A 57,671-nucleotide genomic window follows, 5' to 3' on the forward strand; every position below is an offset into this window, starting at 1 on the left:
GCGACGGTGCTGATCTGGGACTGCAACGGCCAGAACAACCAGAAGTGGACCTCCACCAGCGCGGGCGAGTTGCGGGTGTACGGCAACAAGTGCCTCGACGTCAACGGCGGCGGCACCGCCGACGGCAGCGCGGTGATCATCTGGGACTGCAACGGCCAGAACAACCAGAAGTGGCGCTTCAACTCCGACGGCAGCATCACCGCGGTCGGGGCGAACAAGTGCCTGGACGTGTCCGGGAACGGCACCGCCAACGGCACCAGGGTCCAGATCTGGTCCTGCACCGCCGGCGCCAACCAGAAGTGGACCCGCGTCTGACCACCAACCGAACCGGAGGCGGCACCCCTCCCCGAACCTCGTCCACCGGCAACAGCGCGGCGGCGCGCGCCTTTGCCCGACTGCATCTCATGTCAGGAAGGAATCTCTCTTATGTCCCGACGTCCGTGGCCGGTGATGCTGGCCACGCTGGCGCTGCTGGCTCCTGTGCCGATGGCGCTGAATGTGCCGGCGGCGAACGCGTTGACGATCCCGGCCTCCGACTACCAGCAGATCGCGCTGGCGACCGGTGGCGGGGAACTGGGTGAGGCGATGTCGCTGGCGGTGTTGCCGAACCGATCGGTGCTGCACACCGCCCGTGACGGCACGCTGCGGATCACCGACGTCAACGGCACCACGAAGGTCGCCGCCAAGCTGAACGTCTACACCCATGACGAGGAGGGGTTGCAGGGGGTCGCGGTCGACCCGAACTTCGCGACCAACCGCTACGTCTGGCTGTACTACTCGCCGCGGCTGAGCACCCCGAACGGGGACGCCCCCTCCAGCGGGTCGCAGTCGCAGTTCGACCAGTGGAAGGGGCATTTGAACCTGTCCCGGTTCACGCTCAAGTCCGACGACACGCTGGATTTGAGCAGTGAGAAGGTCGTGCTGGAGGTGCCGAACGACCGCGGGATGTGCTGTCACGTGGGCGGCGACATCGACTTCGACGCGGCCGGGAACCTCTACCTGACCACGGGCGACGACAGCAACCCGTTCGAGTCGGCGGGGTATTCGCCGCTGGACGAGCGCACGGACCGCAATCCGCAGTACGACGTGCAGCGCACCGCGGCCAACACCAACGACCTGAGGGGCAAGCTGCTGCGGATCAAGCCGCAGCCGGACGGGTCGTACACGATCCCGAGCGGGAACCTGTTCGCGCCGGGCACGGCCAAGACGCGGCCGGAGATCTACGCGATGGGGTTGCGCAACCCGTTCCGAATGAGTGTGGACAAGGCCACCGGGGTGGTCTATCTGGGCGACTACGGGCCGGACGCGGGGTCGACCAACTCCAACCGCGGGCCGCAGGGGCAGGTGGAGTTCAACCGGATCACCAGCGCCGGGAACTACGGGTGGCCGTACTGCACCGGGTCCAACAGCACGAACGAGACCTACAACGAGTGGAACTTCGCCACCAACAGCACCGGCCCCAAGTACAACTGCTCGGGCGGGCCGACCAACAACTCCTTCCGTAACACCGGGCTGACCACGTTGCCGGCCGCCAGGCCGGCCTGGATCCGGTACGGGGGAGACGCCGGATCGCCGCCGGAGTTCGGCGGAGGGTCCGAATCGCCGATGGGCGGGCCGGTCTACCGGTATGACCCGAACCTGAACTCTGCGGTGAAGTTCCCCCAGACGCTGGACGGGCGGTTCTTCGCCGGTGAGTACGGCCGCAAGTGGATCAAGGCGATCGAGGTCCGCTCGGATGGCGGGTACGGCGAGATCAGCGCGTTCCCCTGGTCGGGGACGCAGGTGATGGACATGGCCTTCGGCCCCGACGGGGCGCTGTACGTCCTGGACTACGGCACCGGGTCCAACAACCAGGCGCTGTACCGGGTCGAGTACATCGGCAAGGCCAACCGCAACCCGATCGCCAAAGCCAGCGCGGACAAGACCTCCGGCGCGGCGCCGCTGACGGTGAACTTCTCCTCCGCGGGCAGCTCCGACCCCGAGGGCGGCACACTGTCGTACTCGTGGAACTTCGGCGACGGGACCACCTCCACGTCGGCCAACCCGGCCAAGACCTACACCACCAACGGCACCTACACCGCGACGCTCACCGTCCGTGACCCGCAGGGGCTGACCGGCACGGCGAGTGTGACCGTGAACGTGGGCAACACCGCGCCGTCGGTGGCGTTCACCTCGCCGGTGGAGGGGCAGTTGTTCTCCTTCGGCGACACGGTGCCCTTCCAGGTCAACGTGTCCGACCCGGAGGACGGGACGATCGACTGCTCGGCGGTGACGGTCACCTACTTCCTGGGGCACGACAGCCACGCCCACCAGATCACCTCCAAGTCGGGGTGTTCGGGGTCGATCGCGGTGCCGGTCGACGGTGAGCACGACTCGGCGGCCAACATCTACGGGGTGCTGCAGGCGTCCTACACCGACAAGGGCGGCCTGACCACCACCGTCGTCCGGACGCTGCAGCCGCGGCACCGCCAGGCCGAGCACTTCGGCGCGCAGCAGGGCCTGCAGACGGCCGACCACACCACCGCCGAGGGCGGCAAGACCGTCGGCTACACCGACGACGGCGACTGGATCTCCTTCACCCCGTACAACCTCGCCAACGCCACGCGCATCACCGCGCGAGTGTCGTCCGGCGGCGTGGGCGGCCGGCTGGAGGTGCGGGCGGGCTCGGCGACCGGCACGCTGCTGGGCACGGTGACCGTCGCGGCCACCGGCGGCTGGGAGACCTTCACCGACGTCTCGGCGAACCTCAGCGGAGCGCCGGCGGGGACGACCACGCTGTATCTGGTGTTCCGCGGGGCGACCGGGCAGGGATACCTGTTCGACCTGGACGCCTTCACCCTCGACACCGGCACCTCCAGCTCTCCGTCTCCGTCTCCGTCGCCGTCGGCCTCGCCCACTCCTCCCGCGGGGAGCACGACCTCGATCAGGGGCGTGCCGTCGAACCGGTGCCTGGACGTCAACGGCGCCTCCCAGACCAACGGCGCGACGGTGCTGATCTGGGACTGCAACGGCCAGAACAACCAGAAGTGGACCTCCACCAGCGCCAGTGAGCTGCGGGTCTACGGCAACAAGTGCCTCGACGTCAACGGCGGAGGCACGGCGGACGGCACCTCGGTGATCATCTGGGACTGCAACGGCCAGAACAACCAGAAGTGGCGCTTCAACTCCGACGGCACGATCACCGCGGTCGGGGCCAACAAGTGCCTGGACGTGGCGAGCAGCGGCACGGCCAACGGCACCAAGGTGCAGATCTGGTCGTGCACCGGCGGCAACAACCAGAAGTGGACACGCGTCTGACGCCGTCCCGCAGACCACTCCCCACCATCCGACCGACCATCTGATGCGACGCCCGGCACGGCCCCGCCCTCGACGGCGAGACGGGGACCGCGCCGGGCACCGCGACGAAAGGACATCCATGCTGCGACATCTGACCCCCGCGGCCTCCGGGCGCGGCGCGGGGAGCGACCGGAAGACATCGGTGCTGCGACGCCTGTCGGCGACCGCGGTGGCGTTCACCACCGCCGCCGCCGCGATGGTGGTCCCCGCCACGCACGCCCAGGCCGCCGCCTTCAAGGTGCTGGTCTTCTCCAAGACGGCCGCGTTCCGGCACGACTCCATCCCCGCCGGCATCCAGGCCATCCGCGAACTCGGCGCCGCCAACGACTTCGCCGTGGACGCCACGGAGGACGCGAACGCGTTCACGTCGGGCAACCTCGCGCAGTACAAGGCCGTGGTGTTCCTCAGCACCACCGGCGACGTGCTGAACGCCACCCAGCAGACCGCCTTCCAGTCGTACGTGGACGGCGGAGGCGGTTACGTGGGCGTGCACTCGGCGTCCGACACCGAGTACGACTGGCCCTACTACGGTCAGCTGATGGGCGCCTGGTTCAAAGACCACCCGGCGATCCAGCAGGCCACCCTCAAGCAGGAGGACCGCGCGCACGGCGCCACCGCCCACCTCGGGCAGACCTGGACGCGCACCGACGAGTGGTACAACTACCGGACCAACCCGCGCGCCAACGTGCACGTGCTGCAGAGCCTGAACGAGAGCAGCTACAGCGGCGGGAACATGGGCGACCACCCGATCACCTGGTGCCACCCGCAGGCGTCCGGCCGGTCGTTCTACACCGGTCTCGGACACACCCAGGAGTCGTACTCCGATTCCAACTTCCGCACCCTGCTGCTCGGCGGCATCCGCTACGCGGCCAAGGCCACGAACGCCGACTGCCGTCCGGAGACCGGCTACACGACCCTGTACAACGGGTCGACCTCCGGCTGGACGCAGGCCGGGCCCGGCTCGTTCACCAACAGTGACGCCACGCTGACCTCCCAGGGCGGCATGGGCATGCTGTGGTACAACGCCAAGGAGTTCGGCTCCTACTCCCTCAAGCTCGACTGGAGGATGACCGGCGACTCCAACTCCGGCGTGATCGTCGGGTTCCCGGCCACCAGCGACCCCCAGACGGCCCTCGACACGGGGTACGAGGTCCAGATCGACGCCACCGACACCGCGGACAAGACGACCGGGGCGATCTACGGCGTCAAGTCGGCCGACCTCGCCGCACGTGACGCGGCGCTGAACCCGCCGGGTCAGTGGAACACCTACGAACTGCTCGTCGAGGGCGAGCGGCTGCAGGTCTTCCTGAACGGCAGCAAGATCAACGACTTCACCAATACAAACCCGGCGCGATCCCTGCAGCAGGGATACATCGGCATCCAGAACCACGGGTCCGGCAACGTGGTGGCCTACCGGAACATCCGCATCAAGGAACTGAGCGGCCCGTCGCAGTCCCCCTCGCCCTCCCCGTCCCCCTCGCCGTCCGCGTCGCCGACCCCGCCCACGACCAGCACGACCGCGCTGCGGGGTGTGGCGTCGGGCCGGTGCCTGGACGTCAACGGCGCCTCCCAGACCAACGGCGCGACGGTGCTGATCTGGGACTGCAACGGCCAGAACAACCAGAAGTGGACCTCCACCAGCGCCGGTGAGCTGCGGGTCTACGGCAACAAGTGCCTCGACGTGAACGGCGGAGGCACGGCCAACGGCAGCGCGGTGATCATCTGGGACTGCAACGGCCAGAACAACCAGAAGTGGCGCTTCAACTCCGACGGCAGCATCACCGCCGTCGGGGCGAACAAGTGCCTGGATGTCAGCGGCACCGCCAACGGCACGAGGGCGCAGATCTATACATGTAACGGCCAGAACAACCAGAAGTGGACCCGGGTATGAGATCACCCGCTCATCCCGAGAGAGCTCACGAGGCTCCGTCAGGCACCTATGTGGCATGGCAGGTGTGACAGCACCGTGTGACGTGTGACAACACGGTGCGACATGACGCCCGGCGCCGCCCGATCGGCGCGGCGCCGGGCGTCACCTCGTCGATCCCCGGTCAGCGCGGGCGTGCGGGCCCGGTCGTCCCGCGCAGGGAGATGGGCGGGGCCACGAGGGCCCCACGATGAGCCGCGGCGGGGTCGGCGATCTGCCGGATGAGCAGGTCGACGGCCTGGGCGCCGAGCTCGTCGGCGGGCACGTCGGCGGCGGTGAGCGGCGGATGCAGGTTCTCGGCCCAGTGCCGGCCCGCGACACCGGCGATGGAGAAGTCACGCGGCACGGTCAGGCCCGCGCGCTCGATCGCGCGGTACATGCCGGGCATGGCGGTCTCGTTGATGGTCGCGATGGCGGTGAGATCGGGGTGGTCGGCGAGAAGCCGCCCGACGCAGGACACGCCGGCGCGGGCGTCGTCGGCGCAGCACGTCTGCACGCCCTCCAGACCGCGTTCCGCCACGGCCCGGCTGAAACCGGCCTGAGCCCGGTGGGCCGGGCCGTATCCGGCGGCCATCAGCTCGGTGGAGCGGTTGACCAGGGCGATGCGACGATGACCCAGGTCGGCCAGGTGGTGCACACATTGGGAGATCAGCGTCTCGTAGTCGATGTCCACCCAGGACATCTCGTCGGGACGGCTGGTGCGGCCGATGCCGACGAACGGCAGCCCGGTCTGCCGCAGCCGGGTGACCCGGTCGTCCTCCAGCCGGATCTCCATGAGGATCACGCCGTCGACGCGCCTGCCGCCGACCACCCGCTCGAATGAGCGATCGTGCTCGCCCCCCGAAGGCGACAGCAGGACGTCGAGGTCGGCGCGCGCGGCGGCGTCCACGACGCTGGCGACGAAACCGAGCTGCATCTCGGTGAGGCGCTGGCTGGCCGGGGGGATGACCAGGCCGATCGTGCGGGTCCTGCCCTCCTTGAGCGCCTTGGCGGTGGCGTTGGGACGGTAGCCCAGCTCGTCGATGACCGCCTGGATGCGCCGCCGGGTGTTCTCCGACACCGGGCGCTTGCCGCTCAGAGCGTAGGAGACGGTGCTGCGTGACACGCCCGATCGCTTGGCGATCTCCCCGATGTTCATCCCGCTCCTCAACCGCTCGTCCCCGGCTCCATCATCGTAGGTCGAATCGATAGAGCCGACGAACCCGGCTGTATCCGCAGGACCCCATTGACGTACGCGATGAGCGGGCCTATGTTCATGCGAACCGATTCGATAGTACTACCAGCCGCGGAACGCAGCGGAGGTCAGATCATGGGATCAGCGGCAACCGGCCGGCGGGCGGCCGGTCTGGGTCTGGTGGCGCTGGCGGCCGCGGGCGGCCTCGTCGCGTGCTCCTCGTCATCCGGCGGGTCGTCCGGCGGTGAGGCCACGACGGGGGCGAGCGGGGCCGCCGCCGGCGGGACCTACACGATCTGGGACCCGTACCCGCAGCACGACAAGGGCTCCGAGTGGGTGAAACTGCTGGAGACGTGCGGCACCCAGGCGGGGGTCACGGTCGAGCGCACCGCCTACGACACCACCGACCTGACGAACAAGACGCTGCTGGCCGCGCAGCAGGGCAACGCGCCGGACGTGCTCGTCGTCGACAACCCGGTGGTCTCCACGCTGGCCGAGGCGGGGGTGCTGACGACGACGGAGGACAGCAGCCTCGACACCTCGGCCGTCGCGCCGAACCTGCTCGCGGCGGGACAGATCGGCGGCAAGACGTACGGCGTGCCGATCGGGGCCAACACCCTCGCCCTCTATTACAACAAGGACGTGCTCAAGAAGGCCGGGGTGGACATCGCCTCGGTGCGGGACTGGGCCTCGCTCACCGCCGCGCTGGAGAAGGTCAAGGCGGCCGGCAAGAAGGGCATCACGTTCTCGGCGATCGGCACCGAGGAGGGCAGCTTCCAGTTCCTGCCCTGGTTCTGGGGGTCCGGCGCGAATCTCACCAAGCTGGACTCGCCCGAGGGCGTCTCGGCGGTGGCGTTGTGGACCGACTGGCTGAAGAAGGGGTACGCCCCCAACTCGGTCATCAACAACACGCAGACCACGAGCTGGCAGGAGTTCGCCTCCGGCGACTTCGCCTTCGCGGAGAACGGGACCTGGCAGCTGGCCGCCGCCGAGAAGGCCGGCTTCGCCTACGGCATCATCCCGATCCCCGCCAAGGACGGCGGGACGGCTCCCGCGCCGACCGGCGGCGAGTTCGTCGGCATCCCCGTGCAGCAGGACACCGGGCGCTACGCCACCTCACGCGCGCTGGTGACCTGCCTGACCGACACCGACAACTCCCTGACCACGACCACCGCCCTGTCGTACGTCGCGCCGACGGAGCAGGTGCAGGCCAAGCAGGTCGCCGGGAACCCGGGCCTGGCGGTCTGGGTGGAGGCGGTCAAGGCCGCCAAGGGCCGCACCAGCGACGACCTCGGCACCAAGTATCCGAAGATCTCCGAGCCGATGTGGGGCGCGGTGCAGGCGGCGCTGAGCGGGTCGAAGAGCCCGCAGCAGGCGATGACCGACGCGCAGGCCGCGGCCGCGAGCGCCACGCAGTAGCAGCGGCGCGTGCGGCGGGGGACAGGTCCGGGGGGCGACGGCGTTCCGGATGCCGTGTCCGGCGCCGGACGGCCGCCGGACGAGGGGACAGCATTGGATCACGCGACACACGCATCGGTCGCGCCGCCGCCGGCAGCGGGAGGGGGGCCCGATCGGGCCCGGCCGCGCTCCGGCGGCAGGCGGGCGTCGCTCCGCCGCGCCGCGGCCGGTCAGTGGGCGGCCTGGGCCTTCCTGGCCCCGGTCGTCGTCTACCTGCTGGTGTTCTACGCCTATCCGCTGTACCGCAACGTCGAGCTGAGCCTGCGCGACTACACCGTGCGTTCGTTCGTCCGGGGCGACGCGCCCTTCACCGGAGTGGCCAACTACGCCGAGGTCCTCGGCGACCCGACGTTCGGGCCGGCGTTGTGGCACACGGTGGTGTTCACGCTTGTGTCCCTGCTCTTCCAGTTCGCCATCGGGCTCGCCCTGGCCGTGTTCTTCGTCAGGAACTTCCGGCTGTCGGCCACGTTGCGGGCCCTGTTCCTGGTGCCGTGGCTGCTGCCGCTGATCGTGTCGTCCTCGACGTGGTCGTGGATGCTCAACAGCGAGTCCGGCGTCGTCAACGCGGCGCTCGCCGTCCTCGGTGTCGAGCCCGTCCACTGGCTGACCTCGCCGGACTGGTCGCTGTGGTCGGTGATCATCGCCAACATCTGGATCGGCATCCCCTTCAACCTGGTCGTTCTCTACTCGGGCCTCCAGGCGATCGATCCCGCAGTGTACGAGGCCGCCGAGCTGGACGGCGCGACCGGCTGGCGGCGGTTCTGGTACGTGACGTTCCCGCTGCTGCGGCCGGTCTCGGCGATCACGCTGCTGCTCGGGCTGGTCTACACGCTGAAGGTGTTCGACATCATCTGGATCATGACCAGGGGCGGGCCGAGCGGGTCCTCCACCACGTTCGCCACCTGGTCGTACCGGCTGGGGTTCGGCAACCTGCTGCCGGAGTTCGGCCGCGGCGCGGCGGTCGGCAACCTGCTGATCGTGGCGGCCCTGGTCTTCGGGCTGATCCACATCCGCCTGCAGCGAAGGCAGGCCCTCGCGTGAGCGGGCGGACCCGGCAGGCGCGGCGCGCCCCCCGCACGCGGGCGGCCGGGCGGCAGGGCGTCATGAGCGCCACGCGCGGCCGGTGGAGGACCGCGGCCGGGCTGGTGCTGACCGGGGTGATGCTCTTCCCGGTCTACTGGATGGTCAACGTGTCCTTCACCCGCGAACAGGACATGCGCAAAAGCCCGCCCTCCCTGCTCCCTCTGCACGGCACGCTGGACGGCTACCGGTCGGTGCTCGACCAGCAGCTGCCCTACCTGGGGGTCAGCGTGATCGTGGGACTGGGCACGGTGGCCCTGACGCTGCTGGTCGCGACGCCGGCCGGCTACGCGCTGGGGAAGCTCCGCCCGAAGGGCGGCGGGCTGCTGAGCTTCCTGCTGCTGATCGCGCAGATGATCCCGGGGATCATCATGGCGATGGGGTTCTACGCCGTCTTCCTCAACGTGGGCGTGCTCAACACGATCCCCGGGCTGATCGTGGCGGACTCCACGCTGGCGGTGCCGTTCGCGGTGCTGATCTTCACGGCGTTCATGTCCGGCATCCCCGAGGAGTTGCTGCAGGCGGCCCGGGTCGACGGAGCCGGCGCCCTGCGGACCTTCTGGTCGGTGGTCGTGCCGGTCAGCCGCAACTCGGTCATCACGGTGTCGCTGTTCGCGTTCCTGTGGGCGTGGTCGGACTTCGTCTTCGCCTCCACCCTCGACCAGGGCGGCGCCCACCAGCCCATCACACTCGGCATCTACCACTACATCGGCAACAACAACCAGCAGTGGAACGCCATCATGGCCACCGCCGTGATCGCCTCCATCCCCGCCGCCGTGCTGCTCGTCATCGCCCAGCGTTACGTCGCCGCGGGTGTCACCTCGGGCGCGGTTAAGCACTAGCCAGAAGGGACCCTTCTTTCATGACCGTCGCCGCAGGCCCGGTTTTCTCCCCCAGGGAGATCCCGTTCAGCTTCCGCGGATCGTGGTTCGGCTTCTCCCCGGTGATCGCGGAGAACACCTACGCCCCCGACGTCCATCTGGTGTCGCACCAGACCGGCATGCATCCGATCCTGCGGTTGATCCCCACCACCGGCGGAGCCCGCGCCGAGACGACCCTGTCCGCGACCCCGCACGCGCTCACCTGGACCCGCGACGACGGGCGGATCGACCTCGCCTACGAGACCCCGGACACCGTACGGGTGCGAGGCGAGGGCCTGGGACTTCAACTGGTGGCGGCCGATCCGGTCCTGACGCCGTTCAGCGGCCCGTACTTCTACGCCGATCCCGGCGACGGCTCGTGGGTCTTCACGGTGTACCAGACCGGCCGCCGTTACCGCGTCACCCTTCTCGCCGGGAATGCCGGGTCCTGGGGCGAGCAGGCGCTCGGCACCACCGTGCGCGGCGTCCTGCTCCGCGGCGACGAGCCGTGGGAGATCGCCGTCGAAGAGTACGAGACGGCCCGGGCCCCCTACCGGAGCGAGACCGGATTCGAGCAGGTGCGCACGGCCGCGCGGGCCGATTTCGAATCGTTCCGGGACGCGGTGGCGCCCTGGCGCAGCGACCGGACGCCCGGTGCGGAACTGGCCGCCTACGTCCTGTGGTCGGCCACGGTCCGTCCGGCCGGCTTCGTCACCCGCCCCGCGGTGCTGATGTCCAAGCACTGGATGGACAAGGTCTGGAGCTGGGACCACTGCTTCAACGCCATCGCCCTCGCCGACGGGCTGCCGGAGCTCGCCCGGGACCAGTTCCGGCTGGTGTTCGACCACCAGGACGCCGCCGGCGCGCTGCCCGACTCGGTCACGCACTCGGAGGTCCTGTACAACTTCGTCAAGCCGCCCATCCACGGCTGGGCCCTGGCGCGGCTGCGCCCGCTGGAGGACGGCGAGGCCGCCGAGGCGTACCGGCTGCTGGAGCGGTGGACCTCCTTCTGGCTGACCCGGCGGCGCGTTCCCGGTCACGAGTTCGCCCACTATCAGCACGGCAACGACAGCGGCTGGGACAACGCCACCACCTTCGACCCGGAGCGCGTCGTCGAGACCGCGGATCTGGCGGCCTTCCTCGTCCTGCAGATGCGGGAGCTCGCCCGCCTCGCCGACGAGCTCGGCCGCACGGACGCGGCCGCCGGCTGGAGACGGGAAGCCGACCGCATGCGCGAGGCGCTGCTGGCCGAGCTGTGGGACGGCGACCGGTTCGTGGCGCGCAGTGCCCGCACCGGACGCACGTGGTCCGGTTCAAGCCTGCTCGACCTGATGCCGATCGTCTTGGGGGAGGAGCTGCCGGAGCCCGTCCGGGCGGCGCTGGCCGCCCGCATCGAGACCCACCTGACCGAGTTCGGGCTGGCCACCGAGCTGCCCGGCTCACCCGGCTATCAGGACGACGGCTACTGGCGCGGCCCGATCTGGGCGCCCTCGACCGTCCTCATCGAGGACGGCCTGCGCCGCGCCGGATACCCGGACCTGGCCGACGAGATCAGTGCTCGCTTCCGTGTCCTGTGCGAGAAGTCCGGATTCGCGGAGAACTTCGACGCCCGCAGCGGTGCGGGCCTGCGCGACCGCGCCTACACCTGGACCGCCAGCGCCTACCTCATCCTCGCCGCCGCCCACGAACACCGGCTCACGCTCGCCGATCCGCGGGAACCGGGCCCGGCGCTGACACGGGGCAGGTGACCGGCAGGTGACGCGGGGGAGGTGACCGGCCGGCGACGCCCTCGCCGCGCGGGGCGGGCCGCGCGGCGAGGGTGGTTCATCGGGTCAGGCTCGGGTCCACTTCTGGTTGGTGCCGCCGTGGCAGGTCCAGATGTGCACCTTGCTGCCGTTGGCGGTGCCGTTGTTGGACACGTCCAGGCACTTGTTCGCGCCGACCGCGGTGATGCTGCCGTCGGAGTTGAGGCGCCACTTCTGGTTGTTCTGGCCGTTGCAGTCCCAGATGATGACGGCGGTGCCGTCGGCGGTGCCTCCGCCGTTCACGTCCAGGCACTTGTTGCCGTAGACGCGCAGCTCACCGGCGCTGGTCGTGGTCCACTGCTGGTTGGCCTGCCCGTTGCAGTCCCAGATCTGCGCCTGCGCGCCGTTGGCCTGCGACGCGCCGTTGACATCCAGGCAACGACCCGACCCCACACCCTTCAGCGCGCTCGTGCCGCTCGTGCCGCCCGTGGGGCTGGGGGTCGGCGACGGCCCCGGAGTGCCGGGCGGCAGCAGCGTGATGGTGAAGGTCTCGTCGGCGTTGGAATGCGGCAGACGCACCGTCGTGCCGTTGCCCGACAACGTCACCACCGTGTTCTGCACGGTCACCGGACCGGCGACGGCGCCCCCGCCGTTGTACGGGATGCGTTCGGCCACCACCCGGACCTGGTTGTTCTGCACGATGCCGCTGGTGGCGTCCAGCCGCTGCAGGCCGACCGCGATCTCGCCCGTCGTGCGGCCCCCGCCGACCAGGACCTTCGCCTCCCCGCTCGCCTTCGTCGCGAACGCGTCGTAGGAGGCGCTCGGCGTGACCGAGACGATTTGGCCGGTCTGCGAGCCGTAGAAGCGGTAGACCCACCACTCGCCCTTGGGCTGGTACTGCCCCGCGGAGTTGCGGACGAGCAGGTTGCCCAGGTCGTTGTGCAGGTTGCCGCCGCCGGCCCAGTTGGCCCGCAGGCCGTCCGCGCCGGCCCGCTCCAGCCGGGCGATGTACCAGGACCCGTCCCCGGGGTTCTGCTCGTTGGACGCGCCGTACTCGTTGATCTGGTACGGGCGGGGGTGGGGGATGCCCCGGGAGCCGAGGGTGCTGTCGGCGGTCGCGACGTTGGCCACCGGGTCGCCGGGCAGGGAGTGCCAGCTGACGATGTCGGGGACGACGTTGTTGGCCTTGACGTAGTCGAGGTACTGGGTCCAGAAGCCGCCGGAGGACGGCACGCAGGCGCAGCTCGGTCCGACGATCAGGTGGGACGGGAACGCGGCGCGGATGCGCTGGTAGGCGCGCTTCCACATCTCGAAGTACTGCGAGATGGGACGGTTCCAGAACAGGGTGATGTTGGGCTCGTTCCACAGGTCCCACTGGACCGGGGCGCCGGTGGCCCGCACGTCGCCGATCAGGCGGGTGAGGAAGGCGTCGTAGTCGGTCCAGTTGCCGTTGTCACCAGGGAAACGGGAGATCGGGTAACCGTCGGCGCCCCACAGGTCGTGCACCAGCAGGACGAACTCACCGCCCAGCGACCGGGTGCGCAGCAGCTGCGCGCGGGTGGCGTTCCAGCGGCGGTCGTACTTGCCCGACACCCAGCCGCCCGGGGCGTCCAGCTGGGCGCCGCCGGCCCGCATGTACCGGAACCTGACATCGGTGAAGAAATGGTCCGGGGGATTGGCGCCGTCCTCCGTCATGCCGTAGATCCATCCGGAGGCCCGGTACGTCGGAGAGCCGCCGGCGACGGAGAAGTCGACACTGATCGACTCGTCCGCGGCCTGGGCCGGCGCCGCGGTCGTGAGGAGGGATCCGGCGACGAGCGCGCCGACGGCGAACAGGGCCGCGATCCCGCGGCGGCCTGTTCGCCGCTTCTTGCCTTTCGCGTCCACTCATGACTCCTTGGACAGAGGGGGGTGGGGAGTGACGCCGTGCGAGGGGATCGAGTCGGCGGGGCGGCCGGCCCGCGATCCCGGTTACGGGACTATCGAATCGATTCGCTGGCAGCCTAGGTCTCGTCGGCGAGGGATGTCAACGGCATGTGTCAAGCATCGCCGGACAAGCTCAGGCGCCCCGGGTGGTCGGCTCCCGTCTGACGCAAGCGACGCTGCGCGCAGAACGTGAAAGTTTCATACCTATGTCTGGCTGAGCAGTCGAAAGATAGTACTGATCGCCGCTCGGCTGGATCGGGCGAGCGGGGCACGGCATCATCGGCACCACGTTGAGATGGGGATTCTCGATCTAGGTGGCGACGGCGTGCTCGTTGTGTGTGAACAGACATCCAATGGATCGTCGATAAGCATGCTTGACAGGCATGAGGCGCAGACCTATGGTCGTTCCGAATCGATTCGACAAATGTCGCAGGTCAGACCCGGTGTCCGTCGCGCCGGCACCGTCGAAATCGTTCCGGCTGCGCCGGCCGCGAGCCGGTCCGGCGGCCGTAACGCCCTCGCCGGCGACCGACTCGGTGAACCGGACATCGGGCGCAGCACGACTCCCACCCCCCGCAAGGAGATCCCGTGCACGACTGCTCACCCCGGACGGCGCGGAGACGTGTCCCGGCCGGTCTCCCGGCTGCGATGCCGCGTGCAGCTTCCGGCATGGCCGGTGCGGCCGTACGCCCCGACAGGTGGGCCGCGTGCTGAGGATGACCGGTATCGGCAAGAGCTTCCTTGGCGTCCGGGTTCTCGGCGGGGTCGATCTGGAGGCGGCCGCCGGTGAGGTCCACGCGGTGGTGGGGGAGAACGGCGCGGGCAAGTCGACGCTGATGAAGATCCTGGCCGGCGTGCACACCCCGGACGAGGGGACCATCGAGATCGACGGCCGGAGCGTGGCGTTCGGGCACCCGGTCGAGGCGCAGCGGGCAGGCGTGGCGATCATCCATCAGGAGCTCACCTTGCTGCCGGAGCGGACGGTGGCCGAGAACGTCTTCCTCGGACGGGAACCCGTCCGGCGGGGGCTGGTCGACCGGGCCGCGATGGAGTCGGCGACCGGCGAGCTGCTGGAGTCTCTCGGCGAGGAGGCGTTCGGGCCGCGCGATCTCGTCCGGCGGCTCTCGGTCGCGCAGCAACAGGTCGTCGAGATCGCCAAGGCGCTGTCGCTGAACGCCCGGATCGTGGTCATGGACGAGCCGACCGCAGCCCTGGCCGGCCACGAGGTCGAGCTGCTCTACACGCTGGTGCGGCGGCTCACCGGGCGTGGCATCGCGGTCCTGTACATCTCGCACCGGCTCCGCGAGATCTTCGATCTCGCCGACCGGATCACCGTGCTCAAGGACGGCGCCCGGGTCACCACCGCGGCGGCGTCGAGCCTGGACACCGCGACCCTGGTCCGCCTGATGGTCGGGCGGGAGCTGCGGTCGTACTACCCGCCCCGGGCGGCGGAACCGCCCGGGGAGGTGCTGCTGAGCGTGCGCGGCGGCGGCAACGCCCGGCTGCACGGCATCGACCTCGACCTGCGCGCGGGGGAGATCGTCGGAGTGGCCGGGCTGCAGGGCTCGGGCCGCACCGAGCTGGCCAAGGCGCTGTTCGGCGCCGAGCCGTTCACCGGGGGCGAGATGACGCCCCGCCGTCCCCGCTCGCCACGAGAGGGCATCGCGGCCGGGATCGGCCTGGTCACCGAGGACCGCAAGGCCGAAGGACTCCTGCTCAACCAGCGGGTGGGCGACAACGCCCTGCTCGTCGCCCGGGCGACCAAGGCCCGTCGGCCCGGCGTCGAGCGGCTGCTCGAGCGGGTGCGGCTCAACCCGCCCCGGCCCACCCAGGAGGTCCGGCTGCTGTCCGGCGGCAACCAGCAGAAGGTCGTGCTGGCCAAGTGGATGTCGGTCGCGCCGCGCGTCCTGCTGTTCGACGAGCCCACCCGCGGTGTCGACGTCGGCGCCAAGGCCGCCATCCACGAGCTGATGCGCGAACTCGCAGGCGACGGCGTGGCCGTCCTGATGATCTCCTCGGAGCTCCCCGAGCTCATCGGCATGAGCGATCGCATCGTGGTGCTGCGGGACGGCCGCATCGCCGGGGAGCTGCCCGCCGGCTCCACCGAGGAAGCCGTGATGCACCTGGCGGCCGCGTCATGACCCAGCAGCTGAAGCTCCGGCGCGTACCGGCCGGGGGCTCGTTCCTGCGGCGGCTGTCGGCCGACCGGCCCGCCCGCGCCGTCTACGTGGCGCTGGTCCTGCTCGTCGTGCTGGGGTGGCTGCTGTTCGCCCTGGACGGCGGGCAGTTCCTCAGCCAGGAGAACATCGTCGGCATCCAGCAGCGGTCGGCGGCCCTCGGCATCGTCGCGGTCGGCCAGACCCTGGTGATCCTGGCCGGGAGCCTGGATCTTTCGGTGGCCTATCTGATCAGCCTGACCTCGCTGGTCGCGGCCGAGATCATGGCCGGCTCCGACGCGGGCGTGCCGTTCGCGGTCGCGGCGGTGCTGGCGGTCAGCGCGACGGCCGGGCTGGTGAACGGCCTGATCGTCACCAGACTCCGGGTGCACGCCTTCATCGCCACGCTCGGGGTCGCGCTGATCCTCAGAGGGGTGCTCGACGAGCGGTACGACGGGCCCGCGGGCAGCGTGCCGGAGTCCTTCCAGCATCTCGGGTACGACCGCATCGGGCCGCTGCCGGTGTCGGCGCTGCTGTGGGCCGCGGTCGCGGCGTCCGCGTGGCTCATGCTCAGCCGGACGCGGCTGGGATACCGGATCTACGCCGTGGGCGGGGACGCGGAGGTCGCGCGCCTGTCGGGCATCCGCACCGGGCGGGTCGTGGTCACCGCCCACGTGCTCTGCTCGGTCTGCGCCGGGATCGCCGGGCTGCTGCTCGCCTCCCGGCTCGGGGCGGGCGCGCCGACGGTGGGAACCGACGGCGGATACGACCTGGAGTCGATCGCCGCGGTCGTGCTCGGCGGGACGGCTCTGGCCGGAGGCCGCGGCGGGGTCGCCGGGACCGTCGGCGGCGTCCTGCTCCTGGCCGTCCTCGACAGCATCTTCAACCAGCTCGAGGTCGACTCCTTCGCCAAGGACGTCGTACGGGGCGTGGTCCTGGTGGCCGCCCTGGCGATCTACGCCCGCAGGAGGCGGACCGCATGAGACGCGCGCTGCCGATCTTCGTCGTGCTGGCCGGGCTGCTGGTCGCCATCGCGGTCGTCAACCCGTACTTCCTGGAGCCGTCCGCCTTCCTCGCCTTCGTCAAACGGGCCGCGCCGCTGGTCATCCTCGCGGCCGGGCAGTACTTCGTCATCGTGTCCGGCGAGTTCGACCTGTCGGTCGGCTCGCTCGTCACCGCCGAGGTGGTGATCGCCGCCCGGCTCATCGACGGCTCGGCGGAGGCGACCTGGCCCGTGCTGGCCCTGCTGATCGTCATCGGGCCGCTCACCGGGCTGGTCAACGGGATCGTGACCACCCTGCTCCGGGTCCCGTCGTTCATCACGACCCTCGGCATGCTGCTGATCCTGTCCGGGGCGGTCTTCCTCTGGACGGGCGGCGCGCCCCGGGGCGCCCTGTCCCCGGAGTTCCGCGAGCTGGGCCGGGGGAGCCTCGGCCCTGTGCCCTGGTCGGTCCTCATCCTCGTCGCGGTGGCGGCGGCCGCGATCTGGGCGATGCGCGCGGGTTTCGGCCACACGTTGATCGCGGCCGGCGACAACGACCGGGCGGCGGCTCTGTCCGGCGTCCGCGTCGCCCGCGTGCGGACGGTGGCGTTCATGATCTCCGGGCTGTCCGCGGCGGTCGCCGCGATCCTGCTCGGCGGCTTCGCCGGGGTGTCCGCGCAGGTCGGTCAGGGCCTGGAGTTCCAGGCCATCACCGCTGTCGTGCTCGGTGGCGTGGCCCTCGGGGGCGGCCGCGGTTCCGTGGTCGCCGCCATGGCGGGCGCCTTCACCCTGGAGGCGCTGTTCACCCTGCTCAACCTGTACGGCATCTCGGGGGCGCTGGAGCCGGCCGTACAGGGCGTGATCATCATCGCCGCGGTGGCGCTGGGGGCCGTGAACCTCCCGCGCAGAAGAACCGCGGCGGTCTCGTGACGGAAGGAAGACCATGCGTTCATATTCGCGGCGGCTCCTCGCCTCCGCCGCGCTGGCCGCGCTGACGCTGCCGGCGGCCGCGTGCACCAGCGACAAGCCCGTGTCCTCGGCCTCCGCCTCCGCCGCGCCGGCCGGGTCGGCCGCGCAGGAGGACAAGGGCACCGGCGCGCAGTCGAAGTTCTTCGTGCAGGCCGACTACGACGCCCAGATGGCGATGCGCCGGGCGCAGCCGACCGGCCCGTCGGACAAGCCGTGGGAGCAGAGCATCGACCCCCAGCTCGTCGACACCGCCGAGTACAAGAAGGCGGGGCCGTACCACCTGTGCTTCTCCAACGCCGCGGTCAACAACCCCTGGCGGCAGGTCGGCTGGAAGACCATGCAGGCGGAGGTCGCCCTGCACAAGGAGATCGCGAAGTTCACCGCCCTGGACGCCGAGGGCAAGGACGACAAGCAGATCTCCGACATCGCGGAACTGCAGGGCAAGGGCTGCGACGCGCTGATCGTCTCGCCCAACACCACGGCCACGCTGACTCCCGCGGTGGCCGGGGCGTGCCCGAAGGTGCCGGTCATCGTGTTCGACCGGGGGGTCCAGACCGACTGCCCGGTCACCTTCATCAAGCCGATCGGCGGCTACGCCTTCGGCGCCGAGGCGGCCGAGTTCCTCACCGGCAAGGTGCAGGCCGGCGGGAAGATCCTGGCGCTGCGCATCCTGCCCGGTGTCGACGTGCTGGAGACCCGGTGGTCGGCGGCGAAGGTCGCCTTCGACAAGAGCGACCTCGATGTCGTCGGCGTGGAGTTCACCGACGGCGACGCCGCGAAGACCAAGAGCATCGTCAGTGACTACATCCAGCGCTACGGCAAGATCGACGGGGTCTGGATGGACGCGGGCGCCACCGCCGTCGCGGCCGTCGAGGCGTTCGAGGACGCGGGCCAGCCCGTGCCGCCGATCAACGGCGAGGACCAGCAGGACTTCCTGCGGAAGTGGAGCGACGCGAAGCTGACCGCGATCGCGCCGACCTATCCGACCTACCAGTGGCGAACGCCGATCATCGCGGCGCTCAAGATCCTGAAGGGCGAGCAGGTGCCGAAGGTCTGGAACCTCCCGCAACCGGCGATCACGCAGGAGAACCTCGCCACCTACCTCAAGCCCGGCCTGCCGCCGCTGCACTACGCCCTGTGCGGGTGCGAGGACATGCCCGGCTACCCCGCGAAGTGGGGTGGCACGTCGTGATCGGCGTCAACACGTGGGTCTGGGTCTCGCCGCTCACCGACGAGTCCCTGGCCGCCCTCGCGCCGCGGATCGCGGAGTGGGGCTTCGACGTCGTCGAACTGCCGGTCGAGCATCCAGGCGACTGGGACCCGGAGAGGGCGGCGGCCCTCCTGGACGGGCTCGGGCTCGGCGCGTCGGTCGTGCTCACGATGCCACCGGGACGCGAGCTCGTCGACGCCTCGCCCGAGTGCGTGCAGGAGACCCAGGACTACCTGCGGCACTGCGTGGACGTGGCGGTGACCGTCGGCGCGCCGGCGATCAGCGGCCCGGCGTACGCCTCCGTCGGCCGCGCCTGGCGGATGAGCGCGGACGAGCGGCGCGCGGTCTACACCGAGCTGGGGGAGAACCTGAAACCGGTCGTCGCCTACGCGGCCGAACGCGGGGTCCGGCTCGGCGTCGAACCGCTCAACCGGTACGAGACCAGTGTCCTCAACACCGTCGAGCAGGCGCTCGAAGCCCTCCCGGAGGAGTGCGGGCTCGCCCTCGACACCTACCACCTGAACATCGAGGAGAAGGATCCCCTCCGGGCCGTCCGCCTGGCGGGGGACAGGATCGCGCACATCCAGGTGTGCGGGACCGACCGCGGCGCCCCGGGCGCCGACCACTTCGACTGGCCGGGCTTCGCCGCGGCCGTGCGCGACGTGGACTACCGCGGCCCTCTCGTGATCGAGTCCTTCACCGCCGACAACCAGACCATCGCCACCGCGGCGTCCGTCTGGCGTCCGCTCGCCCCGAGCCAGGACGCCCTCGCCACCGAAGGACTCGCCTTTCTCCGCACCCTCATGGCCTGACCGGCCGATCACATGCCTTCGCACCCCGTAACTCCGGCCGTCACCGGTAACCCCCCAGGAGATCCCTCATGCGAAGATCACGCTTACTGCCCGCTCTGGCCGCGGCCCTGTTAGGGCTGTTGCTGTCCGCGGTGCCGTTGGTGGCGCACGCGGCCGCACCGCAGTTCAAGGTGCTGCTGTTCAGCAAGACCGCGTCCGGCGCCTACCGGCACGACTCCATCGCCGCCGGCATCGCGGCGTTCCAGCAGCTGGCGACGGACAACAACTTCCAGCTCGACACGAGCGAGAACTCCTCCGTCTTCACCACGTCGAACCTCAACAACTACGACGCGGTGATCATGCTCCAGACGTCGGGCATGGTGTGGGACAACGACGCGCAGCGTCAGGCCATGCAGGCCTACGTGCGCAGCGGCCACGGCGTCGTGGCGATCCACAACGCCGTCGACATGAACATCGAGTCGCAGTTCCCCTGGTGGGACCAGACCGTGCTGGCCGGCGCGCACATGACCCAGCACTCCTCGATCGTCCAGGGCACCGCCAAGGTCGCCGACAAGGTGCACCCCTCGACCAAGGGCCTGCCGGACCGGTGGGTGCGCACCGAGGAGTGGTACAACTTCGACAAGAACATGCGCGGCTCGGTGCACGTGCTGGTCACCGCGGACGAGACCACCTACGACGCGGGCGCGAACAAGATGGGCGCCGACCACCCGATCTCCTGGTGTCACAACCCGGAGGGCGGCCGGGTGTGGGCGACCGCCATGGGCCACAACGCGTCCTCCTACTCGGAGTCGCTGTTCAAGCAGCACCTGCTGGGCGCGGTGAAGTGGGCGGCCGGCGCGGCGCCGGGCGACTGCGGCGGCACGATCGCGGCCCGCTTCCAGAAGGTGACCCTCGACGGCGCGCCGGACCAGCCGATGGAGCTGGACGTCGCCGCCGACGGCAGGGTCTTCTACATCTCGCGGTCGGGCAAGGTGAACCTGATCCCCGCGGGCGGCGGCGGCACGCGCGTCATCGGCACCCTGTCGGTGTACGACGGCGGTGAGGACGGCGGGATCGGGCTGGCGCTCGACCCGAACTTCGCCACCAACGGCTGGATCTACCTCAACTACTCGCCGTCCAACGGCGGCGAGGTGAACCGGGTGTCGCGCTTCACCTTCAACGGCACCAGCCTCGACATGTCGAGCGAGAAGAAGATCATCGAGGTTCCGGCGTACCGCAACGTCGACGAGCCCGGCCACACCGGCGGCTACCTCGCGTTCGGCCCGGGCGGCAACCTGTACATCGGCCCCGGTGACGACACCAACCCCAACGGGTCCAGCGGCTACGCCCCGATCGACGAGCGGCAGGGCCGGGAGCACTACGACGCCCAGCGGTCCGCGGCCAACACCAACGACCTGCGCGGCAAGATCCTGCGCATCCACCCCGAGGCCGACGGCACGTACACGATCCCGTCCGGCAACATGTTCGCGCCCGGCACCGCCAAGACGCGGCCGGAGATCTACGCGATGGGCTTCCGCAACCCGTTCCGCTTCTCCGTCGACAAGGTCACCGGCTGGATCTCGGTCGGCGACTACGGCCCGGACGCGGGGGCGGCGAACGCCAACCGCGGTCCCGAGGGCACCGTCGAATGGAACCTGATCAAGGAGCCGGGCTTCTACGGCTGGCCCTACTGCGTCGGGAACAACATCCCGTTCAACGACTTCAACTTCGCCACCAACACCTCCGGCGCGAAGTTCAACTGCTCGGCGCCGGTCAACAACTCGCCCAACAACACCGGCCTGACCAACCTGCCCGCGGCCAAGTCCGCGACCATCTGGTACAACTACCACGCCTCGGCCGAGTTCCCCGAGATCAACTGCTGTGGCGGGGCGGCGCCGATGGGCGGCCCGTTCTACCGCTACGACGCCTCCAGCACCTCCGACCGCAAGTTCCCCGACTACTTCGACGGCACGCCGTTCCTCTACGAGTGGAGCCGCAACTTCGTCAAGGAACTGCGGCTGGACTCCTCCGGCAACCTCCTGAAGATCAACCCCTTCGTCGCCCAGATCGCCCCGCACGCGCCGATCGACATGAAGTTCGGCCCGGACGGCGCGCTGTACATGGCCGACTGGGGCAACGGCTTCGGTCACGCGAACACCGATGACGCCGTCTACCGGATCGACTACGTGGTGGGCAACCGCGCTCCCATCGCCAAGGCGAGCGCCACCCCCGACTCGGGCAAGGCGCCGCTGACGGTGGCGTTCTCCTCGGCCGGCTCGTCCGACCCCGACGGCGAAGCGATCACCTACAGCTGGGACTTCGGCGACGGCGGCACCTCCACCAGCGCCAACCCGTCCCACACCTACAGCGCCAACGGCACCTACAACGCCAAGCTGACCGTACGGGATGCGAGCGGGAAGACGGCCAGCGTCACGGTGCCCGTCGTGGTCGGCAACACCCGTCCCACGGTCGCCTTCTCGGCTCCGCCGGACGGCGGGTTCATCGACTTCGGCGACCGGGTGACCTACACGCTGAACGTCACCGACGCCGAGGACGGCGCCGCCGACTGCACCAAGGTCAACGTGTTCACCGCGCTCGGCCACGACCAGCACGCCCACGACACCGGTCAGTACACCGGCTGCTCGGGGACGGTCACGACCACGGCCTCCGGCCATGACGAGGCCTCCAACGTCTACTACGTCCTGGGTGCGGACTACACCGACAAGGGCGGCCTGAAGGGCAGCGCCGGCATCACGCTGCAGCCCAAGCACAAGCAGGCCGAGCACGCGACCGGCTCGTCCGGCATCAGGATCGTCGACGAGTCCGGGGCCGAGGGCGGCAGGCGGATCGGCGACATCTCCAACAACGACTGGATCTCCTTCACCCCGTTCAACCTGTCCGGAATCGACACGGTGTCCTTCCGCGTCTCGGCGCCGTCCAGCACCGGGGCGTCCATCGAACTGCGCGCCGACTCGCCGACAGGGGCGCTCATCGCCTCCGCTTCGGTGCCGGCGACCGGGGGATGGAACAACTACGTGTCCCTGCCCGCGGCGCGGGTGACCGACCCCGGCGGCACGCACGACGTGTACGTCGTGTTCAAGGCGCCGTCGGCGAACGCCTTCGACGTCGACTCGTTCACCTTCGGCGGCACGGGCGTCGGACAGGGCGGCGGCTCCTCGCCGTCCCCCTCACCGTCGGTTTCGCCCTCTCCCTCGCCCTCCGCGTCGCCCTCGGGCGGCACCAGCACCAGTGCCCTGCGGGGTGTGGCGTCGGGTCGGTGCCTGGACGTCAGCGGCGCGTCGCAGACCAACGGCGCGCAGGTGAACATCTGGGACTGCAACGGGCAGGCCAACCAGCGGTGGACGTCCACCAGCGCCGGTGAGCTGCGCGTCTACGGCAACAAGTGCCTGGACGTGAACGGCGCGGGCACGGCCGACGGCACCAGCGTGCTCATCTGGGACTGCAACGGCCAGAACAACCAGAAGTGGCGGCTGAACTCCGACGGCAGCATCACCGCGGTCGGCGCGAACAAGTGCCTGGACGTGTCCGGGAACGGCACCGCCAACGGCACCAAGGTGCAGATCTGGACGTGCAACGGCCAGAACAACCAGAAGTGGACCCGGGTGTGACCTCGATGTGACGCCCGGCCCCGGAGCCGGTCCGCCTCGGCGGACCGGCTCCGGGGAAGCCTCGCGATGCCGCGACGGCCTTCCGGCTGTCAGGCGAGCGCGAGCGCAGCGGCTGCGGTGACGGCGCCGGGGTCGCCCGCGTAGGCCGCGGCTTCGATCACGGCCGTCGCGGCGGCGGGGACGAACCCGTCGGACGTCCACCTCCGCAGCGGCCGGGTCGAGGCGGGCACGGTGACCCGGGCCGATTCCCCGGCGGCGAGCTCGACGGTCGCGAAGCCGAGCAGGACCCGGGCGGGGAAGTCGTCGGCCGCCGCGTCGATGCCGGTGGGCCGCCCGTAGAGCTGGACGACGTGGCGGCCCGCGCGCGAGCCGGTGTTCGTCACGGTCACGACTCCCGTGATGGAGTCGCCGTCGCCCTCGCCGACCGTGAGGTCGGCGAGGGCGAAGCTCGTGTAGGACAGCCCGAACCCGAGCGGGAAGGCCGGCGCGTGGCCGTCCCGGTCCAGCAGCCGCTGACCGAACCACTTGTCGTAGGTGATGGCGGTGGCGTCGCGGTCGAAGTACGGCAGGTGCTCCTCCGTGGCCGGGATCGAGTACGGCAGCCGCCCGGCCGCGTCGACGTCGCCGAGCAGCACGTCGGCCAGGGCCCGGCCGCCCTCGCAGCCGGAGTACCAGGAGACCAGCACGGCGGGTACGGCGTCGCGCCACTCCTCGGTGATGACGGCCCCGGCGGTGACGATCACCACGACGGTGCGCGGGTTGGCCGCCGCCACCGCCCGGATGATCTCGGCGTCGACGGGCCGGAGCCGCAGGCTCGCGCGGTCGCCGCCGGCGCTTCCGCCGCTCATGGACTCCACCGCACCGGGCTCGGCGAGGAAGGCCGCGAACGACTGCCCGGCGGGATCGTCGCCGGGCGGCGGGAACAACGCCAGCAAATCGGCGTCGGCCAGCACGTCCCCGCCGATCCATTCGCCCTCGTCGGCGGCGGTGTAACCGGCGACGACGACGGCGACGTCGGCCTGTGCGGCCGCGGCGGCGGCCGCGGCCGGGTCGTCGTCGGCCACATGGGTGATCCGGGTCCCCGGGAGCGCCTCGGTCAGCCCCCGCAGCGCGGTGATCACCTCCGGGGCGCGTACGTCGGAGGATCCGTTGTCGCCGGTGTTGGCCACGTCGGCCAGGCGCCCGACGACCGCCAGGGAGGCGAGGGCGTCCCGGCTCAGCGGCAGCAGGGGCGCGTCGCCGACCGGGTCGTTCTTGAGCAGCACCATGCCGCGGGCGGCGACCTCGCGTGCCAGTGCGCGGTGCTCGGAGCTGAACACCACGTCGAGCGGGGGCTCGGGCTCGGTGAGGGCGGCGTAGTGGCGCAGCTGGGTGGCGAGGATGCGGCGGGCCGCCCGGTCGACGTCGTCCCAGCTCGCCCGGCCCGCCTCCAGGTCGGCGGACAGGTGCTCGGCGCGCTGCTGGCGGAAGGGCTCCTCCACGTCCAGCCCGGCGCGCAGCGAGGCCGCGGCGTCGCGCAGGCCCCAGATGAAGTCGGAGACGGTGACGCCCTCGAAGCCCCACATGCCGCGGAGCACGCCCTCCATCAGGTGCTCGTTCTGCCCGGCCCACTCTCCGTTGACGGAGTTGTAGGCGGTCATGACGCCCGACACGCCCTCTTCCACGATCCGCCGGAAGTGCGCCAGGTAGACCTCGTGCAGCGCCGCGTCGTCGGCGGTGACGTCGACCGTGAACCGGGCGTTCTCCATGCTGTTGAGCGCGTAGTGCTTGACGACGGCCATGGCGTTGCGCTGCACCCCCCGGGTCAGCGCCGCACCGAACTCGCCGAGCAGGACCGGGTCCTCGCCGTACGTCTCCTGGGCCCGGCCCCACGACGGGTGGCGGGGCAGGTTCACGCACACGCCGCCGAAGAAGTTGGCGCCCTGCGCGCGCAGTTCGAGCCCGATCGCGGTGCCGACGCGCTCCTCTAGCTCGACGTCCCAGGTCGCGCCGCGGGCCATGGAGACCGGGAAGGCGGTCGACTGCCCCATCACCACACCGCGCGGGCCGTCGGAGAACAACAGGCCGGGGATGCCCAGCCGCTCGACGCGGCCCATGGGGTAGGGGGTGAGGTTGTACCCGTTGGTCATCATGTCGGCCATGCCCTCCCAGAACGGCAGGTCCCCGTCCAGCAGCCACAGGCGTTCCTCGCGGGTCATCTGCGACAGCAGCTCGTCGACCGCCTCGTCGAGGGGCCGCCCGGCGCGCACTGCGGCGACGGCGGCGGAGAATGCGGTGGGGGAGGAGGGCGTCGACATGCGCACACAACTCTCTGAACAGGCGCGACAGCGCTATCTACCAAACGGTAGATAACCTAGGCTGGTATCGTGATCGAATCAACCCCCCGTCTCCCAGGAGCCAGGACGGCATGACCCCCGCACCGGGACGGCGCCGGCTGCCGCTCGCCGAGCGCCGGGAGGAGATCCTCCAGGCGGCCACCGAGCTGATCGCCGTCTCCGGATTCAAGGGCGTCACCCTCGAGGCGTTCGCGGCGGCCTGCGGCATGACCAAGGCGGGGCTGCTGCATCACTTCCGCTCACGGGAGGACCTGCTCATCGCGGTTCTCGAACGCCGGGACACGCTCGACCTCGCGAGCGTCGCCGACACCTTCGAACCGGCGCCCGACCCGGCGACCGCCCGCGCCGTCATGTCCGGATTCGTCCGGCGCAACCTCGCGCAACGCTCACTCGTGCAGCTGTACACGATGTTGTCGGCGGAGGCGCTGGACCCCGCCCATCCCGCGCACGCCTACTTCCGGACGCGGCTGACCGAGGGTCGTGCCATGCTCGAACGCTACCTGCTGGCCTGGCATCCCCGGCCGGACCGGGCCGCGGTGGACCTGCTCGCCTTCCTCGACGGCCTGCAGCTCAACTGGCTGCGTGACGCCGACATCGACTTCCTCGCCCAGTGGGAGGCCTTCGCCGACAGGTTCTTCGCCCTCTGACCGCCGTACGAGGTTCCCGGCCGGCTCACCGCGCCTTGCCGACGCCTCTGGCCAGGGGCGCGCGCCAGCGATACCGCATGGCGAGGATGCGGAACGCGAAGGCGAGCACGGCCGAGGACAGGGTGGCGACGAACCCCCGCACGTCCAGCGCGTGCAGCGCGACCATCGCCGTCGAGCCGAGCATCGCCGGCACGGCGTAGAGCTCCCGGTCGTAGAGCAGGGTCGGCCTCTCGCCGGACAGGACGTCGCGGATGACGCCGCCGCCGACCGCCGTACAGACCCCGAGGAACACGGCGTGCATCGGTGCGAGGCCGTAGTGGAGCGCCTTGGCGGTCCCGACCGCGCAGAACAGGCCGAGACCCGCCGCGTCGAAGACGAGCACCGCGGGCATCGCCCGCTCGACCTGGGGATGCCAGAAGAAGGCGATGACGGTGGCCACGACCGGCACGAGGAGATACGCGGTGTCCCGCAGCGCGGCGGGCTGCACGCCGATGAACAGGTCACGCATGATGCCGCCGCCGACCGCGGTGAAGAACGCGAGCACCGCGATGCCGACCACGTCGAGCCGTTCGCGTACGCCCTGGAGCGCGCCGGACAGGGCGAAGACGAAGATTCCGACGAGGTCGAGCACGGGGGTCACGGGCCCACATTCTCCCACATAAAGTGCAAATCGCCGTGTCAAGATCAGGTAGTCGGGCCCGGCGGAGGTCCTCCGTGCCGTTCCCGCCCAGGCCGACGGCGAAGGTGATCACGATCTTCGTGATCGTGTCCAACCGAGCGGTCCTCATGTGACGTCCGCAGGACGCTGGACCACCCGCATGAGGGTCCCCTTAAGAAGGATCACCCGGAGCGTCGGGCACGCCGTCCGTCGCTGGCCCGCGCGTGCCCTCCGCATCGACCGCGTGAGAAGCGCGCCGGGGTAGCGTCGGGACTGTGCCGTCGAGAGCTCGGGGGCCGCACCCTCCGCCCGCCGGCCGCGGAAGTCCGGACGACACGGGCAAGGGCAGCGGGGGACGGCATGTGATCGGGTGTCCTGACACCGGGCGCATCTGGGGCGGTCTGGTGCGCGACCACCACCTCACGCCACTGGACGACCTGGCGGCCTCGGTCATCGAGCACGTCCGGCCGCTCGGCTTCACCGAGATCATGATCTATGTGGCCAGCCTGCGGCCGCTGTATCTGGTGCCGCTGCCCGGACAGTGCGACGTGTACGGCGAACCGCTGAACCGCGTCGCCATCGACACGACCCTGGCCGGGCGCGCCTACCGGAACCAGGAGATCGTCCAGGCGCGCCCCGCCACCGACCCGTACGTCGCCGAGGCCGCCGAACCGCTCGGCAGCGAGGGGCCCCGGCGCCTGTGGGTGCCGATGCTGAACGGTACGGAGCGGGTCGGCGTGCTCGGGGTGACCGCGCCCGTGGTCGACGACACCATCGAGCGCATCGCGAACGAGCTGGCCAGCCTGGTCGCGCTGCTGGTGGTGAGCAAGCGGGCCTACAGCGACGCCTTCGCGCGGCTCGTGCGCACCGAGGAGATGCACCTGTCGGCCGAGATGCTGTGGACCCTGCTGCCGATCAGGAACTTCGCCACCGACACCATGACCGTCAGCGCCGGGCTGGAACCGGCCTACCACGTCGGCGGCGACGCCTTCGACTAGGCCCTCGACGGCGGCACGCTCCACATCGGGATCTTCGACGCCATGGGGCACGACACCTCCGCCGGCCTGACCGCCGCGATCGCCCTGAGCGCCTACCGCAACAACCGCCGCCGGCGCAGGCCGGACTGCTCGACATCAGCGACGCGATCGACGAGGCGATCGCCGGGCAGTTCGCCAGCTCCCGGTTCGCCACCGGGGTCCTGGCCGACCTGGACATTCGCACAGGATGGCTGACCTGGGTGAACCGGGGGCATCCCCCGCCGCTCGTCCTGAGACAGGGACGGGTGGCCTCGGTGCTGGAAAGCCCACCGGACACCCCCATGGGTCTCCACCTGGGCCCGGCCGCCGGGCTCGCGCGCCGCCAGCTCGAGCCCGGCGACCGGCTGCTCCTCTACACCGACGGCATCGTCGAGGCGCTGACTCCCGACGGAGAGAGGTTCGGGCTGGACCGCTTCGCCGACTTCGTCATCCGGCGGGAGGCCGACGGCGTCTCCGCACCGGAGACCCTGCGCCGCCTGATCCACTCGATCCTCTCCTACCAGCGCGGTCAGCTCCAGGACGACGCCACGGTGATGCTGGTCGAGTGGCGCACGGGGCGGCACCAGAAGCTCGCGTTGTGAGCGAGGCCCCGCTCAGTCGCGGGCGAGCAGCTCGAGCGTGTCGACGACGCGGTTCGCGAAGCCCCACTCGTTGTCGTACCAGGCCACCACCTTGACGTGCGTGCCCTCGACCCGGGTGAGGGCGGCGTCGAAGATCGACGACGCGGCCTCGCCGGTGATGTCGCTGGAGACCAGCGGCTCGTCGGCGTAGTCGAGGATGCCCTTGAGCCGGCCGTCGGCGGCGGCGCGGTAGGCCGCGAGCACCTCGTCGCGGGTGACCCGGCGGGAGACCGTGGTGTTCAGCTCCACGAGCGAACCCACCGGGACCGGCACGCGGATCGAGTCGCCCGACAGCTTGCCGTCCAGCTTCGGCAGCACCAGGCCGATGGCCTTGGCGGCCCCGGTGGTGGTGGGCGCGATGTTCACGGCGGCGGCACGGGCCCGGCGCAGGTCACGGTGCGGGCCGTCCTGGAGGTTCTGCTCCTGCGTGTACGCGTGCACGGTGGTCATGAAGCCGTGCTCGATGCCGGCCAGGTCGTCCAGCACGGACGCCAGCGGAGCCAGCGCGTTCGTGGTGCACGAGGCGTTCGAGACGATCACATGCCGGGCGGGGTCGTACACCTCGGTGTTCACTCCGTAGGCGAGCGTGACGTCGGCGCCGTCGGAGGGGGCGCTCACCAGCACGCGCCTCGCGCCCGCGTCGATGTGCGCGCGAGCGGCGTCCGCCTTGGTGAAGCGGCCGGTGGACTCGAGCACGATCTCGACGCCGAGCTCGGCCCACGGCAGCTTGGCGGGCTCGCGCTCGGCGAGCACCGCGATACGGCGGCCGTCGACCACGAGGTCGGTCCCGTCGACCTCGACGGAGCGGCCGAGGCGGCCGAGCGCGCTGTCGTACTTGAGCAGGTGCGCGAGGGTCTCGGGGGCGGTGAGGTCGTTCACGGCGACCACGTCGAGGTGGCTGCCGCGTTCCAGCAGGGCGCGGAGGGTGTTGCGTCCGATACGGCCGAATCCGTTGACGGCGATGCGGGTCATGGTGGCTCCTTTCGTTCCGCGCTCCATGATCGGCGCGCCGCCGACGGGCCGACAGTGGCCCGAACGACACCGTGCGCAAGGATCCCGCCAGAAGTTTCGCCACTGACCGCAAGGATCTCGCCACCTCGTACGAGGACCGGCGTGGCTGCCCGTCCGGCCGGGGAGGTCAGGCGGAGAAGGTGTGGCGGTACTCCGTCGGGGAGGTGCCGAGAATCCGCTGGAAATGCAGGCGCAGGTTCGCCCCGGTGCCGAGCCCGACCCGGTCGGCGATCTGCTCCACGCCCAGATCGGTGCGTTCGAGCAGTTCGCGTGCCAGGTCCACGCGCGCCCGCAGCACCCACTGCATGGGCGTGTAGCCGGTGTCCTCCACGAACCGCCGGGAGAAGGTGCGCGCCGACACCCGCGCGTGGCGGGCCAGGATGTCGAGGGTCAGCCGTTCGGACAGGTGCGCCAGGGCCCACTCGCGCGTGCCCGCGAACAGGTCGCCGAGCGGTTCGGGCACGCTCCGGGGGACGTACTGCGCCTGGCCTCCGCTGCGATAGGGCGCCGCCACCAGCCGCCTCGCCACGTGGTTGGACAGCCCGACGCCGTGGTCGCGCCGCACCAGGTGCAGGCACAGGTCGATACCGGACGCGGCGCCCGCCGACGTGAGCACGTTGCCCTCGTCCACGAACAGCACGTTCTCGTCCACCCGCACGAGCGGATGCTTGTCGGCGAGGGCCTTGGTGTAGTGCCAGTGGGTCGTCGCCCGCTTGCCGTCGAGCAGGCCCGTCGCCGCCAGCGCGAACGCCCCCGTCGAGATGGCGGCGAGCCGGGTCCCGCGCTCGTGGGCGGCCATGAGCGCGGCGACGACCGCGGCCGGCGGTTCCGTGGTCGCAGGCTCCCGATAGCCGGGGATGAAGACGGTATCGGCCTGCTCGAAGGCGTCGAGGCCCTCGGCCACGTGATAGGAGAGGCCGTCGCCGCCGGTCACCATCCCGGGGGCGGCGCCGCACACCCGCACCTCGTACGGCATGCTCGGCCGGCTGGAGAACACCTGCGCGGGGATGCCGACGTCGAGCGGCTTCGCCCCCTCGAGCACGAGCACGGCGACGCGGTGGTTCCTGCGGCTCATCGATCTCCCTCGACTCCTCCGCGGCCGCCGGGCGTCCCTCGCGCGGCGACCGCGATGAGCACTACCGCAAGCATCCTGCCACCGGCCATCAGCGGCCCCCGGCAGCCCCCACTGCCGGCAGGGGCCGCCGGGGTGTGCTTCAGGACTGGTTGAACAGCGAAAGGGTCAGGGTGGAGTGGTATTCGCCGGCGGCGACGTCGACGGGGGTGCGCAGGGCGAGGTCGGCGTTGACCGTCGAGGTGCCGATCTCGTCGGCGGAGTCGGCGGTCGAGACCAGCAGCTCCTGGCCCTCCAGACCCACCTCGGGAGCCCCGGTGCCGTCGGAGATGACACTGGAGACCGGCTCACCGGCCGAGACCGCACCGGTGGAGGAGTCGCTCAGCAGACGCGGCTTCCAGCCCAGGTACTGCGGACCGATGGTCTTGGCCGGGTCGTCGGCCGCGACGAACTGGCTGGCCTGGCCCACGACCGCCCAGTACTCCCCGTCGGGGATCTCCTCGGGGGTGCGGGTGTCGGTCACCGTGACCGTCGGCAGAGTGCCGGTGAACTGACGGGCGGCGGCGTCGGAGCCGTTCTCCTGCAGGGACACCCCGTTGTTGTCGGCCACGGTCATCGACAGCTGACCGGGGGTGGTGGTGGGCTGGATGTTCACCGACACGTCGATGCCGCTGCCGGGCTCGTCGTCGGCCAGCGCGGGACCGGCCAGGCCGGCGCCGGCGAGCGCGACGCCGAGCACCGACGCGGCGAGTATCTGAGTGGTCCTGGTGATTCTCATGTGATCGCTCCGTGAATGGGGGGCGGGGCCGGCCGGCTGGTCGGCCGGCCGGCCCCGGGTTGTGCTGAGGCGTCTCCGACGCTCCCGGTGCGGTCAGGGCGGCTGACCGCGGTTGTGCGGCTCAGCCGCAGCTGGCCGCGGAGTAGGCCGCGTCGTAGGTCGAGGTGACCTGCTTGCCGCCGATCGTCGCGGTCGCCGTCACGGTGACCTTCCCGGCGTCGATCCGGGGGGCCCGGGTGTTGAAGGACTGGTAGGCCTGCTTGCCCGGAGCCACGTCCGCCACCGTCTTGGTGCCGTACGGGGTGGTCAGCGTGATCGTGGCCGGCACGTCGGAGTCGTTGACGGCCGTGACCGCCAGGTAGGCCGAGGCGCCGATGCAGCGGGTGGTCGCGGTGACGGTCAGCTTGACCGCCGGGGGCGGCGTGACGGCGTCGAGCGCGACCGCGAAGATGTGCATCGTCGCGACGTTGTTCGCCGCCCGTGGGCTGATGTTGGGCAGGTCGACGCGGGAGATCTCCTTGTTCTGCAGCGGCACGCCGACGTAGTAGATGGTGGCGGCGGTGTTCTGCCGCTGGTTGTTCGGCCGGTTCTGGTAGGGGGCCACGACGGCGGCGTCGCCCTCCGGCCTGGGCGCGCCGTACCAGTCGGGCGAGCTGAGGGTGAAGGTCTGCCTCGTGCCGTCCTTGTAGACGATGGTGGCCGGGCCGGACACCGCGCCGTAGGTCCCGGTCAGCAGGAAGCCGAGCGTCTTGCCCGTCCCGGTCACCTTGAGGGACTGCCCCGAGGCGATGGCGTTGTCGGGGGTGCCCACCGCGACGTTGGGCCACGTGAACTTCAGCCCGTTCTTGGTGACGGTGGCCCCGGGGGTGACACCGACGGTCGCCAGTCCCTGGGCGGAGATGCTGGCGCCGTTGCCGTCGAAGTTTCCGGGGGCGGTGTTGGTGTCGTCGGTGACGGCGACGTTGCTGAAGAGCTCCTCCAACGTCTTCTCCCCGCCACCCCACACCTGCACCGTGGCCTTCGTGGACGTGGTCCAGGCCTCGCCCGCCTCGGTGCCGCCGACGACGGCGGTGAGGATCGCGGTGCCGGTCGCCGCGCCGGCGGCGGGAGTGAGGGTGAACTCCACCGTGGCCTTCGCGTCCGGTGCCAGGGGCCCCACGTTGGCCTGCGCGGGGGCGATGGTCCACCCCTCCGGCGCCTTGAGGGCCACCGTCGCCGACGCCAGCGACGCCTCGACCGCCCGGACGGTGACCTGGACCTTCGCCCCCTGACCCGGCGTGACCTCGGCGGGCGCGGCCACCGAGACCTTCTGCAGCACGTACGCCCGGTAGGTGTGCCCGGCCTGCGCCGTGATCTTGACGGCGTCGGGCTCGGTCTTGTCCACCTTGACCGTGCCGCCGGCGACGTCGATGAGCTTGTAGCGGCCGGTGAAGATGCCGCCGCGTACCTTGACGACACCGTCGCGGTCGGGCGTGACGAGGTACTCGTCGGCCTGCCCGTCGCTCCACTCCGCGCCGACGGTGTGGCCGCCGCGGCCCCGCAGGCCCCGCACCTTCCCGTTCCGCCATGCCTCGGGCAGCGCCGGCAGCACGTGCAGTTCGCCGTTGTGGCTCTGCAGCAGCATCTCGGCGATGCCGGACGTGGCGCCGAAGTTGCCGTCGATCTGGAACGGCGGGTGCAGGTCGAACATGTTCGGCGCGAGCCTGGCCGGCGTCACGAGGAGGCGGACCAGGTCGTGCGCCCGCTTGCCCTCCTCCATCCGCGCCCAGTAGTTGATCTTCCAGGCGAGGGACCAGCCCGTGCCGTCGTCGCCGCGCAGTTCGAGGGTCCGCCGCGCCGCGTTGTACAGCTCCGGGGTGTCGCGCTTGGTGATCTGGTTGCTGGGGTGCAGGCCGTACAGGTGCGAGACGTGCCGATGGTTCCGCTCGGTCTCCACCCAGTCGTAGAGCCACTCCTGGATGTTGCCGCGCGAGCCGATCTTCATCGGAGGGAGCCGGTCCTTGGCGGCCAGGACCTGCGCCCGGAAGCTCGCGTCCACACCGAGCACCTCGCTCGCCTCGGCGCAGCCGTGGAAAAGGTCACGCAGGATCTGGTTGTCCATCGTGGGCCCCGCTGCCACGCTGGCGTTCGCGTGATGGGCTAGCTCCGGCGAGTTCGACGGGTTCGTCACCAGATATCCGAGCTTCGGCTCCTCCACGAGAGTGTCGAGGAAGAACTGGGCGGCGCCCTTCATGGCCGGGTAGTTCTTCCGGAGGAACTCGACGTCGCCGGTGAACAGGTAGTGGTCCCAGATCATGGTGGCCAGCCACGCGCCGCCGGTCTGCCACATGCCCCAGAACGCGCCGTCGACGACGGAGGTGGCCCGCCACGCGTCGGTGTTGTGGTGGGTGACCCAGCCGCCGGCGCCGTACTGCACCTGGGCCGTGCGGGCGCCGGTCTCGGTGAGGTCTTTGATCATGCCGAACACCGGTTCGTAGCACTCCGACAGGTTCGTCGTGTCGGCGGGCCAGTAGTTCATCGGCAGGTTGGCGTTGATGGTGTACTTCGAGTCCCACTGCGGGCTCAGCGAGTCGTTCCAGATGCCCTGGAGGTTGGCCGGCTGGGTGCCGGGACGCGAAGAGGAGATCAGCAGGTAACGGCCGAACTGGAACAGCAGCGCGGAGAACTGCGGGTCGTCGACGGCCCCGTGCTGCGCGATCCGGACGTCGGTCGGCTGGTCGGCCGCGTCGGTGCGGCCGAGCTCGAGCGTCGTGCGCCCGAACAGCGCCTGGTAGTCGGCCACGTGCCGGCTGCGCAGCGCGTCGTAGGTCCTGCCCTGGGCTGCGTCGAGGTGCCGCCGCGCGATGCCCTGGTAGTCGCCGCTGACGTCCTTGTAGTTCACGTAGCTGGAGCCGATGGAGATCAGCAGCGTCACGCTGTCGGCGGCCGACACCTGGAGCGTTCCGCCGGAACTGGTGACGGCGCCACCCTCGGCGACGGCCTTGGCCAGCGCGAGGAACTTGACCTGGCCGGTGATGCCCTCGAAGTTGCCCGAGACGCCGTCGAGCGCCACCGTCGTGCCGTCCGGGCTGGTGAGCGTCGTGCGCTGGGGGCTGTCGAACGTCGCGCTGAACGTGATCGAGCCGGGCTTGTCGGCGGTCAGGCGGATGACGATGACCTGGTCGGGCGCGCTGGCGAACACCTCGCGCCTGTACCGCACGCCGTTCAGCAGGTAGGTGACGGACGTGGTGGCGGTGGTGAGGTCCAGCTGGCGGTTGTACTCGGAGAACCCGCCGGTGCCGGGGAAGGTCAGCCTGATGTTGCCGACCGTCTGGTAGGCGAGCTGGCCCGCGGGCTTGCCCAGCATGTTCTGGTCGATCAGGGTCTGGGCCTCGGCCCATTTGTCCTCGAAGACCAGGCGCCGGATCTCCGGCAGCGCCGTCAGGCCCTTGGGGTTGCTCTGGTCGTACGGCCCGCCGCCCCAGACCGTGTCCTCGTTGAGCTGCAGCCGCTCCGTGTCGACGTTGCCGTACACCATGGCGCCGAGGCGCCCGTTGCCGATGGGAAGGGCGCGCAGCCAGTCCGTGCCGGCGCCTCTGTCGTACCAGAGAGCCAGGTCGTTGGCCGCGCGTACCTCCGCGGGCGCCACCGATCCGGCCCGGGCGACCGCGGTCCACTGCATCGGCAGCATCAGAGCTCCTGCTCCGACCGTACCGATCTTCATCAATTGCCTGCGCGACAGGTCTGGCATCTCGCTTCTCCAAGCGCATCGCGGCCTTGCGGACAACCGGCACCCGCGCATGGACGACGAGCTCGCGAACGACGAGACGAGGGGGGTGCGAGGGGGCCGGCGGCTCAACGAGGCTCTGTGTGGGGGGAGTGACCGCAAAGCTACAAAGATTTGATGTATGCGTCAACGGTCGTTATCAAACAGTCCGAAAACCGGCATCTGTAACCGCTTGCGGCCGGAAACATCTAATCTTTGACCGGTGGCGCCGCCTGCGGTGGCGGGTCCGCCGCCACCTGGGGCCGCCGGCCGAGCGGAATACGATCGGAGCCTCGGGAAGACGCCCCCCCGCATGAGGCTCCGGCCGGGACCGAGGGAACCCACTGCCATGTCACGCACAGAGGACGTAGTAGACAGCATCAAGCGGATGATCCTCGACGGGGTGCTCCGGCCCGGCGACCGCCTGCCCGTCGAGAAGGACCTCGCCGAGTCGCTGGGAGTCTCGCGCGGCGCGTTGCGCGAGGGAGTGTCGGCCCTGTCGATCCTCGGGATCGTCAGCACCCGGCAGGGTGACGGGACCTATGTCACGGGTCTCGACGCGACGCAGCTGCTGGCTCCGATGGGCTTCGTCGTCGACCTCCACGGCCAGGGCGACCCGCGGCACGTGTACGCCGTCAGGCGCCTGATCGAGTGCGAGGCGGCGCGGATCGCCGCCACCAGGATCACCGACGAGGCGCTCGCGCAGGCGAGAGAACTGCTCGACGAAGCGGCCCGCATGGTCGGTCAGGCGCCCCACGACCACGAGCGTCTCATCGAGATCGACATCGCCTTCCACCGCATCATCGCGGCCCACTCCGACAACCCGGTCCTGGTCGGCCTGATCGAGGCGTTCGCCAGGCGCACCGTCCACGGGCGGCTGTGGCGCAGCCTGCACGAGGAGGACGCCGACCGGCGCACCCACGACGAGCACGTGGCGATCTGGACGGCGCTCGCGGCACGCGATCCCGAACGGGCGCGCATCCGGATGGCCAACCATCTCATCGGGGTCGAGGAGTCCCTGAACCGCCTGCCCGGCGACGGCGACCCGCGCCGGGCAGGGGACCGGTGAGACGCCGCACGCCCTCCGCGCGTGAGCGCGGGGCGCGTGTGGCGGGGTGGATCAGACCGCGGTGACGGTCCACTGGAGGTTGGTGCTGGAGCCCGGCGCCCACAGCTTCACGCCGGAGCCGGCCGTGGTGATGCCGCCGCTGTCCAGGCACGTCCCGGTGCCGCGGTTGACGATCTGGTAGCGGCCGTTGCCCATGTCGGTCAGCTTCCACTGCTGGTTGTCGCCGCCGTTCCAGGACGCCTGCTTGCACAGGGCGCCGCTGGTGGAGTCGCCCCAGCTGTCGGCGACCATGCCGTTGGTGCGGTTGACGATGCGGTACCAGCCGCCGCCCAGGTCGACGAGCTGCCACTGCAGGTTGGTGCTGCCGTCCCAGTTCCACTGCTTGAGGTTCGACCCCGACGCCACGTTGCCGCCGCTGTCCAGGACGAGGCCGGTGGCGACGTTGGTGATCCGCACGTAACCCGTCGGCGTCGAGCCGCCGCCGAGCGCGGGGATCTGGCCGTTGAAGGTCAGCTTGACCACGTACGCCGGCGCGCTGAACGGGGCGGTGGAGGAGGGCATCGAGACGTGCAGGCCGGAGCCGTCCTGGGTGCGGTTCGGCAGGGTGACGTACTGGCCGGCGGAGGAGCCGAGCAGCTGCACCGAGGCGAGGTTGCCCAGGTTGATCCGGTTCGAGCCCAGGGTCGTGATGTGCAGTGTGCCGCCCGGCCAGCCCAGCACGGTGGCGTACAGGACCGTGTTGTCCTTGCTGCGGGTGAAGCGGATGTCGGTGTTGGTCCCCGCCCGCGGCGTGGTGAAGGAACCGCCGCCCATCTGCGTCGGCCCCTCCCCGTGGACGGCCCAGGCGCGGGTCGAGTAGACGGACTCGCCGAAACGCTTGAGGTAGTCCCCGATGCCCAGCAGGATCGACCGCTGCCCGGAGGGGATGGTGCCGTCGGCCGTCGGGGCGATGTTCAGCAGCATGTTGCCGTTCTTGCTGACCCGGTCGATCAGCGAGTGCAGCATGGCGTTGAGGGAGTAGTAGCCGATGCCGTTGGTGTAGCACCAGCTGGAGCTGGAGATGCTGTCGTCGGTCAGCCAGTAGGGGGTCTGGATGGCGGCGGGTCCGCCGCGCTCGTAGTCGAAGACCTCACCCCTGGTGTTGAACCCGTCCTTGTACGTCGCGACGACGTCCTTGTTCCAGGCGACCGCCTGGTTGTAGTAGTACGCCAGGAAGGCCAGCCGCCGCGACTCGTCGAGACGGCTGAGGTTGAAGTCCTGCCAGATGATGTCGGGCCGGTAGCCGTCGATGACCTCCTTGAGCTTGTCGTACCACAGCTGCTGTTCGTCGGCGAAGCCGAGCTGGCCGTACAGCTTCTTGAGCGAGGCGGAGGACTGGGACGGCGCCCACTGGTAGAAGCCGGTGAAGTTGTAGGCGTGGTGCATGGCGACGAGCAGCTTCAGGCCCTTGGCCCGGATGGCGTCGGCGTGCAGCCGCAGCAGGTCGAGCCTGGGCCCGGTGGCGACGGAGTTCCACTCGTTGACCCTGCTGTTCCACATCGAGTAGCCGTCGTGGTGCTCGGCCACCGGGCCGGCGAACCTCGCGCCGGCGTCGGCGAACAGCTGCGCCCACTCGTCGGGGTCGAAGGCGCCTCCGGCCGACTTCAGCTTCGGCGCGAACTGCACCCAGTTGCCGGCCCTGTCCCGGGCGCCGTTGACGAAGTTGTGGTACGGCCACGCCGACGGATCGCCGTAGACGCTCTTGTGGTGGTTGTTCTCGTTCGACCCGTTGTTGTACATGTTGCGCGGGTACCACTCGTTCGCGAACGCCGGGACGCTGAACACGCCCCAGTGGAAGTAGATGCCGAACTTGGCGTCCTGGAACCACTCGGCGGCCGGCGGGTGCTGGTCGACCGACGACCAGCTCGCGCTGTAGCTCTGGGGCCCGGCGGTGGCCCATGCCGGGGCGGCCTTGAGGATGCCGGCGGCCGCGCCGAGGCCCGCCGCGACGAGCAGCTGACGGCGGCTTGACCGGAACGACGAAGACGAGGACATGTGGGAACCTCTCTGGAGCGGGGGGAGCTCTGCCGGGGCGTTCCCGACCGGCCGTGGGACCTCGCCGGTCGTGCGTGGGGTGGACGTCCTGCACGCCGGGGACGTGCACCTCGCGAATGTGTCGCGCGTGACGACTTTCACCACGTGGACATGGGATGTTTGTAAGTCAACGATGGCGATCTGTCCAGGCTTCACGCCGGACGGCGGACGTGGAGGCGCGTCCGGCGTGATCGCGAATGCGACGAGTCCCCGAGGTCGGCGAAATCCGGGCTCCGGCTGGGAGCTCGCAGGACTCCGTGCGCGCGGCCGGTGTTTCCGCATGCCGCATGCCTCGGCGTCGATCCCGTTCCTGCCCTCGGGCGCCCAGACAACCCATGTCTGCGCCGACTAGGCGTCGTCCGGCGTCGGAATGGGGATGTCTGTACGTTTCACGCCCCTGCCACCGCCGGCGGTGCGGTCACCGCGGTGGGCGCGCGGTGGTCTCGAGGGAGTGGCCGAGGTTCTCGCGTAGCCAGGTTTCGGTGGTGCCGACGTGCATGAGGGCCGCGGCTTGGGCGAGCGGGGCGTCGCGGTGGGCGAGGGCGCGGTAGATGGCGGCGTGTTCGGCGATGGTGCGACCGGCGGCGTTCTCCTCGGCGAGGCCGCGCCAGACGCGGGAGCGCAGGGTGCGGCCGGCGATGCCGCCGAGCAGGGCGGACAGTGATTTGTTGCCGGTGGATTCGAACACGGCGCGGTGGAAGGCGTCGTCGTGGTGATTGAGCGCTTCCACGTCGTCCCGGGCTTCGATCATGGCATTGAGGTGGCGTTCGACTTCGGCGAGCTGGCCGGGGGTGATGCGGGTGGCGGCCAGTCCGGTGGCGACGGGTTCGAAGAGCCGGCGTACTTCGGTGATCTCCAGGAGGTCGTCGCCGCGCATCATCTCGACGGCGAGGCCGACGCCTTCGAGGAGTAGCTCGGGGGTCAGGCTGGTGACGTAGGTGCCGTCGCCTCTGCGTACTTCGAGCACGCGGGTGGTGACGAGGGAGCGGACGGCCTCTCTGAGGAGGTTGCGGGACAGGCCCAGTTCCGCGGCGAGCTCCTGTTCCGGGGGCAGCCGGGCGCCCGGGGGGAGGGTCCCGTCCTTGATGAGCTGCCTGATGCGTTCGATCGCCCGCTCGGTCAACGACATAGGAGGATTCTGATACCTCCGGGCGGAGAACCCGCACACGCCCGCTGTCCGGAGGGCCGGAACATGCCATGTATCGGCGTTCCTCCCGACCGGTGGAGCGCACGATTCGTCGGACCCTTCGTGCACGAGTGTGAGGGATTTTCGTGATTCTTCCCTAGGGTCTGGACACTGACCGGGGTTTGGTCATAGAAAGACATCCCATGTCCTGTCGGTGATGAGCTCGCTCCAAGCGAACCTCGCCGGGGTCCGCGCGTCGCGTCCGGGCCCTGTCCGGGTGGGGCGCGGTCAGCGGCGGCATGGCACCCGTGGTGCTTCAGAAGGAGAAACGATGGTACGCAGACGGTTCGCGCTCGCCGCGGCCTTGACTTTATCGGGGTGCCTCGCCGCGGCCTGTGGCGGGAACAGCGGGAACGGCGGCTCCGGCGGCGGCGGCGACACCGCGGCGAAGCCGGTCATCGGCGTCGACTACCCGCGTTCGGACACCGACTTCTGGAACTCCTACATCAGCTACGTGCCGAAGTCCGCCGGCGAGCTGGGCGCGGACACCAAGACCACCAACTCCCAGAACGACATCGCGAAGCTCACCTCCAACGTGCAGACCCTGGTCGGGCAGGGCGTGAAGGCCGTGGTCATGGCGCCGCAGGACACCGCCGCCGTGGCCCCCACACTGCAGCAGCTCGAGACCAAGAAGATCCCCGCCGTGCTGGTGGACACGCGGCCCGACACCGGGAACGCCTTCATGGTCGTCCGGGCCGACAACCGCGCGTACGGGGAGAAGGCCTGCCGGTTCCTGGGCGAGAAGCTTCAGGGCAAGGGCAAGGTGGTCATGCTGGAGGGCGACCTGGCCTCGATCAACGGCCGGGACCGCACCGAGGCGTTCAACGACTGCATGAAGCAGAACTATCCCGGCATCAAGGTGTTCGGTGAGGCGACGAACTGGGACGGCGCCGTGGCCTCGCAGAAGCTCTCCACGGTCCTGACCGCGAACCCCGACGTCAAGGGCGTCTACATGCAGTCGAGCTTCGCCCTCGCCGGCACGCTGCAGGTGCTCAAGCAGCGCGACCTCCTGGTGCCGCCGGACGACCCCAAGCACGTCTTCGTCGTCTCCAACGACGGCATCCCGCAGGAGCTCAAGGACATCGCCGCCGGGAACATCGACGCCACCGTCTCCCAGCCCGCGGACCTGTACGCCAAGTGGGCGCTGTCGTACGCGAAGGCCGCGATCGAGGGCAAGACCTTCCAGCCGGGCAAGACCGATCACGACAGCACCATCATCCAGGTGCGGCCCGGCCTGCTGGAGGACCAGCTGTCCGCACCGCTCGTCACCGCCGACGGCGGCACCTACGGCGGGATCCCCAGCGTGAAGCACGATGACAAGTCGCTGTGGGGCAACAACCTGAGCTGAGAGGGCGTGGCCATGGAAGAGTTCGCGGGAGGGCCCGCGAGCCCTCCACCCGCTCGCGACGACGGGCGGGCCCGCACGGGCGCGCCCGTCGCCGAGGCGGAGCGCATCACCAAGAGATACGGCGAGACGGTGGCGCTCGATCGGGCGCACATCACGATCAATCCGGGGGAGACGCACGCCCTCGTCGGCCGCAACGGCGCGGGCAAGTCGACCCTGGTCTCCATCCTGACGGGACTGCAGGCGCCCGACGACGGCGAAGTCCGCTTCGCCGGGGCCCCCGCGCCGCGGCTCGCGGACCGCGACGCATGGCGGGAGCGGGTCGCCTGCGTCTACCAGAAGTCCACGATCATCCCTGAGCTGACCGTGGCGGAGAACCTCTACCTGAACCGGCACGACCGCAACCGGTTCGGGCTGGTCGGCTGGAAGGGCCTGTGGCGGAAGGCGGCCGAGCTGCTCGAGGCCTGGTCGGTGGACGTCGACGTCCGCCGGCCGGCCGGGGAGCTCGGAGTGGAGCAGCGGCAGTTCGTGGAGATCGCCCGGGCGCTGTCGTTCGGCGCGAGGTTCATCATCCTCGACGAGCCCACCGCCCAGCTCGACGGCGCGGCGATCGCCCGTCTGTTCGACCGGATGCGGGCGATGCGCGAGCAGGGGATCACCTTCCTGTTCATCAGCCATCACCTGCAGGAGATCTACGAGATCTGCGACACGGTCACCGTCTACCGGGACGCCCGGCACATCCTCACCGCGCCGGTGTCGGACCTGCCGCAGGGCGAGCTGGTGGCGGCGATGACCGGTGAGGCGGCGGGCCTGCGGGAGCACGCCGTCCGCCCGCCGGTCGCGGCGCAGGCCCCGGTGGTCCTCGACGCCCGGGGCCTGTCGGACGGCGACGTCTACCGGGACGTCGACATCCAGGTCCGGGCCGGGGAGATCGTGGGGCTGGCGGGTCTGGGCGGCAGCGGGAAGACCGAGCTCGCCGAGACCTTCGTCGGGCTGCGCGCCCCGAAGGAGGGCACCCTGGAGGTCGCGGGGAGCCGCCCCCGTCCGGGAAGCGTGCCGGAGTCGCTGGCCGCCGGTGTGGGTTTCGTGCCCCGGGACCGTCACCACCAGGGGCTCGTCCCGCTGATGTCGATCGCGGACAACGCCACGATGACCGTGCCCGAGCGGCTCGGTCAGGCGGGCTTCGTCAGCGGCCGCCGCAGGGACGCGCTGGCCCGCGACATGATCGAAAACCTTGCGATCAAGACACCCGGCCCGGAACTCCCCGTCTCCGGGCTGTCCGGCGGCAACCAGCAGAAGGTCGTCATGGCCCGGGCCCTGGCGAACGACCCCCGGCTGCTCGTGCTGATCACGCCGACCGCCGGGGTCGACGTCCGGTCGAAGGAGTTCCTGCTCGGCAAGGTCGAGGAGATCGCCGACAGCGGGACCGGCGTCGTGATCGCCTCCGATGAACTAGACGACCTGCGCCTGTGCAACCGGGTGCTGGTGATGTTCCACGGCCGCGTCGTCGCGGAACTGGCCGCCGGCTGGCACGACCACGAGATGGTGGCCGCCATGGAAGGAGTCGACCTCGATGCCTGAGACCACCGCCGCACACGCCGCGACGGGACACCCGCCGAGCCCGCCCCCGGAGGAGCCGGGACGGCGGCGTCCGGCGATCCCCCTGGCGCGGCTGCGGGACTTCGCGCTGGTCCCCGCGGTCATCGTGATCGCGATCGTCGGGCAGATCGTCAACCCGATCTTCCTGCAGAGCGACAACCTGATCAACATTCTGCAGACGATGTCGGAGATCTCGCTCCTCGTCCTGGCGCAGACGCTCGTGCTGATCGCGGGCAGGATGGACCTCTCGCTGGAGTCGACCTTCGGGCTGGCGCCCGGCGTCGCCGCCTGGCTGACGGTCGCCAGCGGAACGGGGGCCGGGCTCGGGCTGCTGCCGGGCGCCTGGGGGATTCCCATCACCCTCGCGGTGGGGGTGCTGGTCGGAGTGGTGAACTCGCTGTTCATCGTCCGCTTCGGGCTCAACGGCTTCATCGTCACCCTGGGCATGCTCATCGTGTTGCGCGGTCTCCTCACCGGCATCTCCGGCGGGCAGACCTTCTTCAACCTCCCCGACTCGATGACGTACTTCGGCTCCACGATGTGGCTCGGCGTGCCGGCGTCGATCTGGATCTGCCTGCTGCTGTTCGCGGCCGGCATCGTGGTGATGGGCTTCACCCGGTTCGGCCGGGCGCTCTACGCGATCGGCGGCAACGTCGACGCCGCCAAGGCGGCCGGTATCCGCACCGACCGGGTCCTGTGGATCACGCTGATCTCCGCCAGCCTGCTGGCCGCGATCGGCGGCCTCCTGCTGACGGGCCGGCTCGCCTCCGTCGCCGCCGCCCAGGGCGACGGCGCCATCTTCACGGTGTTCGCCGCCGCCGTCATCGGCGGCGTCAGCCTCAACGGAGGCAAGGGCACCGTGTTCGGGGCGTTCACCGGCATCCTGCTGCTCTACATGATCCAGAACGTCCTCACCCTCGCGGGCGTCCCCGCGCAGTGGATCCAGGCGCTCAACGGGGCGATCATCCTCACCGCGCTCGCGATCTCCCGCCTCACCGGCGGCAAGTCGCAGGACTGACGGATCCCGGCGGCCCGGGCGCGTACGAGAGCGCCCGGGCCGGCGGGGTCCGCGCAGGGTCCGGCGGCCGACCGGTGATGCGGCGGTCAGGAGGCGGTTATGCGGAAAGGGGTGGCAGGTTATGAGGGAAGCAGCGGCAGCAGCGCGTTGAGGCGCCCGGACGCGAAACCGGACAGGTCCAGCGAGCAGAAGGTGAAGCCGGCGGCGCGGATCGCGGCGTCGACGCGCTCGCGCAGTTCACACGCGCGCGGGATCTCGGCCTGGGGCACCTCGATCCGGGCGAGTGTGCCGCCGGCGTGGGCGCGCACCCGGCACACCGGGAAGCCGAGGTCGCGCAGCGCGGCCTCGGCGGCCTCGATTCTGCGCAGGACCTCCGGGGTGACCGGGTCGCCGTAGCTGACGCGTGAGGCCAGGCAGGGCGCGGCGGGTTTGTCGGCGGTGACCAGGCCGAGTGCCCGGCTGACGGCGCGGACGTCGGCCTTGGTGAGCCCGGCGTCCACCAGTGGGGCGACGGCCCCGCGCTCGGCCGCGGCCCGCTGGCCGGGGCGGTGGTCGCCGAGGTCGTCGAGGTTGGTGCCGAGCGCGATCCGGGCGTCCATGGCGGCCGCCAGCGGGGCGAGCGCGTCGAACAGCGCGGACTTGCAGTGGTAGCAGCGGTCGCGGCCGTTGGCGGCGTACTCGGGCCGGTCGGCCTCGTCGGTGCGGACCTCAAGGTGGGGCAGGCCGTGGCGGCGCGCGAAGTCGCGGGCCGCGGCCCGCTCCGAGGCGGCCAGGCTGGGGGAGACCGCGGTGACGGCGAGCGCCCGGGTTCCGAGCACCCGGGCGGCGGCGAAGGCGAGCAGCGCGGAGTCCGCGCCGCCGGAGTAGGCGACGACGATCGCGCTCTCCTCGCGCAGCCGCGCCGTCAGGCGCTCCAGGGCACCGTCCGGGGCACCGTCCGGGGCGCTGTCGGGAGCGCCGTCCGGAGCGTTCGCCGTCGTCCGGTCGGCGGGAGCAGGGCGGTCACTCACCGGCGCCTCCATACGTGCGTGAGCCCGTGAGGCTCTCCTCGACCCCGAGGACGTGCAGGGCGGCGTGGAGCCGGGCCCGCTCGGCGTCCCGTGCCAGCAGCGCCCGATGCACGGCCCGGTGCTCCCGCAGGGTGCGCTGGACCGCCTCGGGGTCGCTCATGCCGCGCCAGATCCTGGCCCGCACGGTGCGGCCGGACATGTTGTGGATGACCGCGGCGAGCACGGCGTTGCCGCAGTGGGAGGTGATGAGGGCGTGGAAGTCCTGGTCGAGGGCGACGAGCTTCTCGTGGTCGATGACGCTCGCCGCGGCGACCTTCTCGGCGTCGTCGAGCAGCTCGCCCAGACGGGCCAGGTCGGTGTCGGGAATGCGCGTGGCGGCGAGGGCCGTCGCCTCCGCCTCCAGGATTCTGCGGACGTGCAGGAACTGCCCGGCGCCGGCGTCCAGGTGGATGTCGGCGACGAAACTCATCCCGTCCAGCAGCAGGTCCGGAGACAGGCTGGTGACGTAGGTGCCGTCCCCCTGGCGCGTCTGCAGGACCCGCATGGCGATCAGCGCGCGTACGGCCTCACGCAGGGTGTTGCGGGCGACGCCGAGCTGTTCGGCGAGGTCCTTCTCGGCGGGAAGCTTCTGCCCCGGGCGCAGCTTCCCGTCGATGATCATCTGTTTGACCGTGTCGATCGCCGTCTCGATGGCGCCCACTCAGCCTCCCCAATGGTGGCCATCAGGGTAGCGGTAGCCGGCGATCGACTCGGCATGCATGCGGGCGCTGTAGCCGGGAGCCTCGGGCAGCCGGTAGTGGCCGCGCTCGATGCGGACGGGATCGGTGAAGTGCTCGTGCAGGTGGTCGACGTACTCGAGGACCCGGCTGTCCAGGCTGCCGCTCACGCAGACGTAGTCGACGACCGACATGTGCTGGACCAGCTCGCACAGGCCCACGCCCCCCGCGTGCGGGCAGACCGGCACGCCGAACTTGGCCGCCATCAGCAGCACGGGGACGATCTCGTTGACCGACGCCAGCCGGCAGGAGTCGATCTGGCAGTAGTCGATCGCGCCGGCCTGCAGGAGTTGCTTGAACATGACCCGGTTGTGACAGTGTTCGCCGGTGGCGACGCCGACGGGGGCGACGGCCTTGCGAATGGCCGCGTGGCCGAGGACGTCGTCGGGGCTGGTCGGCTCCTCGATCCACAGCGGCTCGTACGGCGCGAGCCGGTTGACCCACTCGATGGCCTGGGGCACGTCCCACACCTGGTTGGCGTCGATCATCAGCGTGCGCTCGCCGAGCTCCTCCCGGGCGATCGACAGGCGGCGGACGTCGTCCTCGACGTTCGCGCCGACCTTGAGCTTGACGTGCGTCCAGCCGTCGGCGACGGCCTCACGGAGAAGGTGGCGCAGTTTGTCGTCGTCGTAGCCGAGCCAGCCCGGGGTGGTGTTGTAGGCGGGGTAGCCGCGCTCGGCGAGCTCGGCGATCCGTTCCGCACGGGTCGGCGCGAGCCTGGCCAGCATCTCGACGGCCTCGGCGGGGGTCAGCACGTCGGACAGATAACGGAAGTCGCAGGCGGCCACCAGCTCCTCGGGCGACATGTCGGCAATGAGGCGCCACAAAGGCACGCCGGCCCGGCGTGCGGCAAGGTCCCAGGCGGCGTTCAGCACGGCGGCGGCGGCGAGGTGCACCACGCCTTTCTCCGGGCCGAGCCAGCGCAGCTGGCTGTCGGACATGATCTCCCGGTAAAGGCCGCCAAGGTCGCCTGCCAGCTCGTCCACGTCACGCCCGGCCAGCCGGGCCCCGATCTGCCGGGCCGCGGCCACGCACAGGTCGTTGCCGCGCCCGATGGTGAACGTCAGGCCGTACCCGGCGAGGTCGCCGTCGGTCTCCAGCACCACGTACGCCGCCGAGTAGTCGCCGTCCGGGTTCATCGCGTCCGAGCCGTCGAGTGTCGCGGAGGTGGGGAACCTGATGTCGATCACGTCCACGGAAGTGATCACCGGCATGGGCGTACTCCAATTGGTCGGATGAATATGGATCGAACAGTAGGGTCACCGGGGGCGATGGTCAAGAGAATCGGCAAATGCCCCATAAGAGGCTTTACTTCAACCCGATGAATCTGACAGGCTCGGCACAACATACGCACCTGTGACACCAGCGGGAGAAGGCAGATCGTGAAGCTGTTGCGAGTGGGTCCGGCGGGTGAGGAGCGGCCTTGCGTCCTGGGACCGGACGGGCGGGTGCTCGACCTGTCGTCGCTGACGGCCGACATCGACGGCGCGTTCCTCGCGGGAGGAGGCGTCGAGCGCGTGCGGACCGCCATGGCGGAGGGCGCCCTGCCCGAGGCCGGGCCGTACGAGCGCGTGGGCGCGCCGATCGCCAGGCCGGGGAAGATCGTGTGCATCGGCCTGAACTACTCCGACCACGCGGAGGAGACCGGGGCGGCGATCCCCGCCGAGCCGGTGGTGTTCATGAAGGCCTCCAACACGCTCGTCGGTCCGGACGACGAGGTGCTCGTGCCGCGGCGCAGCGTGAAGACCGACTACGAGGTCGAGCTGGCGGTGATCCTCGGCCGGACGGCCCGTTATCTCGACTCCCCGGACGACGCGGCCGAGGTGATCGCCGGCTACGCGATCGCCAACGACGTGTCGGAGCGGGAGTTCCAGAACGAGCGCGGCGGCCAGTGGGACAAGGGCAAGTCGTGTGAGACGTTCAACCCGCTCGGCCCGTGGCTGGTGACGGCGGACGAGGTAGGCGACCCGCAGGCGCTGGGTCTGCGGCTGTGGGTCAACGGCGAGCCGCGCCAGAACGGGAACACGAAGAACCAGATCTTCGGCGTGCATCACGTGATCTGGTACCTCAGCCAGTTCATGGTGCTGGAGCCGGGCGACGTGGTGAACACCGGCACCCCGGCGGGGGTGGCACTCGGCCGTGGTCCCCAGGCGTACCTGCGGGAGGGTGACGTGGTGGAGCTGGAGATCGACGGCCTCGGCCGCCAGCGCCAGCGGGTGGGCCAGGCATGAGTGAGGAGTTCGAGGGCCTGGTGGCGATCGTCACCGGCGGCGCCTCGGGCATCGGCAGGGCCGTCGCCGAGGAACTGGCCGCACGGGGCGCCCGGGTCGCCGTCCTGGACCTCAAGGACACCGAGTTCGTCTGCGACGTCACCGACGACGCCTCCGTACGCGCGGCGGTGGCGGCGGTGGCCGAGCGGTACGGCCGCATCGACGTGCTGGTGAACAACGCGGGCATCGGCGCGCAGGGCACGGTGGCCGACAACGACGACGCCGAATGGCTGCGGGTGTTCGACCTGAACGTGGTGGGGATCGCCCGGGTGACCCGGGCGGCGCTGCCGCACCTGCGCACGTCCCCGCACGCGGCGATCGTCAACACCTGCTCGATCGCCGCCACCGCGGGGCTGCCGCAGCGGGCGCTGTATTCGGCGTCCAAGGGGGCGGTGCTCGCGCTCACCCGCGCGATGGCGGCCGACCATCTCCGCGAGGGGATCCGGGTCAACTGCGTCAACCCCGGCACCGTCGACACCCCCTGGGTCGGCCGGCTGCTGGACGCCGCCCCCGACCCGCAGGCCGAGCGCGCGGCGTTGTCCGCCCGCCAGCCGCACGGCCGCCTGGTCACGGCGGAGGAGGTCGCCCACGCCGTCGCGTACCTGGCCAGCCCGCGCGCGGGGTCGACGGCCGGGGTCGAGCTGGCCGTGGACGGCGGGATGTCCGGCCTGCGGCTGAGGCCGGTGACCTCGTGAAGGTCTCCCTCGGGCGGTACGGGCTGGGCACCGCGCCGCTGGGCGGCCTGTTCGCGCCGGTGAGCGAACAGCAGGCCGAGCAGGCGCTGGCCGCCGCGTGGGAGGCGGGCATCCGCTACTTCGACACCGCGCCGCACTACGGGACAGGCCTGGCGGAGGAGCGTCTCGGACGCTTCCTGCGCGGCCTGCCCGAGCAGGCCGCGGCGGAGGCGGTCGTCTCCACGAAGATCGGCCGCGTCCTGGTGCCCGGGCAGGGCGAGGAGGACGGGTTCCCCGGCCGCACGCAGTACGTACGGGTGCGGGACTACAGCCGCGACGGCGTGCTGCGCTCGCTGGACGACAGCCTGAGCCGAACCGGGCTGGACCGGTTCGACCTGGTGTTCATCCACGACCCGGACGACCACTGGGAGCAGGCCGCGGGCGAGGCGTACCCCGCGCTGGCCGAGCTGCGCGACCAGGGAGTGATCGGTGCTATCGGCGCCGGGATGAACCAGGCCGAGATGCTGACCAGGTTCGTCCGCGAGACCGACCTGGACGCCGTGCTGGTCGCGGGACGCTACACGCTGCTCGACCGCTCCGCCGCCGGGGAGTTGCTGCCCGAATGCGAACGGCGCGGCGTCGCCGTCGTCGCGGCCGGGGTGTTCAACAGCGGGATCCTGGCGGGCGGCGCCACCTACGACTACGACGCCGCCCCGCCGGCCGTGTTGCAGCGGGCGCGCGAGCTGGAGCGGATCTGCGCGTCGTACGGCGTGCCGCTGCCGGCGGCGGCCCTATTGTTCCCGCGCCGGCATCCGGCCGTCACCACGGTCCTGTTCGGCGCGCGCAGCGCGGAGGAGGTGCGGGAGGACCTCGATCTGGCCGCCACCCCCGTGCCCGGGGAACTGTGGGAGGAGCTGGACCATGCGGGTTGAGCTCGCCTACGGCGCCGACGGGCTCGTGGTGGACCTGCCGGACGACCGGACCACGGTGATCGCTCCGGTCGCCCGGCCCGCCGTGGCGGACGAGGCCGCCGAGGTGCTGCGGGCGCTGCGCGAACCGGTCGCGGGACCGCCGCTGCGGGAGCGGGTGCGGCCCGGCCAGACGGTGGCGATCTCCGCCTGTGACGGCACGAGACCCCAGCCGCGCCACCTGATGATCCCGGCGATCCTGGCGGAGCTGGACGGGATCGTCGACATCGGTGACATCGTGATCCTGGTGGCCACCGGCACCCACCGCGGCAACACCGGCACCGAACTGCGCGCGATGTTCGGCGACCAGGTCGTCGACGCCGTACGGATCGTCAACCACGACTCGCGTGACGCGTCGTCCCTCAGATGGATGGGCCGTCACGGTAAGGACGTGCCGGTCTGGCTGAACCGGGAGTGGACGGACGCCGACGTGCGGATCACGACCGGCTTCGTCGAGCCGCACTTCTTCGCCGGGTTCTCCGGCGGCCCCAAACTGGTCGCGCCCGGCCTCGCCGCCCTGGAGACCGTGCTCACGCTGCACGACGCGGCCCGCATCGGTGATCCCCGCGCCACCTGGGGAGTCATCGAGGGCAACCCGGTGCACGACGACGTCCGCGCCATCGCGGAGGCGACCGGCGTCACCTTCGCCCTCGACGTCGTGCTCAACCGGGAGCAGAAGATCGTGCGCGCGTTCGGCGGCGACCTGCCGGCGATGCACGCCGCCGCCACGGCCGCCGCCCGCGCCGCCGCGATGCGCCCGGTCGCCGAGCCCTTCGACGTGGTCGTCACCACCAACGCCGGTTTCCCGCTGGACCAGAACCTCTACCAGTCCGTGAAGGGCATGAGCGCCGCCGCCCAGGTCGTCAGGCCCGGCGGCACGATCATCTGTGCCGCCGAGTGCCGGGACGGGTTCCCCGACCACGGCTCCTACCGCGAGGTGCTCACCTCCGCGGCCTCCCCGGACGCGTTGTTCGCGGAGATCTCCCGCCGCACCGAGACCGTGCCCGACCAGTGGCAGGTCCAGATCCAGGCCCGCATCCAGCGGCAGGCCCGTGTGATCATGCACACCTCGCACCTGAGCGACGCCGACCTCGCCGCCGCCCACCTGGAGCAGACCGGCGACATCGCCGCCACGGTGCGGGACCTGCCCGGCCGGGTCTGCGTCCTGCCCGAGGGGCCCATGACCATTCCGTACCTCGGGGGAGGATGACCGTGCTCCGCTACCCCCTGATCCACCCGCCGCTGCTGTCCGCGCTCGCGGCCACCGGCCACGGATCGCGCATCCTGCTCGCCGACGCCAACTACGCCCACGCCACCAACGTGCGGGCCGGCGCCCCGGTGATCCACCTCAACCTGCGTCCCGGGCTGGTCCGCGTGGACGACGTCCTGGAGGTTCTCGTGGACGCCGTGCCGCTGGAGTCGGTCCACTCGATGCGTCCGGACGAAGGCGGCGAGCCCGAGGCGCTCACCGGCTACCGGCGGTTGCTCGGCCCGGACCGGCCCGTCGAACCCATGGAACGTCTCGCGTTCTACGAGGCCGCGAAGGGCCCCGATGTCGCCTTCGCCGTGGCGACCGGCGACGACCGGCTCTACGCGAACCTCCTGCTGACCGTCGGATACATCCTTCCGTCATGAACAGGCGGAGCGAACGCGACCACGCGCCGTCGGGCGGGAGGAAGTCGTGAGCGACGCCCTCGACCTCGGTTACGCGCGCCTCGACCTCGACCGCGAGGCGCGCCAGGGACTGCCCGAGATCGTCTATGGTCCGGGCAAACAGGTGCCCGAGATCACCGGGATCGTCACCGCGCTGCTCGGCCGCAACACCGGGCCCGTCCTGGTGACCAGGGTCGGCCCCGACGCCGCCGCGGCCGTGCTCGGGCGCGTTCCCGGCGGCCGGTACGACCGGGACGCCCGGCTGCTGGTCTGGCGCGAGGCACGGGCGATCGAGCACACGGTCGCCGTGGTCACGGCCGGGACGGCGGACGGCCCGGTGGCCGCCGAGGCCGCGGCCGTCGCGTCCGCCCTCGGCCTGCGCACCACCCTGATCAGGGACGTGGGAGTGGCCGGGCTGCATCGCGTGCTCGCCGCCGTCGAGGACCTGCGCGCGGCCGACAGCGTCATCGTCATCGCCGGTATGGAAGGGGCGCTGGCGAGCGTGGTCGGCGGCCTGGTCGAGACGCCGGTGATCGCCGTGCCCACCAGCACCGGGTACGGCGCCGCGCTGGAGGGCGTGACGGCCCTGCTCGCCATGCTCACCTCGTGCGCGGCGGGGATCACCGTGGTCAACATCGACTCGGGATTCGGCGCCGCGCTGGCGGCCTTCCGCCTCACGAGGGGGCCGAGATGATCCTCTTCCTGAATCCGTTCACCGGCCTGGCCGGCGACATGCTGCTCGGGGCGCTCCTGGACGCGGGCGCCTCCCTCGACGCCGTACGCCGGGCCGTCGCCCTGACCGGCCTGACCGGGTGGCGGCTGGACGCCGAGCGGGTGCGGACCGGAGCGCTGACCGCCACCCGCGTGCGGATCGACGTCGAGGACGACGCCAGTGAGCGCCCCGCCGCGGAGCTGATCGCGATGGCGGCCCGGGCCGGCCTGCCCGTCGCCGACGCGGCGCTGACCGCGATCGCCGAGGCCGAGGGCGCGCTGCACGGTGTTCCGGCCGCCGGCGTGCATCTGCACGAGCTCGGCGGGCACGACACGCTGATCGACATCGTCGGCTGCGCGGCGGCCCTGCGCGACCTGGGGGTGACGCGCGTCCACTGCGCACCGCTGCCGCTGGGCAGCGGCACCGTGCGGACCCGTCACGGGGTGCTGCCCGTGCCCGCTCCCGCCACGCTCGCCCTGCTGAAGGGGGCGCGGGTACGCGGCGGAGCGGCGGGGGAGGCGGTCACGCCGACCGGGGCGGCCCTGCTCCACGCCGCGGGCACGGCGTACGGCGCGGTCCCGGAGATGGAACTGCACGCCACGGGGTACGGCGCGGGCACCCGTGAGCTGCCCGACCGGCCGAACGTGACGGTGGCGATGCTCGGCAGGCCCACCGCCGGCCCGGACCACCAGGTCGTCCTCTCGACGAACCTCGACGACGTGACCGGCGAGATCCTCGGGCACGTCATCGAGCGCGCCCTGGCCGCGGGCGCGGCGGACGCGTGGACCACTCCGGCGGTCATGAAGAAAGGCCGGCCCGCGCAGGTCCTGCACGTGCTCGCGCCCGCGGAACTGGCCGGCCGTCTGCAGGAACTCGTCCTGGCGGAGACGGGCAGCCTGGGGCTGCGGCGCAGCGTGGTGGAGAAGGTGGCGCTGCCCCGGCACTTCGAGACCGTGCGGCTGTACGGCCAGGACGTGCGGATGAAGCACGGGCCGTGGGGGGTCAAGCCCGAGCACGACGACCTGGCCAGGCTGGCCCAGGTCACCGGAAAACCATTACGGGAACTGGCACGAGAGGCATTCGACGCGCTGTGACATCCACCGTGACACCCGATGCGACGCCCACTCAGGCGATCGTCGACGCTCACCACCATCTCTGGGAACTGTCCCGGCGGCCGCAGACCTGGCTCGATCCTCCGCGGATGGCGCCGATCCGCCGCGACTTCACCCCTTCCGACCACGCCGCCGTCGCGGCGGAAGCGGGGATCGGGAGCTCGGTGCTCGTCCAGGTCCTGCCCGACGCCGAGGAGACCCGGGAGTTCCTCGCGCTGGCGGCGCGGTCGGACACCGTCGCCGCCGTGGTGGGCTGGGCGGACCTCACCCGGCCCGATCTCGCCGCCGAACTCGCCGCGCTCGCCGCCTCACCGGGCGGTGAACTGCTGCGCGGCATCCGCCACCTGGTGCAGGGCGAACCCGACCCCCGCTGGCTCGCCCGCGACGACGTCCGCGAGGGACTGCGTCAGGTCGCGGCGGCCGGGCTCGTCTACGACCTGCTCGTCCTGCCCCACCAGCTGCCCGCCGCGATCGAGACCGTACGGGCCCTTCCCGAGCTGACCTTCGTCCTCGACCACCTGGCCAAACCTCCGGTCGCGTCCGGCGAGCTCGAACCGTGGGCCGGTCTGATCCGCGAGCTGGCCGCCGAGCCGAACGTGACGGCCAAGCTCTCCGGCCTGATCACCGAGGCGGACTGGGACGACTGGGACGCGGCGCGGCTGCGGCCGTACGCCGATGTCGCGCTCGACGCGTTCGGTCCCGGGCGTCTGATGTTCGGCTCCGACTGGCCCGTCTGCCTCCTCGCGGGCGCACTGCCCCTGTGGGCCGAGACCGTGCGCGCGCTGCTCACGGACGCCGGGCTGTCGGCCGCCGAGCGTGACGCGGTCTTCAGGGGAACGGCGGAACGCGTCTACCGCCTGAGCACATGAACGCGCGCGAGCGGCGGGCCGACTCCCATCGAGGGGTCACCCGCGGCTGACGACGCCACAGGTCGCGGTCGCTCCGGCTCAGGCGGGCCCGCCGTCCGCCAGGATGCGTTCCAGCGTGCGCCGGCCCATCCGGGCCATGACGGGATTGGTGTCGAGGTAGTACCAGACGAGTCCCATCGCCTGTTCGAAGGCCCACGCCTTGCCTCGCTCCCACTCCAGGTCGTCGCACTCCAGGTAGAGGCGGAGCGCCCGGCGCGGCCCCGCCTCCAGCAGGTGCCAGGCGCTCACGAGGTCGAGAGCGGGATCGGCCGGCCCGAAGCCGCCGGCGTCGAGAATCCCCGCCAGGCGCCCGGCGGACACGAGCACGTTGCCGGGAATGAGATCGCCGTGGCACATCACGTCCGCCGCCTCGCGGGGCAGGACGCGGAGCCTCGCCCAGATCCGGCGCAGCCGGGGAACGTCCAGCAGCCGTTCGCTGCGCTCGAAGCAGGTCTCCATCCAGGCGTCGTGGGAGCGCAGGTCGCCTCCCCGGCCCGAGCCGGCGAACGCACGGCCGCGGGTGCCGGCCGCACGCAGATCGGTGATGAGATCGGCGAGGTCGTGGGCGAACGCGATCGACTCGCCCGGATCCTCTTCGGTCGCCACGGTGCCGGGCAGCCACGTCTGCACCGCCCACGGAAGCGGGTACCCCGCGCCGGGCTCACCGAGCGCGACCGGCTCGGGTGTGGGAAAGCGGGTGCTGCCCGCCAGCTCGCGGGCCGCCTCCGCTTCGGACTCCAGCCGGCGCCGCACCTCGTCGGCCGGGCCGGGCTGCAGCGGGAACCGGGCCGTGAAACGGTCGCCGACGCGGAAGATCGCGTTGACCGTCCCGTGGGCGCCGACGCGTGTCACGGGCGGGCTCCGCCACTCGGGGAACTGCTCGTCCACCAAGGCGCGCACCGTCTCCTGGGTCACCGTCAGCTGGTCGGCGTGCATCCTCATGCCGGGAGCGTTCCGCGTTCCGGCCCGGTCCCGCAACGCTTTTTCGGCTCCGGTCACCGTTATGTTTCCGGCGCCGGGGAACGAAGGAATTCACGGCCGGTAGGAAATAGGGAAATCGCCGAGACGTCCGCGGCCGAAGCCGGCCAAGGCGAACCGAAACCTTTCTGTCGTCTGTTCACTGTCGAAATACGCCTCACTAGCGTGTCCTCCCGGCAGGGCACCTGCGCCCTGCGAAGAGGTGGGAGGACGTGTCTGATGACTGATTCCGGCAACGGATTCCACGTTGGCCGGCGGTCCGTGCTGGCCGGTGTCGCGGGCCTGCTGGGAGCGGCGGCGCTGCCCGCGGCCGCCGCGCACGCGGACCCGAAGGAGTTGCCGAACGGGAGCGCGCCGAAGGGGCGGTATCCGTCGAACTGGCCCGAGCTCGAGCCCTACGGCCTCGCGGATACGCGGCCGGACCTGTGGCCGCGCGACGACAACTCCTTCATCCTCCCGCTCGAGCGGCGCCCCCGCGACGAGGAGCTCGGCCGGGTCTGGATGCGGGACACCTACGTCAACTGCTTCGTCGTGGACGGCCGTCCGGTCTACGTCGCCACGGGCACCACCCGGGTGCCCGGGCTCCAGGCGGCAGGCCCGTGGAACGACGGCATCTTCGTGTGGACGGCCCCGTCCCTGCACGGGCCGTGGCGGCTGGCCGACACCACCGGCATCCGGCCGGACGCCGAGAAGGGCAAGGTGTGGTCGCCCGAGTTCGCCGGCGAGAACCGGCCCGGGCGCACGGTCGTCGCGCCGTGGCAGGAGTACTGGTACGACGACCAGTTCGGCAAGCGCGGCAACGCCTGGGCGCCGGAGGTGCACTACTTCCGCGGCAAGTGGTACATCGTCGCGTGCATGGGCGACCACTCGCAGAAGGTCGGTTCGTTCATGCTCGTGAGCGAGGGCGGCGTCGAGGGTCCGTACCGGCTCGTCGAGGGCAACCACGACAAGCCCTTCGGCGACTCCTTCATCGGGGGACCGGCCTTCATCAAGCCGGGCGCCTACCACCACATCGACGGCGGCCTCTACACCGAGGGCGACGACGCGTGGCTCGTGCTGCACAACAACCTGTACGCGAAGTTCCGGGATGACATGGAGGACATCGTCCCGGCGACGAACCTGCCGAAGTTCCAGCAGACGCCCTACGCGCCCGAGCCGTACCTGGAAGGCGCGTACGTCTTCAAGTACGGAGGCAAGTACTACCTCGTCCACGCCGCGTGGGATCGGTCGTCGGTCAATACGGACGGCAGCACGCGCTACGCCTACGACACGGCCGCGCCGGGCCGTGTGCAGTACCAGTACGACGCGGTCGTCGCCGTCGCGGACAGGTTCGAGGGGCCCTACTCCAGGCGCTGGACCCTGGGCGTCGGCGCCGGCCACAACAACATCTTCGCGGACCGCAGCGGCCAGTTGTGGGCGACGTTCTTCCGCAACCCCAACTTCGGCCACTGGGCCGACCCGTCGCGCGTCGCCGACGCCGCCGTGCCCGGTGTCGTACGGCTGGAGTGGACCGGCCCCGAGGGCAACCGCCTGTACGTCGCGCGCCGGAACCCGGGGCACGGCAAGGACTGATCACCACGTGTGGCGCCGCCGGCGGGCCGTCGTGATCCGCGGCCCGTCGCGGGCGGTCATGCCACGAGGCGCAGCGCCTCGGGCGTGAGGTCCCCGAGGGTGGGGTACCCGTCGACCGCCATGATGAGGTCGGCCTCGGCCAGGATGGAGCGCAGCACGTGCACGACGCCGTCGACGCCGCCGACCGCCAGGCCGTACGCGTAGGGCCGGCCGATCCCCACCGCGGTGGCGCCCAGCGCCAGCGCCTTGACGACGTCGGCGCCGCTGCGCACCCCCGAGTCGAACAGGACCGGCAGCCCGTCGGCGGCTTCGAGCACGCCGGGCAGGCACTCCAGGGCGGGCAGCCCTCCGTTGGCCTGCCGTCCGCCGTGGTTCGAACAGTAGACGGCGTCCGCGCCGTGGTCCTTGGCACGACGGACGTCGTCGGGGTGGCAGATGCCCTTGAGCATCAGCGGCAGCCGGGTCTGCGACCGCAGCCAGTCGAGGTCGTCCCACCGGAACGGCCCGCCGAAGATCGGCATCGTGCGCACCACCGCCTCGACGGCGTCCTCGCCGGGCCGCAGTCTCCGCCGGAACACCGGGTCTTCGGTGTAGTTGCGCAGGCAGCCGCTGGGCACCTGGGGGTAGTTCGAGCCGCGCAGGTCCCGGGGCCGCCAGCCGGTGACCCAGGTGTCGAGGGTGACCGCGATGCCCTTGAAACCGGCCGCCTCGGCGCGCCGCACCAGACTCGCGGCCAGGTCCCGATCCGGCGGCGTGTAGAGCTGGAAGAAGCCGGGCGTGCCGTCCAGCGCCGCCGCGACGTCCTCCATCGGATCGGCGGAAAGGGTCGCCGCGAAGAACGGGACGCCCGTACGGGCGGAGGCCCGCGCGCATGCGAGGTCGCCGTGGTCGTCCTGGGCGCAGACCCCGATCACCCCGATGGGCGCCATGAACACCGGTGAGGGCAGCTTCGTCCCGAACAACTCGATCGACATGTCACGCTCGGCGGGAGCGACCAACATCCGCGGATACAGGCCCCAGCGCTTGAACGCCTCGCAGTTGGCCCGCTGGGTGTGCTCGTCACCGGCGCCCCCGGCCACATACCCCCAGACCTTCGGCCGCATCGCGGCCGACGCCTTCTTCTCCAGCTCCGCGAATGTCATGGGATACGGCGGCTGCCTGCCGGTCCGTCCCTGGGCGTACAGCTCGTTTTGGTACTCCGCGTAATTCATACGTGCGCGTTACCCCCGGCACGATGCATCACCCGAGGCGGGCGGCCAAGTATTCGGAAAAGAGCCCGGAGCGATGCCGACGGAGATTGACACGTGAGATGTCCGCACTGCGAATAGGCATTTCTCGATCTCCCGGTGACCGTGCCGAGAAATGCCGGGCGTGCGCCCCGCCGTCGCTCACCGCTTCAGCGTGACCCTCTTCCTCGACGCGCCCGGGAACACGACGACCAGGTGCTCCTCTCCCGTCTCGCCCATCCGCACGTGGACACGGAGCCGGTAGCGGCCCTTCCCCGCGATCGCCAGGTTCGGCATGGGCGCACCCGCCCCCACCTCGTCGTAGCCCATCTCCGGCACGGTGAGTCTGCCGCTGCGGCTGACGATCGGCACCTC

45 protein-coding genes (1 of these 45 running past the window's edge) are annotated in these 57,671 nt (G+C 70.9%); 29 read left to right on the top strand and 16 right to left on the bottom strand.

Translation table 11 applies throughout. The features are described from left to right. The 3 genes from ACWEQG_RS32545 to ACWEQG_RS32555 all read left to right on the top strand — a co-directional run. Window positions 1-315: RICIN domain-containing protein (locus tag ACWEQG_RS32545; protein ID WP_452290628.1), on the top strand; the 315-nt coding region annotated here is incomplete at its 5' end. Between the two features lie 111 nt (window positions 316-426). After that, window positions 427-3,297 (top strand): lectin, encoded by a 2,871-nt coding sequence (locus ACWEQG_RS32550; RefSeq protein WP_452290630.1) that lies wholly within the window; start codon window positions 427-429, stop codon window positions 3,295-3,297. 118 nt (window positions 3,298-3,415) lie between these two features. Next, the gene (locus tag ACWEQG_RS32555) at window positions 3,416-5,227 is read left to right on the top strand and encodes a lectin (RefSeq protein ID WP_452290632.1); all 1,812 of its coding nucleotides are present in this window, start codon (window positions 3,416-3,418) and stop codon (window positions 5,225-5,227) included. Between the two features lie 160 nt (window positions 5,228-5,387). On the opposite strand, the gene ACWEQG_RS32560 is transcribed toward ACWEQG_RS32555, so the two are convergent. Further along, window positions 5,388-6,401 (bottom strand): LacI family DNA-binding transcriptional regulator, encoded by a 1,014-nt coding sequence (locus ACWEQG_RS32560; protein WP_363468765.1) that lies wholly within the window; start codon window positions 6,399-6,401, stop codon window positions 5,388-5,390. A gap of 171 nt (window positions 6,402-6,572) precedes the next feature. Between ACWEQG_RS32560 and ACWEQG_RS32565 the strand changes: the two genes are divergently transcribed. From ACWEQG_RS32565 to ACWEQG_RS32580, 4 genes are all read left to right on the top strand, one after another. Next, window positions 6,573-7,856: a sugar ABC transporter substrate-binding protein gene (locus ACWEQG_RS32565; protein WP_452290634.1), complete on the top strand. Its 1,284-nt coding sequence runs from the start codon at window positions 6,573-6,575 to the stop codon at window positions 7,854-7,856. Window positions 7,857-7,949: 93 nt separating this feature from the next. Next, window positions 7,950-8,936, top strand: coding sequence for a carbohydrate ABC transporter permease (locus ACWEQG_RS32570; protein WP_452290636.1), 987 nt, complete (start codon window positions 7,950-7,952; stop codon window positions 8,934-8,936). After that, window positions 8,933-9,817, top strand: a complete 885-nt coding sequence (locus ACWEQG_RS32575) for a carbohydrate ABC transporter permease (protein ID WP_452290638.1) — start codon at window positions 8,933-8,935, stop codon at window positions 9,815-9,817. The genes ACWEQG_RS32570 and ACWEQG_RS32575 overlap by 4 nt, the downstream gene beginning before the upstream one ends. Before the next feature lie 20 nt (window positions 9,818-9,837). Next, a complete protein-coding gene (locus ACWEQG_RS32580) occupies window positions 9,838-11,583 on the top strand; it encodes an amylo-alpha-1,6-glucosidase (protein ID WP_452290640.1) in 1,746 nt (581 codons plus the stop codon). Window positions 11,584-11,667: 84 nt separating this feature from the next. Here the strand turns inward: ACWEQG_RS32580 and ACWEQG_RS32585 are convergent, their stop codons facing one another. Then, window positions 11,668-13,467, bottom strand: coding sequence for a lectin (locus ACWEQG_RS32585; RefSeq protein ID WP_452290642.1), 1,800 nt, complete (start codon window positions 13,465-13,467; stop codon window positions 11,668-11,670). A gap of 755 nt (window positions 13,468-14,222) precedes the next feature. Between ACWEQG_RS32585 and ACWEQG_RS32590 the strand changes: the two genes are divergently transcribed. The 6 genes from ACWEQG_RS32590 (at window position 14,223) to ACWEQG_RS32615 (ending at window position 23,243) form a co-directional block, all read left to right on the top strand. Then, on the top strand, window positions 14,223-15,647 hold the full coding sequence (locus tag ACWEQG_RS32590) for a sugar ABC transporter ATP-binding protein (protein ID WP_363469894.1): 1,425 nt from the start codon (window positions 14,223-14,225) through the stop codon (window positions 15,645-15,647). Then, the gene (locus tag ACWEQG_RS32595; protein ID WP_452290644.1) at window positions 15,644-16,645 is read left to right on the top strand and encodes an ABC transporter permease; all 1,002 of its coding nucleotides are present in this window, start codon (window positions 15,644-15,646) and stop codon (window positions 16,643-16,645) included. Before ACWEQG_RS32590 ends, ACWEQG_RS32595 begins: the two co-directional genes overlap by 4 nt. After that, a complete protein-coding gene (locus tag ACWEQG_RS32600; RefSeq protein WP_452290646.1) occupies window positions 16,642-17,574 on the top strand; it encodes an ABC transporter permease in 933 nt (310 codons plus the stop codon). The genes ACWEQG_RS32595 and ACWEQG_RS32600 overlap by 4 nt, the downstream gene beginning before the upstream one ends. A gap of 13 nt (window positions 17,575-17,587) precedes the next feature. Continuing rightward, window positions 17,588-18,805, top strand: a complete 1,218-nt coding sequence (locus tag ACWEQG_RS32605; RefSeq protein ID WP_452290648.1) for a substrate-binding domain-containing protein — start codon at window positions 17,588-17,590, stop codon at window positions 18,803-18,805. Beyond that, on the top strand, window positions 18,802-19,635 hold the full coding sequence (locus tag ACWEQG_RS32610) for a sugar phosphate isomerase/epimerase family protein (RefSeq protein ID WP_452290650.1): 834 nt from the start codon (window positions 18,802-18,804) through the stop codon (window positions 19,633-19,635). Before ACWEQG_RS32605 ends, ACWEQG_RS32610 begins: the two co-directional genes overlap by 4 nt. 68 nt (window positions 19,636-19,703) lie before the next feature. Beyond that, window positions 19,704-23,243, top strand: a complete 3,540-nt coding sequence (locus ACWEQG_RS32615; protein ID WP_452290652.1) for a lectin — start codon at window positions 19,704-19,706, stop codon at window positions 23,241-23,243. 89 nt (window positions 23,244-23,332) lie between these two features. Here ACWEQG_RS32615 and ACWEQG_RS32620 read toward each other — a convergent pair whose 3' ends face one another. Next, on the bottom strand, window positions 23,333-25,540 hold the full coding sequence (locus ACWEQG_RS32620) for a beta-glucosidase (protein WP_452290653.1): 2,208 nt from the start codon (window positions 25,538-25,540) through the stop codon (window positions 23,333-23,335). A 110-nt stretch (window positions 25,541-25,650) separates the two neighbouring features. On the opposite strand from ACWEQG_RS32620, the gene ACWEQG_RS32625 reads away from it, so the two are divergent. Further along, the gene (locus ACWEQG_RS32625) at window positions 25,651-26,226 is read left to right on the top strand and encodes a TetR/AcrR family transcriptional regulator (protein WP_363469874.1); all 576 of its coding nucleotides are present in this window, start codon (window positions 25,651-25,653) and stop codon (window positions 26,224-26,226) included. Between the two features lie 25 nt (window positions 26,227-26,251). On the opposite strand, the gene ACWEQG_RS32630 is transcribed toward ACWEQG_RS32625, so the two are convergent. Then, on the bottom strand, window positions 26,252-26,866 hold the full coding sequence (locus ACWEQG_RS32630; protein WP_452290655.1) for a trimeric intracellular cation channel family protein: 615 nt from the start codon (window positions 26,864-26,866) through the stop codon (window positions 26,252-26,254). 380 nt (window positions 26,867-27,246) lie between these two features. Here ACWEQG_RS32630 and ACWEQG_RS32635 point away from each other — a divergent pair, with 380 nt between their 5' ends. Together ACWEQG_RS32635 and ACWEQG_RS32640 are read left to right on the top strand one after the other, a co-directional pair. Beyond that, the gene (locus ACWEQG_RS32635) at window positions 27,247-27,882 is read left to right on the top strand and encodes a GAF domain-containing protein (protein ID WP_452290657.1); all 636 of its coding nucleotides are present in this window, start codon (window positions 27,247-27,249) and stop codon (window positions 27,880-27,882) included. Beyond that, entirely contained in the window at window positions 27,783-28,502 is a 720-nt protein-coding gene (locus ACWEQG_RS32640) for a PP2C family protein-serine/threonine phosphatase (RefSeq protein WP_452290659.1), read from the top strand. Before ACWEQG_RS32635 ends, ACWEQG_RS32640 begins: the two co-directional genes overlap by 100 nt. A 12-nt stretch (window positions 28,503-28,514) precedes the next feature. Here ACWEQG_RS32640 and gap read toward each other — a convergent pair whose 3' ends face one another. From gap to ACWEQG_RS32660, 4 genes are all read right to left on the bottom strand, one after another. Next, on the bottom strand, window positions 28,515-29,513 hold the full coding sequence (gene gap / locus ACWEQG_RS32645) for a type I glyceraldehyde-3-phosphate dehydrogenase (RefSeq protein WP_452290661.1): 999 nt from the start codon (window positions 29,511-29,513) through the stop codon (window positions 28,515-28,517). 166 nt (window positions 29,514-29,679) lie between these two features. After that, a complete protein-coding gene (locus ACWEQG_RS32650) occupies window positions 29,680-30,627 on the bottom strand; it encodes a GlxA family transcriptional regulator (RefSeq protein ID WP_452290663.1) in 948 nt (315 codons plus the stop codon). Window positions 30,628-30,766: 139 nt separating this feature from the next. Then, window positions 30,767-31,402 (bottom strand): hypothetical protein, encoded by a 636-nt coding sequence (locus ACWEQG_RS32655; RefSeq protein WP_452290665.1) that lies wholly within the window; start codon window positions 31,400-31,402, stop codon window positions 30,767-30,769. A gap of 121 nt (window positions 31,403-31,523) precedes the next feature. After that, complete coding sequence (locus ACWEQG_RS32660; protein ID WP_452290667.1) at window positions 31,524-35,072, bottom strand: glycosyl hydrolase family 95 catalytic domain-containing protein; 3,549 nt, start codon at window positions 35,070-35,072, stop codon at window positions 31,524-31,526. A gap of 424 nt (window positions 35,073-35,496) precedes the next feature. Between ACWEQG_RS32660 and ACWEQG_RS32665 the strand changes: the two genes are divergently transcribed. Beyond that, a complete protein-coding gene (locus tag ACWEQG_RS32665; protein WP_363471935.1) occupies window positions 35,497-36,216 on the top strand; it encodes a FadR/GntR family transcriptional regulator in 720 nt (239 codons plus the stop codon). 51 nt (window positions 36,217-36,267) lie between these two features. On the opposite strand, the gene ACWEQG_RS32670 is transcribed toward ACWEQG_RS32665, so the two are convergent. Next, window positions 36,268-38,250, bottom strand: a complete 1,983-nt coding sequence (locus tag ACWEQG_RS32670) for an alpha-L-fucosidase (RefSeq protein ID WP_452290669.1) — start codon at window positions 38,248-38,250, stop codon at window positions 36,268-36,270. A gap of 457 nt (window positions 38,251-38,707) precedes the next feature. Beyond that, window positions 38,708-39,418 carry a FadR/GntR family transcriptional regulator gene (locus ACWEQG_RS32675; protein ID WP_452290671.1) on the bottom strand — a complete coding sequence of 237 codons (711 nt, stop codon included), beginning with the start codon at window positions 39,416-39,418 and terminating at the stop codon, window positions 38,708-38,710. Window positions 39,419-39,746: 328 nt separating this feature from the next. Here ACWEQG_RS32675 and ACWEQG_RS32680 point away from each other — a divergent pair, with 328 nt between their 5' ends. From ACWEQG_RS32680 to ACWEQG_RS32690, 3 genes are read left to right on the top strand one after another with little or no spacing between them, the layout of a single operon-like run. Beyond that, window positions 39,747-40,823: a sugar ABC transporter substrate-binding protein gene (locus tag ACWEQG_RS32680; RefSeq protein WP_452290673.1), complete on the top strand. Its 1,077-nt coding sequence runs from the start codon at window positions 39,747-39,749 to the stop codon at window positions 40,821-40,823. Between the two features lie 12 nt (window positions 40,824-40,835). After that, window positions 40,836-42,401: a sugar ABC transporter ATP-binding protein gene (locus ACWEQG_RS32685; RefSeq protein ID WP_452290675.1), complete on the top strand. Its 1,566-nt coding sequence runs from the start codon at window positions 40,836-40,838 to the stop codon at window positions 42,399-42,401. Further along, complete coding sequence (locus tag ACWEQG_RS32690; RefSeq protein WP_363471943.1) at window positions 42,394-43,437, top strand: ABC transporter permease; 1,044 nt, start codon at window positions 42,394-42,396, stop codon at window positions 43,435-43,437. The genes ACWEQG_RS32685 and ACWEQG_RS32690 overlap by 8 nt, the downstream gene beginning before the upstream one ends. Window positions 43,438-43,556: 119 nt before the next feature. Here ACWEQG_RS32690 and larE read toward each other — a convergent pair whose 3' ends face one another. The 3 genes from larE to ACWEQG_RS32705 are packed head-to-tail and all read right to left on the bottom strand — an operon-like array spanning window position 43,557 to window position 46,437. Beyond that, complete coding sequence (gene larE / locus ACWEQG_RS32695; RefSeq protein WP_452290677.1) at window positions 43,557-44,447, bottom strand: ATP-dependent sacrificial sulfur transferase LarE; 891 nt, start codon at window positions 44,445-44,447, stop codon at window positions 43,557-43,559. Continuing rightward, complete coding sequence (locus tag ACWEQG_RS32700) at window positions 44,440-45,147, bottom strand: FadR/GntR family transcriptional regulator (RefSeq protein WP_452290679.1); 708 nt, start codon at window positions 45,145-45,147, stop codon at window positions 44,440-44,442. Before ACWEQG_RS32700 ends, larE begins: the two co-directional genes overlap by 8 nt. Next, the gene (locus ACWEQG_RS32705) at window positions 45,148-46,437 is read right to left on the bottom strand and encodes an enolase C-terminal domain-like protein (RefSeq protein ID WP_452290681.1); all 1,290 of its coding nucleotides are present in this window, start codon (window positions 46,435-46,437) and stop codon (window positions 45,148-45,150) included. It abuts the gene before it with no gap. Between the two features lie 168 nt (window positions 46,438-46,605). On the opposite strand from ACWEQG_RS32705, the gene ACWEQG_RS32710 reads away from it, so the two are divergent. The 8 genes from ACWEQG_RS32710 to ACWEQG_RS32745 are packed head-to-tail and all read left to right on the top strand — an operon-like array spanning window position 46,606 to window position 53,481. Further along, the gene (locus ACWEQG_RS32710; protein WP_452290683.1) at window positions 46,606-47,454 is read left to right on the top strand and encodes a fumarylacetoacetate hydrolase family protein; all 849 of its coding nucleotides are present in this window, start codon (window positions 46,606-46,608) and stop codon (window positions 47,452-47,454) included. Next, window positions 47,451-48,188: an SDR family NAD(P)-dependent oxidoreductase gene (locus tag ACWEQG_RS32715; RefSeq protein ID WP_363466125.1), complete on the top strand. Its 738-nt coding sequence runs from the start codon at window positions 47,451-47,453 to the stop codon at window positions 48,186-48,188. Before ACWEQG_RS32710 ends, ACWEQG_RS32715 begins: the two co-directional genes overlap by 4 nt. Next, a complete protein-coding gene (locus tag ACWEQG_RS32720; protein WP_452290685.1) occupies window positions 48,185-49,099 on the top strand; it encodes an aldo/keto reductase in 915 nt (304 codons plus the stop codon). Before ACWEQG_RS32715 ends, ACWEQG_RS32720 begins: the two co-directional genes overlap by 4 nt. Next, window positions 49,089-50,345: a nickel-dependent lactate racemase gene (gene larA / locus ACWEQG_RS32725; RefSeq protein ID WP_452290687.1), complete on the top strand. Its 1,257-nt coding sequence runs from the start codon at window positions 49,089-49,091 to the stop codon at window positions 50,343-50,345. The genes ACWEQG_RS32720 and larA overlap by 11 nt, the downstream gene beginning before the upstream one ends. 2 nt (window positions 50,346-50,347) lie before the next feature. Continuing rightward, complete coding sequence (locus tag ACWEQG_RS32730; RefSeq protein ID WP_452290689.1) at window positions 50,348-50,770, top strand: RbsD/FucU family protein; 423 nt, start codon at window positions 50,348-50,350, stop codon at window positions 50,768-50,770. A gap of 46 nt (window positions 50,771-50,816) precedes the next feature. Next, window positions 50,817-51,482 (top strand): nickel pincer cofactor biosynthesis protein LarB, encoded by a 666-nt coding sequence (larB, locus tag ACWEQG_RS32735; protein ID WP_363466115.1) that lies wholly within the window; start codon window positions 50,817-50,819, stop codon window positions 51,480-51,482. Further along, window positions 51,479-52,594: a nickel pincer cofactor biosynthesis protein LarC gene (gene larC / locus ACWEQG_RS32740; protein ID WP_363466113.1), complete on the top strand. Its 1,116-nt coding sequence runs from the start codon at window positions 51,479-51,481 to the stop codon at window positions 52,592-52,594. The genes larB and larC overlap by 4 nt, the downstream gene beginning before the upstream one ends. Continuing rightward, window positions 52,591-53,481 carry an amidohydrolase family protein gene (locus ACWEQG_RS32745; protein ID WP_452290691.1) on the top strand — a complete coding sequence of 297 codons (891 nt, stop codon included), beginning with the start codon at window positions 52,591-52,593 and terminating at the stop codon, window positions 53,479-53,481. Before larC ends, ACWEQG_RS32745 begins: the two co-directional genes overlap by 4 nt. Window positions 53,482-53,559: 78 nt before the next feature. Here the strand turns inward: ACWEQG_RS32745 and ACWEQG_RS32750 are convergent, their stop codons facing one another. Further along, on the bottom strand, window positions 53,560-54,462 hold the full coding sequence (locus ACWEQG_RS32750) for an aminoglycoside phosphotransferase family protein (RefSeq protein WP_452290693.1): 903 nt from the start codon (window positions 54,460-54,462) through the stop codon (window positions 53,560-53,562). Window positions 54,463-54,717: 255 nt separating this feature from the next. On the opposite strand from ACWEQG_RS32750, the gene ACWEQG_RS32755 reads away from it, so the two are divergent. Then, window positions 54,718-56,070: a family 43 glycosylhydrolase gene (locus tag ACWEQG_RS32755; protein WP_452290695.1), complete on the top strand. Its 1,353-nt coding sequence runs from the start codon at window positions 54,718-54,720 to the stop codon at window positions 56,068-56,070. Window positions 56,071-56,126: 56 nt separating this feature from the next. Here ACWEQG_RS32755 and ACWEQG_RS32760 read toward each other — a convergent pair whose 3' ends face one another. After that, window positions 56,127-57,281, bottom strand: coding sequence for an alpha-hydroxy-acid oxidizing protein (locus tag ACWEQG_RS32760; RefSeq protein WP_452290697.1), 1,155 nt, complete (start codon window positions 57,279-57,281; stop codon window positions 56,127-56,129). A 177-nt stretch (window positions 57,282-57,458) separates the two neighbouring features. Then, a protein-coding gene (locus ACWEQG_RS32765) for a hypothetical protein (protein ID WP_452290699.1) crosses the window boundary here: on the bottom strand, window positions 57,459-57,671 show its final stretch. Its footprint extends 1,485 nt past the window's final position; the window shows 213 of its 1,698 coding nt (coding positions 1,486-1,698); the start codon falls outside the window, past its right edge — the gene reads right to left on this strand; it ends in the stop codon at window positions 57,459-57,461.

Source organism: Microbispora sp. NPDC004025 (assembly GCF_053604425.1).

Bases quoted from the DNA above. Each gene is read 5' to 3' on its own strand.
- ACWEQG_RS32550 (WP_452290630.1), top strand. From the start codon at position 427: ATGTCCCGACGTCCGTGGCCGGTGATGCTGGCCACGCTGGCGCTGCTG.
- ACWEQG_RS32555 (WP_452290632.1), top strand. From the start codon at position 3,416: ATGCTGCGACATCTGACCCCCGCGGCCTCCGGGCGCGGCGCGGGGAGC.
- ACWEQG_RS32560 (WP_363468765.1), bottom strand. From the start codon at position 6,401: ATGAACATCGGGGAGATCGCCAAGCGATCGGGCGTGTCACGCAGCACC.
- ACWEQG_RS32565 (WP_452290634.1), top strand. From the start codon at position 6,573: ATGGGATCAGCGGCAACCGGCCGGCGGGCGGCCGGTCTGGGTCTGGTG.
- ACWEQG_RS32580 (WP_452290640.1), top strand. From the start codon at position 9,838: ATGACCGTCGCCGCAGGCCCGGTTTTCTCCCCCAGGGAGATCCCGTTC.
- ACWEQG_RS32590 (WP_363469894.1), top strand. From the start codon at position 14,223: ATGACCGGTATCGGCAAGAGCTTCCTTGGCGTCCGGGTTCTCGGCGGG.
- ACWEQG_RS32595 (WP_452290644.1), top strand. From the start codon at position 15,644: ATGACCCAGCAGCTGAAGCTCCGGCGCGTACCGGCCGGGGGCTCGTTC.
- ACWEQG_RS32600 (WP_452290646.1), top strand. From the start codon at position 16,642: ATGAGACGCGCGCTGCCGATCTTCGTCGTGCTGGCCGGGCTGCTGGTC.
- ACWEQG_RS32605 (WP_452290648.1), top strand. From the start codon at position 17,588: ATGCGTTCATATTCGCGGCGGCTCCTCGCCTCCGCCGCGCTGGCCGCG.
- ACWEQG_RS32615 (WP_452290652.1), top strand. From the start codon at position 19,704: ATGCGAAGATCACGCTTACTGCCCGCTCTGGCCGCGGCCCTGTTAGGG.
- ACWEQG_RS32620 (WP_452290653.1), bottom strand. From the start codon at position 25,540: ATGTCGACGCCCTCCTCCCCCACCGCATTCTCCGCCGCCGTCGCCGCA.
- ACWEQG_RS32625 (WP_363469874.1), top strand. From the start codon at position 25,651: ATGACCCCCGCACCGGGACGGCGCCGGCTGCCGCTCGCCGAGCGCCGG.
- gap (WP_452290661.1), bottom strand. From the start codon at position 29,513: ATGACCCGCATCGCCGTCAACGGATTCGGCCGTATCGGACGCAACACC.
- ACWEQG_RS32650 (WP_452290663.1), bottom strand. From the start codon at position 30,627: ATGAGCCGCAGGAACCACCGCGTCGCCGTGCTCGTGCTCGAGGGGGCG.
- ACWEQG_RS32655 (WP_452290665.1), bottom strand. From the start codon at position 31,402: ATGAGAATCACCAGGACCACTCAGATACTCGCCGCGTCGGTGCTCGGC.
- ACWEQG_RS32660 (WP_452290667.1), bottom strand. From the start codon at position 35,072: ATGCTGCCGATGCAGTGGACCGCGGTCGCCCGGGCCGGATCGGTGGCG.
- ACWEQG_RS32665 (WP_363471935.1), top strand. From the start codon at position 35,497: ATGTCACGCACAGAGGACGTAGTAGACAGCATCAAGCGGATGATCCTC.
- ACWEQG_RS32670 (WP_452290669.1), bottom strand. From the start codon at position 38,250: ATGTCCTCGTCTTCGTCGTTCCGGTCAAGCCGCCGTCAGCTGCTCGTC.
- ACWEQG_RS32675 (WP_452290671.1), bottom strand. From the start codon at position 39,418: ATGTCGTTGACCGAGCGGGCGATCGAACGCATCAGGCAGCTCATCAAG.
- ACWEQG_RS32680 (WP_452290673.1), top strand. From the start codon at position 39,747: ATGGTACGCAGACGGTTCGCGCTCGCCGCGGCCTTGACTTTATCGGGG.
- ACWEQG_RS32685 (WP_452290675.1), top strand. From the start codon at position 40,836: ATGGAAGAGTTCGCGGGAGGGCCCGCGAGCCCTCCACCCGCTCGCGAC.
- ACWEQG_RS32690 (WP_363471943.1), top strand. From the start codon at position 42,394: ATGCCTGAGACCACCGCCGCACACGCCGCGACGGGACACCCGCCGAGC.
- ACWEQG_RS32705 (WP_452290681.1), bottom strand. From the start codon at position 46,437: ATGCCGGTGATCACTTCCGTGGACGTGATCGACATCAGGTTCCCCACC.
- ACWEQG_RS32715 (WP_363466125.1), top strand. From the start codon at position 47,451: ATGAGTGAGGAGTTCGAGGGCCTGGTGGCGATCGTCACCGGCGGCGCC.
- larA (WP_452290687.1), top strand. From the start codon at position 49,089: ATGCGGGTTGAGCTCGCCTACGGCGCCGACGGGCTCGTGGTGGACCTG.
- larC (WP_363466113.1), top strand. From the start codon at position 51,479: ATGATCCTCTTCCTGAATCCGTTCACCGGCCTGGCCGGCGACATGCTG.
- ACWEQG_RS32750 (WP_452290693.1), bottom strand. From the start codon at position 54,462: ATGAGGATGCACGCCGACCAGCTGACGGTGACCCAGGAGACGGTGCGC.
- ACWEQG_RS32755 (WP_452290695.1), top strand. From the start codon at position 54,718: ATGACTGATTCCGGCAACGGATTCCACGTTGGCCGGCGGTCCGTGCTG.
- ACWEQG_RS32760 (WP_452290697.1), bottom strand. From the start codon at position 57,281: ATGAATTACGCGGAGTACCAAAACGAGCTGTACGCCCAGGGACGGACC.